Source organism: Candidatus Methanosphaera massiliense, from assembly GCF_028890305.1.
Classification (GTDB): Archaea; Methanobacteriota; Methanobacteria; order Methanobacteriales; family Methanobacteriaceae; genus Methanosphaera; species Methanosphaera massiliense.
Map to the genome: position 1 here is coordinate 1,318,529 of NZ_JARBXM010000001.1, position 57,671 is coordinate 1,376,199.

Consider the following 57,671-nt stretch of genomic DNA (forward strand, 5'->3'; position numbering starts at 1 on the left):
TGGTTCTAAGATGTATCGTGCATCACCTGGATAAACATTATTCATATACTTATTTTTTTCAAACATTTTATCTATCCATTTGTGTTGATCTTCTAATTGTTTTACTTCACCTATTATACGTACTGTTTTATTATCTTTTAATCCTACTAATGCAATGTGATTGTTTTCTTGTAATTGTTTATAGAATCTTTTTCCTCTTGCAGTTAGGAAGTATACTGTTTCTCCATCTTCTAACATTACATCTATTACCCTACTTTGCGGATTTCCATCCTTATCTACTGTAGCTATAGTTGTATCTATTAATTCTCTTAAAAATTTTAAGCAATCCTGTTTACTATCCATAAAATTTACTCCTTATTATTGATTACTACTATTTTCCCTAATTTTTTATTATTCTCTGTTACACTATGTGCTTTTCCAATTTCTTCTAATGAATATTTATCTGCAATGATTGGTCTTATATCATTCTTGTAAATATATCTAAATATTTCATTCATCTTTTCCTGTGTTGGGTAATTACTATAGAATGATGTAAGATATTTATCATTTGGTATATCAATAATAGGATCGAATTTTTCTATTGTTTCTTGTCCACCAAGTATACCTGTAATGCATAAAGTTCCATGTTTTTGCAGAGCTTTGAATGATTCCTTCATAGTTAAAGGACCAAGCAGTTCAAGTACCTTACTAACACCCTCAGGAGCTAATGATAATATATTAGTTATTAGATTATCATCATCTATGAGAGCATAGCTTGCTCCATACATACTAAGATATTTAAGCCTGTCACGGCTACGAGTAGTAGCTATTACTGTAGCACCACACCTGGAGGCTAATTGTATTGCAGCTATACCAACAGTACTACTTCCACCACGGATGAGTATAACATCCCTACTGTTTAATTCTAATGAATCAAATAAGGAACAATAGGCTGTGAAGAATGTTTCTGGAAGTGCACTGATTTCCTCTACACTATACTTCTCTGCCAGTTTTTCATCTATTTTAAAAACGTTAGATTCTGGTAGAAGGGCGTACTCTGCATAGCTTCCATCAAAGCTTCTGCCCATACCTCCCATTAATGCTACAACATGGTCTCCTATATCCAGACAACAATCTGATTTATCAACAACAACACCATAACATTCAATACCTGGTATAACGGGCAAGTTAATATAATCCTCATCTGCCTCATATTCCCTGAGTATTAACTCTGAACGATTAAGACCAAAACCTAATACTTCTACTAATACCCAGCCATTCTTTACTTCTGGCTTAGCTATCTCTGACACGTGTAATTGACTAGCTTCACATGTCTCGGTTAGTAATACTGCTTTCATGAAATCACCTATATTTTCTTCCAACACTGAGGGTCACTACTATACATAGAACCCGTATAACCATAGCTTACAGCAGGACAGCCCCTACAGAATCTTAGTAATTCACATTTACTGCATTTCTCGAAATTCTCGTATTGTCTGTATTCATCCATCTTTCTACTGGTAAATAGTGATACAATATTTTCCTCAAAGGCATTACCAATTAGACTGTTCATACGTCTACAAGCATATACATTACCATTTGGCAGTATTGTTACATGAGAATTACCACAGTTACATCCATCATAGATTACATCATCATCTAAATCACTAGGGATTTCAAATAATCCTTTTTCATACAGGAATAATGTCCATAGATGATCTTTTAAATCAAAATTAGTACTGGAATCCTTGTATTGTTCATATTTATCCCAGCATTTCTCTAAAAACTGATGATATTCCTCTGGCGTCATATGACTGTCCTCATCAAATCCTTCAGGACAATATCTTGCAAAACTATAAGTATCAACACCATGCTCTACCACTACATCAATTAATTCTGGTATTTCATCCATATTAACTTTAGAGACTGTTGTCATGATATTAACATTCATACCAGCATCTTTTAGTACTTTAATCTTATCTAGTGTTGTATCATATGAACCAGGCATTCTGAAGTAATCATGTGTTTTTCTTAAACCATCTAGTGATAATTGGTATGCAAGGCATCCTGCATCCTTTAATTTTTCACATACTTCACTTGTTAGATGGAAGGGATTGCCCATAATACCAAATTTAATGTTATTTTCCTTAAATAAATTTATTAACTTCCAGAAATCTGGATGAAGTAGTGGATCTCCACCTGTGACATAAAAGAATGGTTCTCTGTTTACTATGTTACACATGTTTATACAGTTATTGAATATATCCTCTAAATCATTAATACTTGTTGTTGTTAGATTTGTTGTATGTTCATTATTAAATATATAACAGTGTTTGCAGCGTTGGTCACATTCATCTGTTATATGCCATTGAAATGCGAAAAAATCTCTCATATATAATCTCTCTATGATAATAAAAAAATAGGTTAAAAAAAATGTAAAAAGGGAAAAAAGTTATTAAAAATTATTAATTTTACTATTTATAAGTTAATTTCACTACCACATGCAGTATTGATTTCGCTTCCACAAGCTGTGTTAACTTCACTACCGCATGCTGTACTTACTTTACTTCCACAAGCAGTATTGATTTCACTACCGCAAGCTGTGTTTAAGTAGTTTTTAGAGTTTTTTGATTGGTAATAATTAGCGTTTTTAGTCCAAGAGTTTAATTTGTACATTGTATTAATTCTCCTTTTGATTTAGTTTATTTTTTTTAATATGAGTCATATAATTCTAACTCTTATTTTATAATATTATTTTTCTCTTATTTAAAGAAAATGTAATCTTAATGTTACTTAGTTACTAAAAAGTTACCATAATATCTAATAGTAGTAATAATATAAAGTTTTATAGTATTTAAGGATTAGATTTTATGACAAATGATAAAGATGAGATTCCATGTCCTATGGAATTAGCAATTCAGTTAATTAATAAGAAGTGGGTTATTCAGATTATTAGGGACATGTTTTTTGGTAAGACTCATTTTAGTGAGTTTAAGGAGGATAAACCTGGCCTATCTAATAAGGTTTTATCTGGTTGTCTTAAGAATTTGGAAGAAAATGGTTTGATTGAGAAGAATATTTCTGATATTGATGGTGTTGTTGATATTTCTTATAATCTTACTGATCATGGTCGTGCTTTAAATAAGGTTATTTATGAGCTTGCCATGTATACTTTGAATGAGGATATTAATAATAAGATTTATGATGATGAACAGAAGAAAGAAATTGGTGAATATTTTAGGGATAAGTTAAATATTGATGATAATTAATATTTTTTTCATTGTTTTTTTTATGTAAAAGTTTAGTATTTAAAAGCAAGATTATTAGATATTATTACACATATTTTTAATAAAAAAATTACTAAAATACTAAAATGAGTATAGTTGATGTATATGTATTGGTTGATTTATAGTGTTTTTGAAGACTTTTTTACATGTATTTCTGTTGAATGAAAAATTGAAATTTACTTCGTTAAACCCAGCTATAACGAAGTAAAATAAAAAATAGATTAAAAATTGTGCTACAATTAATAAATGTGCTACAAATAAAAGGAGGTGATAAAGTGTTAGGAGAAATCCTAGAATAATTTCTAAATAATTATAATATTCTTAGTGTTCAGCCTGAGAATAAAAATAAAAATTATAATTAAGAAGGTTAAAAAATAACTTTCTTTTTAATTATATTTTTATGTAAGGACTTTTTCCAAACACAGATAATAGTTTATTTCATATAATATAATAACTTTAAAGGATATACATCAAATTTATTGTGCTACACATAATTATTGTGCTACAAAATTATTAATTGTTTAGCTTTATTTACTCAAACATAGATTGATAAAATAAATTATATGTTACAATTAAGTAACAGATAACTTTAAATTTATAAATAAGTTATCCGATTACATCTTCATTAATTTTAAAAGTTTGAATAAATATTTTTGCTTCATCTAAGCTTTGGAATGTACCACTGAAGTAATCATATTGTTCTTCAAATCCATCTGGTTTTACAATTGTCATATTATTTAAATCAATATAAACTTCATATTCTTCCATATTATCATATTTAAATATATGTGTTTCATATCCTTGGAAAGTTGGATTACTTTCAATTTCTTCTATATAAGCAGTATTTTGTTTACTTTCAACCCAATCACTACTACCTGAAGAAACTAATCCTCCAAGCATATTTACTAAACCATGTTCTTTACCCTCTTTAGCAGGATATTCGTAAGAAACTCCTTCACCAAATAAAATAGTTTCAACACCAGTTTTATCCGTTAATTCATCATTTAAATTAAAAACTGCTTTATTAGCATAATTAAATTCGTGTGTTTTTACATCACTACTTGAATCAATACCATCAAAAAGACCTGCTGAGACAACAGTAGATGAAAGTATAATTAAAAATAGTGTTAAAGTAATCGTTAATCTTTTATTCATAGTATCCCTAATTTATTTATATTTTAAATAACAAAATAAAAATTATGGATAATTTAAAATACACCCATAAAATAAAAAAAGACAATATTATTGGTAAATTAGAGATCTATAATGATTTTCTGAAAATTAACACATCTCAAACAAATAGAAAAATAGAATATAATTTTATCAAATCAGTTTTTTTAAGTGAAATAAATAAAAAAGATTTTGAAATAGAATTAAAAAACAATGAAATAATCCATTTAGTTATATTAGATTCTATAAATACATTTGATGAAACTTATGTATTTCTTAAAGAAAATATTGCTTATGATAAAAAAGAAAATTTTAAAACAATTGAACTTCCAGAGAATCCTCAAAATTCAGTTAATAATATAAATCCGAATATAGTTGAAAAAATTCCTGGTGATATTGAAACTCAAAATCAATCTAATGAAATAGATAATTTACCACTTATTATTAATGCAAGTTCAACAATTAATAAAAATTTACTATATACTTTGAGTAATGAAACTTTTATTAAACAAGAGTTAAATTCTGTTAATAATATTAATATTACTGCAGATGGTGAATTCGGTATTTATAAAGAATATATTAGCATAAATAATTTTTATTTTGAGTTAAATCTTCCGTATTCTATGTTAAAAAGTATTGATGTGAAAAATATAATGGGAAAACTAATAATAATCAATCTTAAAAATGGATCTCATTTTTTTATAAATCCAAAAAATATTGACAACAATCAATTAAACAAAATAGAATACATATTAAATCATTATATAACCCCAATGTATAATCAAGTACCAATGAACAAAAAGAGTGTATTAGTTGCAATAATCCTTCATCTTTTATTAGTAGGGTTAGGATATACTTATTTAAATAAATGGGGAAAATTCTTAATAGTTTTAATAGTCGAAATATTTTGTGCATTAACAAGTTGGTTAGTTATCCCTGCTATAATTGGACTAATATTATGGTTATATGCTTTAATTGATTGTATAACCATGGTGGGTAAATATAATAACGGAGAACAATACTAGGTGTGAATCATGTCAAAAAAAATGTCCTAAATGTTACACTTTAAATGATAACAATAATAGATTTTGTATTAAATGTGGAGAAGAATTGATTTATAATAATATTCAACAAAATCAAATAATCCTTATCAACAGAATTTAAATCAAATTCCCTATCAACAAAGACCACAAACAAACTCCACAGCTGGAACTATCACAATAGTAGTTGTAGTTATAATCATTACGATATTAATTATCAGTTCTTTATCTGCCTTTGTATTATACTTAGTATAATAAAAAAATAAAATAGAAGTAAATTTAATTATTTACTTTCAAACTCATATGTTTTGCATTATATAGGTATCCATTACTTTCTAATGCTTTTACTGTTACATCATAAGTTCCTTTTGTTTGTGTTACTGTGTATTCATAGTTGAATTTTCCATCTTTTAATGTAATGTTAGCGATTGTCACGCCACCTATTTTTATGTTTAGTTTAGTTCCTGCTAATAAGTTCCTGTTTTTGTCTGTTATATTACCATTTATACTAATCTTTGATCCTTTACTTGTGGTGATGGTGGTTTTTTCCAGGTTGATAAACTGGTAGTCCTTGCTGATTTTTAATGTGGTTGTTGCATTTCGCGGGTTGTATTTACTATTTTCATATATGTTTATGGTTATTCTACTGTTTGACTGTGTGCCTTGTGGTATGGTATAGTTATAGCTTAGTATTCCATTTGTGATGTCTATACCAGTTGCTACTGTTTTACCGTTTAATAGTATGTCTGCTTTAAGTGATTCTTTTACTATGTTACCAGTCGTGTTTGTTATATTGGCCTTGATGTTTATCAGGTTGCCTATTTTTGCAGTTATTGGAGTTGCTCTTATGCGTAGTGCGTTTTTATTGCTTGTAAAGTTAACACTCCTACTTGTAGTGTTGTATATATCATCTCCTTTATAGTTGTATGTGATGTTGTGCTGTCCTTTGGCGTAGTTGTTTTTTAGTGTGTATTTGAATGTTCCTTTTGTAGCATTTACTGTTGCTATTTTTTTGTTGTCTATTAGTATGTCAACTTGTGTATTTATATTTGCCTTGCTTCTTGTTATTGAATCCATGACTGTTCCATTAACTATTACGTTGGAGTCGATGTATGATTGGATGTTGGATGCTGTTATGTAGTTCGACGATTGTTTAGTGTCATGTTTCACTGTTTTATAACATCCTGCATAGTCATTGTTACTGCCTGCTGTAATATTTACAGTGTAAGTGTTATCTGTTAGTGTTGCTGGTATTTTATAGGTGTATTCTAGTTTACCTTTTATTATACTGCATTGAAGCATGTCTTTAGGTTGTATTTATTGTCTTTTAGTGTGTATATATCAATTTGCTGTTGTATTGGTTGTTACTTGTTTTCCGTCTGCATCTTGTAGTGTGCTGTTGAATGTTACGTTTGCATTTTTGTATCCCCATAGTGTTTTCTGGTATAATTTAGTATACTCACCTATATTAACCGTTGCAGATTGACTGGTTTCTTTGAAGTTTTTACTCTGCCTGGTATTGATTGTTAGTGTGTATCGTGTTATTTCTCGTCCTTCAAATGTGAAGAGTTCAAAGTCCTTTGGTATGGATAGCTTAGTGTTTAATACTCCATTGTGGAATGTTACATTCTGCGTGTATACTACTGTTCCCCAGGTAGCATTAAGGTTAATGGTTGCGTTGATGTCTTCGGTTATGTTGCGGCTATAACAGGTTAGTGTTGCATTTATATCAGTACTGCTTCCACGCTTTACAGATAATGACTTATTTAATATGTTCATGTATATGGTATGATAGTAGGGAGTCTTTGTCACTGAAGAGTAACCGGTGGAGTTGCAACGATAAACTACACCATACCAACAACATACACAGCCAAAACCTACAAACTAAGTGCAACCTACGAGGGAAACGAAGAATACTATGGAAACACAAGCAACACGCCACTGTTAAATCTTAAACAAAGACAAGCCAAACTAAGCATAAACACCGACACCACAGTAGAAGTAGACCAAAAACTAACAATAACTGTGACAATCAAGGACAAAAAAGATCCAAATAGAAAAGTAGAAGGATATGTAATCTTCAAGATAGATGGCCTAACACTAAAAGATGCAAACAACCAGACAATACAAGCAAAAATAACAGACAACAATGCAAACTACACATACACCATAGGACACCAATACTCAGCAAGAGAACATACAATAACAGCACTACTGGTAAACAATACATATGTAAGAAGTCAGGCAAACAATACATTCAACGTAACACCAACAAAGACACAAATACAGCTAAACACTCCACAAACAAATAGTAAAAACATTAAACTAACCGGTACACTACAAGACGCGGCAGGACATAGACTAACAGGTACCAACAAGGCAATTGTAAAAATCGACGGAATAACAATAAAAACCACAAGTGACACACCACAATACCACACCATCACTGATGGTCAAATAGACATAACACTAAACAAGACACTAAAATCTGGACTCCACAACATAACACTGGTAACAGGACAGAGAGGAGCATTCACAGGAGCAAGAAACAACACCACAATCAACATACAAGCAAACAATAAAAACCTGAAAAGTGCCAGCATAACAGACAAACAACTAGTAAACATCATACCACAAAAACAAATAGCAATTATAAATGAAACAAACACGATAAGCATCAAAATACAAGATGCCAACAACAAGGACATAAAAAAAGGACAAGTAACGTTCACTAGTAACGGCAAAACACTATCAGTCAGTAAAATCACAAACGGACAAGCAGTCCTAAACCACAAGTACAATAAAGCTGGAACATACAATATACAAGCAACATACCATGATCCAACAGGAAGCTACCAAGACACCACAAAACAATTCACAATAACAATCAAAGACCAGCCACAAACAACCATCAAAATAACAGCAAACAACACCACAGCCCGTGTAGGTGAAACCCTCACCTACACAACCCTCTTTAGCGACACCCACAACAACAAATACAAAAATAGAAAACAACTCACCACCTAAAAATTTTATTACAAACGAACTAATTTTAGACAAATGTTGTAAAACAAAAAAGTAATAAAAAATTCAATAAAAATAATAACTGATAGAAAATAGAAAAAATAATAGAATATAAACATGACAAAAAATATCATACTCCTAAAAAAATAAAAAGAAAAAGATTATCACAAAAAATCAACACTCAACTCTACAAAAAAAATAACAAAAATAATACAACACGTTACACAATAAACATGAAAATAGAAAAAATCAACTCAATACCAATTCCAATATAATCCCCAAAAATCCAAAATATTTATCCAAAAATTTAAACCTTACTAAAATAGTAAAAATATTATAGTACATGTACATGTAATATATTAAAAAACATATTCTAAGAAGATTATAATTGATGAAAAAAAATCAACTCCTAAAAATTTACAATTCTACATAAATTTTCATAAAAAAGATATTAAAATTATGATTTTTTATATATTTTAAATTATTAATTGATTAGATTATATTAAAAAATTACTTCAATTTAAAAAATACTATTAAACAGTGAAAAATGAGTTAATACATGTGCATGTAGCTATAAAAAATTGATTTTTATCATGGAAAAATATCATAAATAACTTACTTATCTATGTAAATTCAATTACCATTAATAACTCTTTCTAATACTTTTTTTTATAATTATACTATTTAGGTTAATTAAATTTTAATTGATTAAATATTATATTAGGGTGGTTATTTTTTTAAGTAAAATTAACTTTATCTTACAATTTAAAAAGTATTACCATAACCTTTTAATACAAGTAGCATATTTAATTAATAATATTAATCTATACATTTTAAAATTAATAATGAAGAATTGATATCAATGTTTAAAAACAATAATGAAAATCATGTAGTAAATGAACGAATTACATATGTAGACCAATTAAGAACACTAAGCATAATATGGCTAATACTAATAAATGTAGCATTCACATTCAGATTTCAAAACTCGGCGACATTAGAAGAATATGTATTATTCACATCATTTGCATTTGGAGTACCAGTATTTCTAATGCTTCTAGGATTACTAATGTTAGAAAGAGACTACACTGATATAAAAAACTTCCTAAAAACAGACTTCATACGCATACTAATACCATTCCTTATATGGAACACAGTAATGGCTATTATAGCAACAATAAACAATAACGGATTTATACTAACTACAGCTACATTATACCAGTTCTATCTAAATTTCATGAAACAACACTGGTATGCATGGATGTTACTAGGAATATATCTATCACTACCAATCCTAAGTGAATTTATCAGATCATGGAAACTAAAAGGAGCAGCATACTACCTAATACTAGGAGTAATAGCATCAATAATATATCAGGCACTAGCATACTACAACACACCCAGCTACTTCAACCTCACATTCTTCATAGGACCACTAATATACGTATTTGCAGGATACTATTTTGAAAACAAGGAAATAAAACTATCACACAACAAAATAGTAACAATAGGATTCATAATATTTCTATTAACATCAATTATAATTATATACAACGCTGTAGTAATCAACCACTACACATTCACTATACTACTACATCATTATAATTTCTTCACACACTCCTACCTAGACGTAAGTCTAATAGTAGTATTACAAGCCATAGGATTATTCCTTGTATTCAAATACATCAACATGAACGTAACAGGACTCTTAATACCAATAAAACACGTACTAGAAAACAGATGGATAATGAAATTCACAACATCAATAAGCAGGTCATGCTATGGAATATACCTTACACATCAATCACTTATAATAATACTAACAACACTAATCAGCCCCTATTCAATAAACGAGGCATACGGAACAATAATACTCACAATCATAATACTACTAACAAGCTGGTTTATAATACTATTACTAAAAAAAGTAGGAGTCCCAACAAAATATATAGGATACGATTAAAAAAAAAATATTTAAAATTATCTTCTCCCTCCTTTTTTTTATTATTAGACATTTCTTATAAAAATTTTATATAATCTATAAGATATTGTACATTTAAATCATAGTTTTATTTCAAAAATAAGTGGAACATGATCACTTTTCATATTTTCACAGCCCACAAATTCTTCATAAGATCCAATTGATAATGTTTTTACTAAATTAGGTGTTGAAAACACATAATCTATGTGGTAAGGTTTATCTTTATGAAAATATTGATAAAATGTAGGAACGGATTCTTTTCCTTCTTCCTCTTGAGATAATTCATGATATATACTTTTTAAATTCATTGAATTAAATAGTTTAACCATGTCCATATGACCCTTTCCATTATTCTTATCCCAAATTTTATTACTGTTAAAATCTCCACAGAATATAATTTTTCCTGATTTTTTTATTTTTTCTTCAAATATTCTAAGATAGGCTATCATTTCTTCAACGTAATATGAGTTTAACTTTGTATTATTTTGTGTCCATACACCCACTAAATCAAAATAATTATTAACATTAATTGATAAAAATAATTCATGTTTTGAATTCCAGAAGTTGTTTTTTAAGGCGATATCTTTTTTTGCAAAAATTAGTAATCCTTTAATCTTCATATAATTTTCCATCTCTATAAGAACCAATCCAGTAATGATTTGAAATAATGTCAAGATATTCTTTATACTTAGATTGATGAGCGTATTTCTCCGGTCTTTCAGCTTCAGAAATTATATAAATATCTGCATTATATTTTAAAACTTTTTTATATTTATTACGAAAGGCTCGGTTACAATTCCAACTAATAATTTTCATATAATTTCACTCTTATTTAAGTAAATATATAACTCATTTTTTATTTATTCTTTTTTAAATTCATGATTTTTAAATAATTATTTGTTACAATTTATTTACATAAGTATAATGTTTCTCTGCTTATTAATAGTAGAATAGTTATCTTTTAAAAAAATAATAGAGGCTAATATAATCCCTAAGATATCCCCTCTTGATTTATTATATAACAAAAAAATACTCGAAAAATATATACATTCATGATTAATAGTTTTTTAATATAAACTAAAAAAAGGTTTTAAATTATCAATTACTTATCTAATGAATTAAAATTGTTTAATTAAAAATAAAAAAAGTAAGGTTAAATGGAGAAATGAGTTATTTACGACTTTTGTAGTATTCACCTGACATATGATTATCTCCACCATAATAATCGTAATGTCCGGGTCCATAATAAGTGTATTCACCATCATCCTGTTGAACTGTCACTGGATGATCCACACTTGCATGTTGATGACTAGCATCACGTTTTGGGTCGTAATCAGGGTCTATATTATTATTGTTATCGTTTGTTTTCTTGTTTATTTCCTGATTATTAGATAAGTCATTAATACTTGTATCCTTCATCTGACTTGTCATGTTAGTTATTGAGGAATTTGAAGCAATCTGAGGTATTCCTGTTTTATTCATTGTTTTTACTGCATGTGTCACCTGATTTATGTCTGTTCCTGTTATTACTATCATATAGTTTTTCTGAATATCCTCTTCGTAGTATGTGTATGTTCCACTTTTGTTATATACTGATATATTATCATATGTGATGTTTGAACCTATATTGGAGCTTTGTTGTGTACCAATATCCCAACCTGCCTGTAATGATCCGTTAATATCGTTTGTATCTCTTACAGACCATGATTTTATGCTTAGATTATTTTTTGAGTCACTGTATGAATTATAGTTTGCACTATTATTTTGTACGGATGCATTACTACTTGGTACTTCTAATGTTATTCCACTCATTGATATTGTCTTATATTGTGGCTGAAGTGTGTAATATGCTCCTGCACTAATAGTACAGAGTAATATTACTAATATTAGTAATACCACTATGTTTTTTGTTCTCATTTTGGATTTCTCCTAATTTCTTTTGTTTTAATTCATGTTTAGAATTAAAAAGAATTCAACGAATCTATTAGTTCATATATTTCATTTATTCCTCCATTATATTTATAATCTTGCTCTATTTTTAATAAATAAATTTTTTTATTATGAAAACTACAAAATAATATATAAGAATATAATAAAAAAAACAGGAGGGTGGTAATTATAAGAAGAAACAATTTAATAATGATTTGTGTTACTGTTGTTATTTGTGTTGTTATAATAGCTGCGACTGTAACTTATATAATGATTAATGATAATTCTAATAATACTACAAATAACACAACAAATATAACTAATAGTAGTGTAAATAATACAACAAATCAGTCAAATACTACTCACACTAGTTCCAATAGCTCTAGTTCAAGTAGTTCACAAAGTAACGCGAGGTCAGGTTCAAGTTATTCTGATCAATATAAGTCCCCATATCTAGAAGATGAAGTAATTGATGGTTGGGATCCAAGTGAACATGAAGTCTCTAGAGAAAATATGGGAAACGGCTTACATAAAATTCATTATGATGATGGCTATTTCCGAATTGCTGATTCTAGTGGTCATATAGTAACATATGGATACTAGATAAAAAAAATATTTTCCTTTTCATTTATTTTTCATTTATGTATCCTGTTTCCTCGTCATAACTATCTTTTATATTATCATGTGATATGTATCCTATTCCTCTTTTTTCATCATATTCATTGTTTCCTAGTTTATCTTTGTAGATTTGTATGACGTAGTTATAGAATTCTGGTTTTATTTTCTTAAATTCCTCTCTATTATTTGTTTCTCTTATAATCCTGTATTTATTCCAGATCTCCTTTGCTTTTTCGTCTTTTTCTATGAATACGTCTACTAGTTTATCCGTGTCTTCGATTAATCTGAAGTCGTCTTGCAGATTTCTTAGTTCTAGCTTCTCTATTTTTTCCATTAATCTATATGATTCTTCCTGTGATATTGATTCTTTTACTTTCTCATGGTATAATTCGGGTATTTTCATGTTGAACTCTTTTTCTGAGATTATGTTAATATTTCTTGTTAGTTCCTCTGTTGCTTTAATTAGTGTTTGGCTGTATATTGTTGAGTATGTATTACCCTTATTATCGGTTAGTTTTACTAGGTGTACTTCACCTTTTTCGTGGTTGTTGTTTCTGTTACATCTTCCGGCTGTTTGTATTATACTATCTATTGGAGCCTGGTCACGGTAAATTATGTCAACGTCGATATCTACTCCTGCCTCGATTAGCTGTGTTGTTACTATTATCTTTTGCTTACTTGTTTTTGTATTAATCCTATTTATTCTATCTAACCTGTCTAGTGGTATTAGGTTTGTTGACAAGTATATTAATTGGAAACTATTATTAAGATTTTGTTTTAAGTAGTCATAAAGGTATTTTGAGGATTCTGTTGTGTTTAATACAAACATCACGTCTTTGTTTATATTGTTTTTTATTTTTGTAACCATATTATGGGCAAATGTGGTTAATGGTATTTTGTTATTGTGGAAGTAGTAGTTTACTCTGTCTAGTTGTTGGAAGTATTTGTCTTTATCTGTTATTATTTCACTGATTTCTTTAGGATTAAAAATTAGTGGTTGTGTTGCACTCATGAAGATTATCCATGTGTTATAATATCTAGCAAGGTCGATGAATATTGTTTTTAGTAGGTACCAGTATTTTGGTGGTATTGTTTGTACTTCATCTAGGATTATTATGGAATTTGTTATGTTATGAAATTTCCTTAGTGACTTGTTTTTATCACTTATCAGTGAATAAAATAATTGGATGAAAGTTGTAATAATAATCTCGGAGTACCATCCATCAATAAGAAGTTCTGGTGATTGTTCTTTTACAAAATCATTCTCGGAGGGAGTATAATTACTATCTGATAATGAGGTATGTTTCTGAAGATAATCAACTCCTCGTATATCTGAATTATATAGGATATCTTCTATTACAGATGCATTCTGATCAATTATACTAAGAAATGGTAATGTGTATATAATTCTGGGAGTAAATCATTTCTCTTTTTCTATTTTTTCACGTAATTTTAAAGAAAAGGATATTATATCAATTGTTTTTCCCATACCTGTTGGTAAAGTTAATGAATAGATTTTATTTTTTAAATCTAACTTACTAGTATAAGCGTTAATTTCATTATATGCATCATCCCTGATACTACTTATATTTGATGAATAATCATGATACGCTGATACATAACTACTCATAATCTCCGGTGAAACATGTTTTCTTAGATGCATACTAGTATTTGATGCATCAAACTTATCAGCATCAAGAAGAACAGAATATAAGAATATTAATTCTTCATAATTGATTAAATTCATATCACCACTAAGAAGCTTTAAATCACAGATAATATATTGCTTAACTAACTCATATTTGCCAATAAAATCATTAACACTAATATTATATGCCTTATAAAACTTTCTAAGATTCTGAAATCTATGAGTATACTTCTGATTTTTCAAGTTTTTAATCTGAAGAAGTGTGACATGCTCCTGATTTAGGATCTTAGTTTCACCAAGAATACCCTTTACATCAATCAAATCACCATGATGTCTGTTAATCACAATATAAGCTAATATAGGATAAAATTTAGTATCCTCTGATTTTCTAAAATAATTCTTTATAACATAATATCCAAAAATAGCAGATAAACGACCATGACCCTTACTATCATTATTATATACAGGGTCATCACTAAATAAGTAATCCTGAAAAAAAGTAGTACTCTTAGCAAAATCATGACATATACCAATAAGAAAACTAAGATCCATGAATAGCTCCTTATTTTCAACAGCTAATTCCTCAATAATACGTCTAGAATTAACAGCAACATTCAAAAGATGATCAACAAGCCTCTTATCAGTATGAGAATAATAATCATTAATACTATCTGGCAATATATTCACCATGAAATTTACTAATTATATACTATTATATCATATCTAATTAATATACTATGAAAAAAAGTCATCTAAAAAAATAATATATGACGTCAACTTGAATTTTAAGTCAACGTCAATATCCTTTCATTTATCAAAAATAAGTTCTATTATTTTATTGGAAAAAATGTAATCAAATTTCTATACTATTAAGTCTATTTTAAAGGGGGAGGTACACCACACACACCCTATCCTTTTTTTCAGTTTCTATACTATTAAGTCTATTTTAAAGGAGAATCAATATTTACTTTTAAAAACTGGTGATTCTGGTTTCTATACTATTAAGTCTATTTTAAAGAAATACAAGTATTACACGAAACAATACACTAATGAAATAGGTTTCTATACTATTAAGTCTATTTTAAAGTCAGTTCCAATTAGTCCATTTTTTTCTTATTCGCATATGTGTTTCTATACTATTAAGTCTATTTTAAAGTGGATTTGTAGGTATGGATGAATTATGTCGACTAGGTTTCTATACTATTAAGTCTATTTTAAAGTTTGTTGTTGCAACTGAATAAACTTTTATTCTATCTTGTTTCTATACTATTAAGTCTATTTTAAAGTGTTTCAAAAGAGGACTTCACAGCATTACAAGATAGAGGTTTCTATACTATTAAGTCTATTTTAAAGGGAATCTTTAAGATAAGCATTGTTTGGACAAAAATCAGTTTCTATACTATTAAGTCTATTTTAAAGGACCTGCATAATTATCCTTATCTTTATATGCATAGTCGTTTCTATACTATTAAGTCTATTTTAAAGTATCTATCACCATTCACTCACCCAACCTACCCACCATGTTTCTATACTATTAAGTCTATTTTAAAGAGAAAATATTAAGGAGAATACTTAAACAACCTTCCTCAATAATACCAGTGACGTTTTTAAAAACGTCACTCAAAAAAAAAATGTATGAAAAAAAAAGTGAAAAAGAATAGGGGGGGGGGGTTATATAATCTCTAAAAGTGTTATTAGGTCATTATTTGTATTATTTGCATAACAGGTGAGTTTTACTTTTGAATTAATACTATATGTATCATCAAGGAATTTAAAATATTTTTTTATTAATCTTAAACGGTATTCCTTGTAATTATTGTTTTTATTTTCTTTTATTGTTGTAGCTGTACTATTGATGGACTCCCTTGTGGATAATTTATACATTGTACTACTCAATTGTTCTACGTATAATTTTTTTGTATTATAATATTCTATGATAGCAGAAGGTAATTTAATATAATAACTATTATTAATGTAAAATTCATTTTTTTTATCTTTTTTTCTTTGTTTGTTTTTTATTTTTATTATTTTTGTTTCTATTTCAACAGTAAACCCATTTTCAGTTATTTTAAATGTATAATCCATTATAATGTCTCCTTTTATTCTTGACAATGTATGAAAAAAATGGAAGAAAATTTAAAAAAGATTTTGTATAATCTTTTTTAATTTAGTCCAATCCTCTTTAATTATTTGATGTGGCGGGGTTAATTTGATTTTAATGGTAATTGTCCCTTTTTTTAATGGAATTTTAATATTTTTAATCATTAATTTTCATCTCCTTTTTTTTTATGTGTAATTTTCATGTGGTTTTAGCATCTTTTTTTTTATTATGAGTATTTATAAATATGAATTAATGATATACATTATATTAGGATAAGTAAAGGGATGTCCCCCTTTACTTCTTTTTGCTCTTCTTATACTCATAAGTTATCGTTATTTTCACTGTTTTTGCAATAGTGAATGCTATGAGTATAAGAATTAACTCAATACTTATTTTCATGCTTTCTTTTTAGCTTTCTATATAATAATATGTTTTGATAGTATATAAATGTTTGGGTACTTAATTAAGTTCTATAACTCTATTTTTAAAAAAATAACAAATTTACTTTACTTTTTTACAATCCATTTTTTATTCATTCTTCCTTGTTTTCTCGTATGTATTGTATGTCGATTTCTTTTGAGAGGGGCGTGTTTTTTCTTCTTTGATTATTTTCTTTTTTTTATCTAGGGGTTAATTGAAAATAGATAAAAAAATAAATTAATTAAAATTATTATTTATACTTTAAGTGATTTTGGTCTAGTTATTCAAATAGGTGTTAAATGAGAAATGAATTTCTCTTAGAAAAAAATTATTCCCCCTCATAATTATATGTAACGTTTTTAAATTACCAAAAGAATTAAAAATTCTAAATATAATAACTAATAATTAATTATACTTTTTTAGGGGAAATACATTTTATGTCTGCACCACAAGAAATAATAGACTTAGTCAAAACATTTAAAAGAAATGAACATCTTTACAAAGATGCTACACAATATGATGAAGAAAATACTAAAATTGACTTTATTAACCCCTTCTTTGAAGCTTTGGGATGGGACGTACATAATAAACAAAAAAGGTCCCCCCTATATAAAGATGTAGAATTTGAAAATAGCATTAAAATTGGAAATAAAACAAAAGCACCAGACTATGCTTTCAGAATTGGTGGAACACCCAAATTTTTTGTAGAAGCAAAAAAACCAAGTGTAGAAATAGAAACAGATAAAAATCCAGCATTCCAAATAAGAAGATATGGATGGAGTGCAGGACTAGATTTATGTATTCTCACTGATTTTGAAACACTTGCAGTATATGAAACAACCACTAAACCTGATAAAAATCAAAGTGCAAGTATTGGTAGAATTAAATTTTATCATTATTCAGAATATATTGATAAATGGGATGAAATTTATAATCTATTTAGTAAAGATGCTGTACTACAAGGAAAATTTGATAATTATATATCTGGACATGAAGGTATTAAAAAGGGAACTACTAGGGTAGATGCGGAATTCCTTAAAGAGATAGAACAATGGAGAGAAATATTAGCTAAAAATATAGCACTTAGAAACAGTGAATTAACAGTTGAAGAACTAAACTATGCTGTGCAACTTATAATTGATCGTATAATATTTCTAAGAATAGCAGAAGATAGAGGAATAGAAAGATATGAAACGTTAAAAAAACTATTAGAAAAAGAGGATATTTATCATAATTTCTGTAAACTATGTAAAAAAGCAGATTCGGAGTATAATAGTGGACTTTTTCATTTTACAACAGAAAACGATAATGATTTTACAGTAGATACTTACACGCTTAGTTTAAATATTGATGATAAGATATTTAAAGAAATATTTTCTAATCTTTATTATCCTAATAGTCCCTATGAATTTAAAGTGTTACCTATTGAAATATTAGGACAAGTATATGAACAATTCTTAGGAAAAACAATTAGATTAACCCCTGGACATCATGCAAAAGTAGAAGAAAGACCTGAAATTAAGAAAGTTGGAGGTGTTTATTATACTCCACAAAAGGTAACTAAATATATAGTGGAAAATACTATAGGTTTATTGATTGATGATAAAACACCCGAGGAAATAAGTAAAATAAAAATATTGGATCCATCATGTGGGTCAGGTAGTTTCTTATTAAGAGCTTACACATATTTATTAGATTATCATTTAAATTATTATCTTAAACCAGAAGTTAAAACACCAAAAGAAGTAGTATATGAAAAAAATGGAAATTATTATTTAACTATACGAGAAAAGAAAAGAATTTTAAAAAACAATATTTATGGAGTAGATATAGATCCTCTTGCAATAGAAGTAACTAAACTAAGTTTATTACTTAAAGTACTGGAAGATCAGTTTAAAGATGAATTACAACAACAAAGAACATTATTCCATGAAAGAGCATTACCCAATTTAAATGATAATATTAAATGTGGTAACTCTCTTGTAAGCATGGATGTATATGATAAAGAATACAAAGATATAGATAAACCGAATATGGAACATCCTTTTAATTATGAATTTGAATTTAAAGAGGTATTTGACAAAGGAGGATTTGATATTATTATAGGCAATCCTCCATTCGTTCGACAAGAATCTATAAAAGATATGAAAGAATATCTAAAAGATCATTATGATATATACACTGGAGAATCAGATAAATATGTATACTTCTTTGAAAAATCACTTAAACTACTAAAACAAGGAGGGTATTTAGGATATATATGTTCAAATACTTATACAAGAACAAAATATGGAAAAGGATTACGAAATAAATTAACATCTGACACTACAATAATTAGATACAACGAATGTAAAAAAGTCTTTAAAGCAACAGTAGACACAAGTATTATTATTGTTCAAAATAAAAAACCAAAAGAAAATCATAAAATATCAATTAATAATAATAAATATTTTTTAAACCAAACCTTATTAACTGATAAAAGTTGGGCTATAAAACCTCCGGAAGTAATTAAGTTAAAGAATAAATTATTAGATATGAAAACTACAATTAAAACAATTAAACATATTAAGATTTATAGAGGATTAGTTACAGGTTGTAATGAAGCATTTTATGTTAATGAAACTACCAAAAAGGAATTAATTTCTAAAAATATTAAAAATAAGGAATTAATTAAACCAATAATAAAAGGAAAAAATTTATCAACATATAATTTAAAATTTGATAATTTGTATGTATTATGTACAGCTAATGGAATAAATATTAAAAAAGAATACCCTGATATTTTTGAATATTTAACTCAATTTGAAGATAAATTAAAAAAGAGATATGATAAAGGGGATAAATGGTTTAATTTAAGAAATTGTACTTATTATGATGTTTTTGAAATTCCTAAAATAATCTATAGTCGGATTGCACAAAAACCCCAATTTTATTACGATAAAAATAAATATTATGCGGATGCAACATCATTTATAATGCACTCTGAAACAATATCTATGCCATATTTAACTTCATTATTAAACTCAAATACTTTATATTGGTTAATTAGATTAATAGCGAATTCTTTATCTAAAAAAGGTTTTGAATATCGAAAAACATATGTTGAACAATTACCTATTCCTGTAGTTACTCCTGAAAAACAAGACGAAATCGGAAAATATACGTTAAACATACAATCATTATATGAAAAGTTAGACGTTGTTAAAACACCACTACAAAAAAAAGAGATACAGCAGAGAATAACACTACTAGAAAAAGAAGTTAATAATAAAATATATGAATTATATGAATTAACACCAGGAGAAATACAACTTATCGAAGATGAATTACAATAACATATACATCACATTCATCTTTTATAATTCCTTTGATTAATTACTCTATTATTTATTTATCTTTCCTATATTTTGTCTCATTTACTGCAAAATTTACCAATTATTCTCACAAATAAAGATTTTTTAAAATATAAAAAACATAGAGAAAAAAAGAATAAACTATAATAACTTTATATAATTAAAATATCAATAAAATACGTAAATCCCCATATTTCTTTTTATTATCCTCATCTTTTAAAGTATGAGTAACTTTTCGACCTTTTTGAGAAACCATCAAATTATCTGGACGTCTATAATATCCAATATATCCTTTACGAATTAAATTATTAATAGCTTTATCACATTTTTTATGAAGTTTATTAGGAACACGTTTCAAAATTGTTTGTCTTTGAACATTACAATTTTTTGAAATATTCAAACCACCCAAAATTATTAGAACTTTCTTTTCATATTCAGAAAATTCTTCTTCATTTGACATTTAATCCTCCTAATTTTTAGATGATTTTTTATATTTTTGAGCTTCAGAAATTAATAATTGACCAATTTGTTCAGCAGTTTCAGGTGTTAAAATAATATCCATTTCTGCTTTTCTTGATATACTTAATGGGTTTCCAGGGATAATACGATTAGATAATAAAATCAAGTGGATTTCATTTGGAGTAGATAACACGCCTCCACCATTTACGTATTTTTGTTCTAATTCATCGTCCACATCAGGAAATTGATTATAATTTATATCTTTAGTAACATTTTTACTCATTTTTTATCACACCAATAATACTATATACTCACTAATTCACATGATTTAATAGGTGATTCTTCTTTTAAATACGTGAACGTAGCTTTATTCCCTGAATTTTGTTCAATATAGTTTATATCCGAAGAAAAGGTTTTTACTTCATTAAAAATTCCCTTTTTATTCATTTCTTTAATTTTCCTAGAATATTCTTCATTATCAATTAAACTTAAATAAATAACACGCTTATCTTTTAGGTTTAATTCGTATTCTCCATTGCGTTCAGAGAGTACTCCTATTTTTACTAAAATAGTTAAATCAGGTAATGGATTAGAAACTTCACTAATCCGTCTAACATCATCCAAAGTTAAACTGTAACCTTCATTATCTAAAAAGGATTCTAAAATCTCAATTCTACTAGAATCCCCTAAAAAATCATTTAATATCATTATATTTTTCTCCTATAAGTAACATGTGGTAATAATTCTAATTTTTGTTATTATACCTTTTTTTTGGTTGGTTTTAGTTTAATAATGGTATATCCTTTTATAATTTTAGAGAGGTAATGTACTATTTTTTTCATAATTAAAAGAATAAATCCTCCTTCGAATCGATATGTTATACTTTATTTAATATGAATATGTATATGAACTAAGGAGTATTATTTAATTGTATACTTTGGATCTATTTTCAATGCGTCCAATATATATACAATTATTTAATACTTTAAAACATATTCTGTAATCTCCTTTTCTTGCTCTTTTATATTGTGGATATTTCTTTACTTTTTTATAACTGGAATCATTTGGATTTTCCATTATTTCTTCTAATTTTTTATAAATTATTTTATAAGCTTCTGGATTTTTCTTTTTATAATATTTTAATTGTTTTAAAGCAGAACGTTTAAATTCTAATTCCATTGTTAATCCTCTAAGTATTCTTCAAGTTCAGTTAATGAATTGAAATGTATTGTTTTTCCTTGTTCAAGTTCTTCGTCTGCTTCTATTAAATCTTTAATTTCATGATATTCATCGTAGTCTTCTAGTAAGCGTTGGATAATATCATTATATGTGTCATTTTTATTTCCTTTTAATCCTAGTTGGTAGTGTACACTATCACTTATTTTAATTGTTTTGGACATATTATATCAAACCTCTATTAATTATTATATTATAATTATTATAAGTATTATACTAATTATATTAGTTATAATTTAATTTGGGCTTTGTAGAAAACATATAATTTTATAATAAAAATCTTTATGAAAACATTATCAGATCTTTTAAAATTAAATTATAATAGAAAATAGATAATTAAATAAAAAAATTACACTTGAAATTAATCTAAATTATAAAATCAAAGAATAATAATAAGTTTAAAAGTAATACAATAAGAATAAGTATTTATTTAAAGAGTAGAATAGATATAAATATGCTAAACGAAAATATCTATTCTACAAATAAGTATTTGAATTCTAAACAACTTAAACTTTTCGATTTTGGAATTCAAAGACAAAATAATAATTATTTATCAGAAATATCCAAAAATGAAAAAATAAATTTAACACACAATATGATGTTAGATTTCGTATTAACAGCATATAATTATGCTAAATTAACTTTTAACAAATATTCATCACACTATTCAAAGAAAAAATACACACAACCACAATTATTTGCAATAATAGCTTATAAAATATACAATAAATACGATTACAGAACAACAATTGATAATCTAAACGTATCAACTAAATTACAGAAAGCTTTAAGACTAAAAACGATACCACATCACACAACAATTCAGAAATTCTTCAAAAGAATAGAAACAAAACAAATAAACAATATTAACAGACTATTATTACAATATTTCCCTGTGAAAGAGTGTTATTTCAGTTTAGATGGAACAGGATACACTAATTCCTATTCAGACATCTATTACAACAATAGAACAAATAAAACAAGACGACAATACATAAAAAACCATATCACAATCGATTCAAAATATATGTTAATAAGACATTACAATGCTTTAAAAGGACCAAAATTCGATACAGTATTTGCAATAAGTGCAATTAGAGCAATAAAGAAGTACAAACCACGGTATATATTAGCAGATAGAGCATATGACTCAGAAATAATTAAAAAAACAATAGTAGAAGAAACAACAGCATTACCACAAATACCTGTGAAAACTAGACAAAAATCAGGAAAATATAGGAGTAAATGTAGAACTATCTTCTTAAAACCAGTATATAACTTCAGAAATCAAGTAGAATGTGTGAATAGTATTCAAAAAAGAAGATTTAATGGAATAAACAATAGTAGATCTACGAAATTACAAATAAAAGAAACAAAATTAAAAAATGTGTTTTATAATATTTATAGATCTATTCAAATTTTGCAAAAATAGGATTTCTACAAAGCCTTAATTTGTTTAAAGGAAGGGGTATGTTTTTTTTGAATATTATTTTAGTTCATTTTATGTATTTTATAATTCACTTTATTAGTACAATAATTGTATATACTACAAAGAATTATAATACATAATTAATAATAACTAGGTGGAATTACATATACCAAAGAACAAACTAATTGAAATATTAACATTTCTCGAAACAATCACAACAGACAAAATTAATGTTTGTGGATAATATTATAAAACTAATACATATACTTATAATAAAACACCTACTTTCAACTAAAACATAACATTAACCTAATCTTTTGACAAATTTATTTCATGTTTAATCAGTATATTTTTAGGTAGTGTTTATTAAATCAGAATAATACTTATTTAAATGAATTCACTTAATCATAGGATAATTATGATATACTTGACGTAGTTCATTTAATTCTTTTTCATGTTTAATTATTAATTGTTGACAATCAATAGTAACCTTAAAATCATCTACTAATGGTATTATTACATCAAATATTTAATTTAAAGAAACCAACATAGTAAAATAATAGAAAAGATTATAACTCCTATAAGTATATACTATTATATAACCTATTCTAAAAAAATTATAGGAGTGAAATAATCAAATATGAGAACTAAAAACATGATAATAATAGTAGTAGCAGCAATAATTATATGTGCTATAGGAGTTGGAGCATACTACTTAACCCAATCAGAATATAAAACTATTTCCATGACTGGAATAACAATAGAAGTACCTAACAGTGATACAACAGTTAATAATAACAGTGCAAACTATAACACCTATGATGACCACGATAATAATCTATCAATAAAGACATGGGCATTACGAGACCTAGCTGATGCAAATGGAACAGCACAAGCAGTAATAGATATAGGATTACAATATGGAAGTAATCTAGCACAAAATGTTACCTATAATAATGTATCCGTGTCAAATAAGAGTGGTACTTATTCATATTATGAAACAGACGAACAAAATAAGTGTATAATACTAATTACTGGTACAAACATTGATGCTGTTACACATGCAGCTAAAAGTATTAATAAAACAGGTATAAATCCTGTGGGGGGAAATACTACTCTTGCAAATCTAACACTTAATAATACAACTAATACTACTACATTAAGTACAGCAACTCCAAGTAGTTCTAAATCACAATCAACAAGTAAAAGTAGAAGTAGTTCATCAAATAAACCAGATTATACTGATACAGACCAGTATAAGAAGGGATACATTGATGAGAATGGATATACTACGGGTAAAGGACAGTTTCAAGAAGCAGGACTTAGCCCACGAGAACAACAGAAACGATTACAGGAAATAGGAGATAGTTAAAAAAAATAATTGAGGAGAAATACCAATACAGTTACATGCATGGTGAGTACACTCAAATCATATAGTTTATTATTATATTATCACTTAGGGGTTACTGTAACTTATAGGGTCTTCCATGAATTTTATATAAACTTGCATCTGCTTCTGGGACATATGTAACTGTATACAATTTTTTTTTATTCTTCCTTTTTTTCTTTTTCTTCACATTTCAAGGTAACCCAGTCAGGTTCTCCTATAAATTCAAGTGAATCTAATACCATACTTGTAAGATAATATTTTTCAAACATTTCTTTTTCGTATTTGTATGGGTTTTGTATCATATAGTATAGGTCTTCTGATATTTTTGTTTGTGTTTTTAATACATTTTCTTGTATTTTATTTATTTTTTTCCTGTATTTCTTCATTACTTTCCTGTTGCATATATATCACCTTTAACTTATATTATGTATGTTTACATACTATAAAGTCTATTTTAAAGTCTAATAATGCTGCTAGGTCATCAAAGTTATAGAGGTTTACATACTATAAAGTCTATTTTAAAGATACTAGTCATTATGACAAGTATGGTCCAATTTACGGGGTTTACATACTATAAAGTCTATTTTAAAGTTCAAGTAGTTCATCGTATAATTCATCTAGATGATCTTTGTTTACATACTATAAAGTCTATTTTAAAGAAGGTGAGAAAACAACATATCATCGTGCTTATCTTAGTTTACATACTATAAAGTCTATTTTAAAGATAATTATTTTTCAGATAATTTTACAATTGATTCAAAGTTTACATACTATAAAGTCTATTTTAAAGGATAAAACAGCTTGTATGAGTATTACTCATTTTAGTGAGTTTACATACTATAAAGTCTATTTTAAAGAAAATCGTTATTATATTGAAGGAGTTACTGTTACTTAGTTTACATACTATAAAGTCTATTTTAAAGTGATGAAATAGAAGTAGACCTTACACTTGTACCTGAGTTTACATACTATAAAGTCTATTTTAAAGATGCTAATGGATCACATACACTTATTATAAATTATAGGTTTACATACTATAAAGTCTATTTTAAAGTACAAAAATTAGTGGAATATGTCTTGATTATATACGTAGTTTACATACTATAAAGTCTATTTTAAAGCATGTTATTTTTAGTAATGCATTTATTACTGATAAAGTTTACATACTATAAAGTCTATTTTAAAGTTTGGTCTCGTAACTTGTTGAACTGGTCAGTAATATGTTTACATACTATAAAGTCTATTTTAAAGCTTTGATTCTTGTGGTTATTAGTGAGTTATTGGTGAGGTTTACATACTATAAAGTCTATTTTAAAGCAAGAAAAGGAAGGGATGATGTAATCAAAATGTATGACGTTTACATACTATAAAGTCTATTTTAAAGATGGTACATGGGTTGACGGAGCATCTGCATTATCCAGGTTTACATACTATAAAGTCTATTTTAAAGCATATTAGATAATATTTTTGCTTGTCCCATAGATAAGTTTACATACTATAAAGTCTATTTTAAAGCCGTCCCAAATACACGGCAATAGCTGTGAATGATTGGTTTACATACTATAAAGTCTATTTTAAAGGATACAAACACTCAAATTAATGAAGCATTACTGTGGGTTTACATACTATAAAGTCTATTTTAAAGTCAAGTTTGTAAACAGTTCGAAGAAATAAGTACCTAGGTTTACATACTATAAAGTCTATTTTAAAGGTGGAAATTATTGTTAGTGGTATTATTGGTGCTTATACGTTTACATACTATAAAGTCTATTTTAAAGAAGCTGAAGGAGGATGTTTTCCACACGTTTGTATTGAGTTTACATACTATAAAGTCTATTTTAAAGGGTATTAGCGTAATCTGGGCAGCTGGACATAATAGCGAGTTTACATACTATAAAGTCTATTTTAAAGGATATGTTTTTAATACTGCTTGTTGACGATAATATAAGTTTACATACTATAAAGTCTATTTTAAAGTGATAAGTTGATTGCTAAAAAGGTGCAGTATAGTAAGGGTTTACATACTATAAAGTCTATTTTAAAGGAGAATTCCTTACTTATGGATTGTCGGTTAGTGGGGTTTACATACTATAAAGTCTATTTTAAAGGGTAATTATACATGTACAGTAACACTCACAATACCAAGGTTTACATACTATAAAGTCTATTTTAAAGAAAAGCATCCCCTCTAAATAAGCTAAAAATCATCAGGTTTACATACTATAAAGTCTATTTTAAAGTTGTTATGTTTATATTATAATTATGTGTATACTCGGGTTTACATACTATAAAGTCTATTTTAAAGCCTCTATTATAGACAAATCAAATTAGCTGCTGAAGGGTTTACATACTATAAAGTCTATTTTAAAGAACTTATATTATTTTCAAAGGTAATCTTTTTTTCAGTGTTTACATACTATAAAGTCTATTTTAAAGGCCAGCTAATATGATGTATTATTACTATAAGAAAGTCTAAGTTGTCTTATATTATTATTTTATTTTGTCTACATATAATAATGTTGTTTTTATTGATACGTGGACAAGATTTTTATATAATTATTTATATAATAAAATCAATATTATTTTTTTCGATTCCAATAATGGACTTTTTAACATATTTTTTAGGTATTTCATAAATTATTATGGAATCTTTTTCATAATCTACTAATTCATTGAGTTTTTCTTTAATTGTATTGTATTGTGCTTTTGTTACTTCTCCTTCAAATACTGAATTTTGTATCCATGTTAAATGTGTTCTTAAAAAGTTATGTATTATGCTTACATTTTTAGTATTAATGTCATATACAATGAGTATATACATTGTTACCACCACATTTTAAAGCTTTCATATTTTTTATCATTTAATAAATGTTTTATTAGTTTATATCCTTCTAAACGAATTAAATACTCATATGATACTTTTTTGTTTAGTCTTGGATGTTTAACTGTTGTTTTTAATTTTTTCTGGTATTCTTTAATAAATATTTTTCTTCCATTTTCAGTTAGATATAATCCTATGTCTTCTTTGAAATGTTTTTGTTTAATCATATTATTATTAACTAGTTTGAAGATTGTTCTGCTAACTATGATTGGTTTAAATATATCTGCTAAATCACAAGCTAATGAATATCTTCTTTCTCTAGGTTCATGCAAGAAACTTATTGAAGGATGAAGATATGTATGATATATCTGAGATAATGTTGTGGTATATAATAATGCATTTCCGAAAGAGATAAGTGTATTAATCTCATCGGTTGGAGGTCTATATTGTCTTTTTTCTATTTTATAATTTTTTGTAATTTGGTTAAATGATGGATAATATTCTTCCCATATTCTTCCTTCACAACTAAGTATTTGATTAATGGTATTACCTTTAACTGCTATATTATTTATTTTATTGATATTTTGACCAAGATTTTTACCTTTTTTCTGATAATATTTTAAAGTTGTAAGCATATTATGTTTCATACCTTTAACCATTTCTAATGCAATCTCATTTCTTTTAATATTATCATTATAAAATAAAGCTTGTTGAACTACTATTTTACCTGAATTTAATTTTAGCCTAGGATATAATGACCCTTGGTAATAACCATATTTGTTAAATATATTCACAATCTTTTTCTCTTTGAGTAGCAATGCTATAGCACCTGATTTTAGTGATACTTTTCCTAAACAATTTATTTGTTCAATAGCATTAATAGGTATTTTTCTCTTATTTTCCTTATTAATAAATAATGGCTTTGTAGAAATCCTATTTTTGCAAAATTTGAATAGATCTATAAATATTATAAAACACATTTTTTAATTTTGTTTCTTTTATTTGTAATTTCGTAGATCTACTATTGTTTATTCCATTAAATCTTCTTTTTTGAATACTATTCACACATTCTACTTGATTTCTGAAGTTATATACTGGTTTTAAGAAGATAGTTCTACATTTACTCCTATATTTTCCTGATTTTTGTCTAGTTTTCACAGGTATTTGTGGTAATGCTGTTGTTTCTTCTACTATTGTTTTTTTAATTATTTCTGAGTCATATGCTCTATCTGCTAATATATACCGTGGTTTGTACTTCTTTATTGCTCTAATTGCACTTATTGCAAATACTGTATCGAATTTTGGTCCTTTTAAAGCATTGTAATGTCTTATTAACATATATTTTGAATCGATTGTGATATGGTTTTTTATGTATTGTCGTCTTGTTTTATTTGTTCTATTGTTGTAATAGATGTCTGAATAGGAATTAGTGTATCCTGTTCCATCTAAACTGAAATAACACTCTTTCACAGGGAAATATTGTAATAATAGTCTGTTAATATTGTTTATTTGTTTTGTTTCTATTCTTTTGAAGAATTTCTGAATTGTTGTGTGATGTGGTATCGTTTTTAGTCTTAAAGCTTTCTGTAATTTAGTTGATACGTTTAGATTATCAATTGTTGTTCTGTAATCGTATTTATTGTATATTTTATAAGCTATTATTGCAAATAATTGTGGTTGTGTGTATTTTTTCTTTGAATAGTGTGATGAATATTTGTTAAAAGTTAATTTAGCATAATTATATGCTGTTAATACGAAATCTAACATCATATTGTGTGTTAAATTTATTTTTTCATTTTTGGATATTTCTGATAAATAATTATTATTTTGTCTTTGAATTCCAAAATCGAAAAGTTTAAGTTGTTTAGAATTCAAATACTTATTTGTAGAATAGATATTTTCGTTTAGCATATTTATATCTATTCTACTCTTTAAATAAATACTTATTCTTATTGTATTACTTTTAAACTTATTATTATTCTTTGATTTTATAATTTAGATTAATTTCAAGTGTAATTTTTTTATTTAATTGTCTATTTTTTATTATAATTTAATTTTAAAAGATCTGGTAATGTTTTCATAAAGATTTTTATTATAAAATTATAGGTTTTCTACAAAGCCTAAATAATAATGTATTATCTTTTCTTGATAAAATACCATTTGAATTAATATATAATGGTTCTTTAATAAAAATCACCTTCTGTATATGATTAGATTTTACATAATTCAAAAAAAGAACATTTTCTACAATAAGAAGTATTAATTTCTTTTGGCGGTTTTTCTTGTTCTGCTATTTTACTAATATTACTAATTATTTCATTAAGTTCTTCTTCAATATCACTTGATAAGTATATAGATTCTCTCTTTTTTTCTTTAGGAAAAACTAAAACTCCCTTAGAATCTAATCCTACTTTTTTCAATGAATATAAATAATAATATAATTGATACTTGGAACTTTTAAGTAGTTTACTTGATTTTTTAACTTCAAAAATAGTTAATTTATTTTTATCTTCAATAAAATCAAAAACCATATTATCTATTTGAATTTCTTTATTTTTTCTTTTAAAACTATTTTTATGAATATCTTTTCCAATAGTAATATCATCATTATCATATGCCATATTAATATTATGAATATAAAACCATAATTTTCTCTTACATAAAATATAATAATGAACCATAACCCCAGAAACTTTAAAATTATCAACCATTAAATCACCATATGTTAGGATCTTGTTCTTTTTTAGGAATAAAACCAGTTTCTTCATCATATTTACGTGTTAATTCATCTCTAGGAATATTTACAATTGTTTTTTCATTATCATGAAAATCAGCCCCTGTTTTATATTTTGGAATATGTATAATGTAACTATAGAAATCTGACCTTATTTCCCTGAATTTCTGTCGAGATTCCATTTTATTAGAATTTTCACAAATTGAAATATAATCCGCCCATAGTCTTTCTGCAGATTTATCTTTTTCAATGAATACATTCACGGGATTATCTAAGTTTTCAATTAATTTAAAATCATTGGGAATAGTTTCTAATTCAAGATTACTGATTTTTTCATTTAATTTATCTGATTGTTCCTGTGAAATTCTATCTTTGAGTATTTTATAGTATTCATTTGGAATTTTAAGATTAAATTCATTCTCTGAAGCTGTTATAATATCGTTATTAGTTGAATCTAAATTATTTATTAATTCATCAGTAGCACTAATTAAAACACTATCATATATCATGTTATAAAAATATCTATTTTGGTCATCTTTCAGCTTTATTATATGAACTTCTCCCTTTCCATTATTATTGTTCCTATTACATCTACCTGCGGTTTGAATAATACTATCTATAGGTGCAAAATCACGATATATAATATCAACATCTATATCCACACCAGCCTCAATTAATTGAGTTGTTACAATAATCTTTTGTTTATTACTCTTTTTTTCAATTTTATCAATCCTATCTCGTCTATCTTTTGGAACAATATTAGTTGATAAATAAATTAATTCTTTATCACTGACATTAATATTATTAGATATATGATTATATAATATCCTGGAACAATGAATTGTATTAACCACAAACATTATATCTTTATTTTTATTATTCTCTATAATATTACTAGCTTGTTGACAAAATTCTTTTAAATCTACTGGTTCTTTATGAAAATAATACTCAATTCTATTAAATTTTTGGAAGTAAAATTGCTTATTTTCAATTATTTCATATATATGCTCTGGATTAAAAATAAGTGGTTGTGTAGCTGTCATAAGAATAATCCATACATGATAATTATACGCAATATCTTTAAGGATTGTTGCTATTATATTCCAGTATTTAATAGGAATAGATTGAACTTCATCTAAAATAACTATTGAATCAATTAAATTATGAAATTTACGTAGAGATTTATTTTTATTAGAAATGATTGAATAAAAAAACTGTATAGAAGTAGTTATTACAATTTCTGAATACCATCCATCTATTAATAATTCTGATGAATAACCAGTAATAGATTCATCTTCTGATGTATTATAAGTTGTGTCTGATAAAGAAGTCTGTACTAAAAGATAATCATTACCTTTTATATTAGACTTTTCTAGAATATTATTTAGTACTGTTTCAGTTTGATCAATAATACTTAAAAATGGTAAAACATAAAGAATACGAGGTGTTATATTTTTTTCTTTTTGTATTCTTTCTCGTAGTCTTAATGCAAAAGCAAATATATCCAAAGTTTTACCAATACCTGTAGGCAATGTCAATGAATAAAGTTTATTATTTAAGTCCAACTTATCTACATAACACATTACTTCCTTATAAGCCTCTTCTCTAATTTTATTAATACCTTTAATTTCTCCAAATTTAGATTTTTTATAATTTGAAATAATCTGAGAAGGTAATTTATCTTTCCGAGGTAGATTCTGAGTTTCCGAAGCATCAAACTTATCTGAATCTAATAATACTGAATAGAGCATTATTATCTCTTCATAATTCATCATGCTTTCTTCCATAGAAAGTGTAAACAAATCGTCATTAATATTCTCTTTGATTAAGAAGTAGCTTTCTATAAAATCATTAATATCAATATTACATTCATCTTTATAAAATTTTCTTATTTCTAGATATTCATTAGTATTCTTATGTTTTTCTAAATCCTCAATTTGTTTTTCAGTATTAATATCCTTATCTAAAGCTGTGATTTCACTAGGAGCTTCAATCAGATTTTTAAGGTTTCCATGATGATGATTAATCACTAAATAAGACATAATCGGGTAATTTTCACAATTATAAGAAGTATTATCTAAAAGATTTTTAATAACATAATAACAAAAGAATGCGGATAAAAGACTATGATTTGCATAAGTAGATTTATAAGTTTCATCCTGCAAATGTTTTTGAAAGTAACTAGTTGCTTTACCAAAATCATGACAAATTCCAATTAAAAAAGAGAGTTGAGTATAGAATTCTTTATTATCTATATCCGTTTGTTGAAATATTTCTTTAGATATTTCTCCAACTTTTTTTAAATGAGTTATTAGTTTTTTATCTTTATGAGAATAAAATGAATTTTTATCAGTATAACATGACATTATCTTCACCTATCCTATAATATTCACATTCTTTAAGTTTTATCGAATTAGCTAATTCTTCATAATAATATTCAATAAATTCAGTCACTTCTCTATTATTATTAAAAAATCCGGGAGATTTTATAATTCCATATTTCTTATTTTTTTCAATGATTAATTGAGATTTATTTTTTAATACAACAGAATCAATATTTATATTTTTACCCTTCATTTTTTTTAAATCATGTAGACCATTACCAACAATGGAATAATTAGCTAAGCATTCCGTAACTCCCATATATACAGAATATTTTGTTTTATGATTTTTAATTAAATAAAACAACTCATTCATCTGGTTTGTATTATCAAGATGAACATAAATTCTATATTTTGCATTTTTAATATATTCTATCGGTATTTGTGTTCTTGAACTACGTGGATCATTTCGTGTTTCAATATAATTTAAATTTAATCTTGTTCTTTTTATAGGGTTTAATATCTTTAATCCAATTTTACTATTGTTTTTTTGAAATAGTTTCTGATAACTATTACGTTCGAGACCAAGAATTCCTGCTATAATACCCGAAATAGTTGTACGACTTGGAAAAGGATATGAAAGAATAGAAGTTGTAGTATACCCTCTTCTAAAACAAGCTAAATCAGACCATATATCAAAAACTATTACTTTTTCATTATCCATTTTCTTCCTCTAAACTTTAATTTCTTCAATTTTTATACCTAATTCTTTAAGTTTAGGTAATAAATCGTCCTCAAATTTAAGATAATTATCAATTTTATAGTTTATTTGTTTTATTTTATTTTTATTTTTTTCAAGTACTTCTATTAATTCATGACAATCTAATTTTAATTGTTCTATCTTTCGTAATTCTTTATCTTCTTTAACTAGGTCATATTCATCATTTTCTTCAGTTTCATAATTTAATTTAACTCTATTGTCTAATTCACCTATAAAAAAGTAATCTTCTTTATATTCTATTTGTAGTAACATTCTTGGAACTTGACCGAACTTTGATCGTGTTATTAAATTTTTTGTTCCATTCCACATTGCTTCTAATAATATTTTTATATCTTCTTCTGTCAACTTGGATTCCTTTGCAGCAAGTTCATTAATAATTCCATAAAACCCTATTAATGAATAAGGTAATATATATTCTTCACGGAATGTTTTTTGACTTTCTTCACCAGTTGAAGCAAAACCACCTGTTCCTTTAATATGTTTAACTTCAACTTTATGTAATGATTTACCCATTTTAAACTGAACAGGACCCGTTAAAGTCATTTTTTTAGGTATTAATGCTCCAAATAATCTTAAATCAATACAGTCCTCTAATATTTGTTTTTCATCTTTAAAATCTTTAGCACGTTCTTCTGCTTTTTTTAACTTACCATTTTTTTTAAGACTATCACGTACAAATATTTCTTTTCCTTTATAATTATAGATATAGTCTCTGATAGTTCTTTTAAGTCTTACATCTGTAACTAAATTAATTCCAGTTTCATCGTCAATTCTTGGTTTGTTTTCATAGGCATCCCCATTAGGGTTACCATTACTTATATCATAATAAAATAATAATTCACTTCTATTCATCTTTCTCATCTTCTTCTTTTTTTTCATATTTATACATTGTAAATCCTAAAGTAAAATAATAACTAGTTTCATCACGAGTTAAATTCCAATTAGAATCTGTTTTTATCAATAATTCAGCAATACAACGTTCGATATCCTGTGTATACCAAATATTATAATCTTTAAGTTTACTAATTAGTGTAGGATATAAATTCTGTAATTGTTTATGGTTTAATGAAAATCCTCTTAATTTATTTAAGAAAGAACTTGATTTATGGTCTTTATATTGTCTATTTATTACTATTCTAGATAATTCTCCCATTAAGAAAGCAACTTTTTGATCCTCGTTTTTTAACATTTCTAATATATTATCATAATTATTATTCATGACTCTTCCACCTTTGAATAAATCTAAGTTATCTAATAATATTATTAGTATTAGAGATTTAAATGTAGTGTATTTTAAGTTAAGCAATTGATTATATTGATTAGTATTAGTATTATTATTCTTTGTAGATTTCTTATACATTTGAGTTGTTATTTTTTTCATAAAAACAGATAATAGGAAATTGTAATCAATTTTTCTTCCGTTTAATATAGATGTAATTATCTCTATAAATTCTTTATTTTCTGTTTTCTTATTTAACTTAGGCATATATTCACGAAGAAAACCAATATACCAATTGGAGCTAGTGTAATATTCATTATGATTAATCAAATATTCAATAAGATTTCCTTTAAAAGAATCTCCAAATGTCTTTTTCATATTATCTTCAGAAAATATTGTATATTTTCCTATATTTAGTTGTTCTTGGTATATTTTATTAAGCCATGAAGGTAATAAACTATCTACAAAACCAATAATTTTTAATGAATCTTGATTTCTAAAAAAATATACAAATTCAAATTCTAAGTAATCATTTAAACTGATAGCTTTTTTCATCAAATATTTTTCTAATGTTAATACTAATAATCCATAACTGTTTTTGTCATTTTTCTTAAAATATTTGTATACTTTTTTAAAACTTTCAATTGGATTTATTAGAAACTTAGGTATAACATAATAATTTAAACCAAACTCTCTAAATTCCAGGTATTCATTAATAAAGTTATTACCAATAGTTATATAAGAGGCACAATCTTCACAAATAGGAATTTGTTTCCAATTTTCTTTAAGTGAAAAATTAGGCATATTACCTATTTTATCTACTGCACCATATTTTAAATTAAGAGCAGGTAGAACATTCCCATAAATTTTTTTTTCTTCATTACATAATAGACAAGTTCCATGAGGAGATAAAATTTCCTTACCATGTGTTTTATAATAACTGTTTTTTATTTTCTCAAAGAATATATTTACAAAACATTCATAATCTATTAAATAGTTATCAGTAGAATTCTCTTCAATAATCATTGATACTAAAACTTGGAATGGTCTATTAGTTTTTTCGTTTTTATTAATTTTTCCTTTCTCATTAAATATACCTGATTCAATAAGTTTTGATTCTAAATCACTTTCAATTAAATGTTTATTTTTTTCTATTTCATCATGTAATAATGAGATTTTTGAATGCTTCTTATAATCTTGAAAAAACTTAATAAATTTACTTGAAAAGTTATTATTTAACTTATTCTTATCATTTTCAGAGGTTATTCGAAATGTTGGAGAACCATTTAATGAATTTTTATACTCTTTATATAATAATTTATTAATATTTTTCAAAATAAACTCTGTAAGACGAACTTCTTTATATTTAAGTTTATTATTCGATTCCTTTTTAAAAATAATATAAATTACATGAGTATTATCTCTATTATTTTTATTAAATGATTGTATATTTACTTTATCTTCAAGATTTAACTTATCATAACTATTTTTACCATAATCTTCTACTGTAGCTTTACCAATATTATATAATGCATCTATCAAAAAATCACCTTTGATTGTTTATAAAGCCCATTCCTAATGAATTTTTCTCTCCATATCCACAATCGAATAAGAAGTTATAGAATTTTTTATTTGATTTAAGAATATCTTTTTTAAATTCCCATAAACTCCCAATTACAATAAATGATTTATAATTTATTTTCATTCGTATTGAAACTTCTTTCTTAAATTTAAAAGTGTCAACAATATTTTCATCTAGTTGAATATCTTCATGATAATATGAGTTATATTTTTTAATGGCATTATCTTTTAATCTTTTGAAAAAGAAATCAAGATCATTATTTTTAAATGAGAAATACTTATTAGATTGATTATTTTCAAATAATACTATTGGTGTACCTGTGATTATATTAGATTTAACGTTCATATTAATTGATTTTACTTGAATTAGTTTTAGGGTGTAATTATTTAATCGGATAGTATTCTGATTTTTAAGTTGGTTAGCTAATGTTTTTATTAATACTTTACTAGGTGAAGATATGATTAGCATTTTAGTTTCATTAGATTTAAAATCTGTTATTGGAAATATATTTGAATAATTAAAGAACTTGAATCCATGATTTTGGTGCCAATAATCTAGTGAAGTATCTTTTAATAAAGAGTAAATAAATCCTTGTATATCATATTTACTAATAGCATAATAATCAAATTCCATTAATGGTTTGAATTTTAATATTAATCTCATATATTATTATATACCTCCAATTTTTTAAACAAAAATCTATACTAATACAAATTTTATTAATATTTTATCAATTATATTATATATATTTATTTAATCAGTTAAATTATAATAAAATACTCAAATTATTCTATATATATTATTAAATGACTCTTATGAGATTTATTTTTTTAAATATAATTATACTTATTTTTATTTAAAATTTAGCAATAATATGAGTTTTATTTAATAAATAAAAATTATTTTAATATTTTAATATATTACTTATTTCTTTTAAAAATAAATAAGGATAATGATTTTATTAATAATTTATGTTCAAAAATATATAAAATAAAAAAATTATTATACAATATCTTTTTATTTAGAATCATCTAATTTTTTATCATAGTTTAACCATATAAAAATATTTATGTCTCAATAATTTTAAAGAAAAGATTTATAAAAAAAAGTTATTTAGAATAGGAAGTTCTTTTATGCGTATTTTGTTTGACTTCCTTTGTATTTTCCTAGGGAAAATGTTTTGGATTCAGTGTTTCCATTGTATGTAATATCAATTTCTGCCATGTCAGGGTACTTTGGCATTGCAGTGTAATCAGTATAGCTTACAGAACCATCTTGTCCTACGGTAACTGCCTGTGTTGAAGGAGTATTCATAGTGTTTCCATCTCTATAGTAATACACAGCTATGTTAATTGTTTTTCCAGCGTTTTCGCTTCCCACATTTATTGTTGCTGATTCTCCAGTGTTTGGATTACCATCAGAGTAAAATGTCGCTGATTTTACTGAGGGGAAATTATTGCTTGTTGTTGCTTGAGTTGCTTGTGAACTGCTAGAAGCACTGTTACTTCCACTGGAAGCTTGATTACTGCCTGTGTTATTGTTTGTCTGTTGTACTGTGGTAGTGTTTTGTAATTGGTTTGCGGAGTCTTTTTGGTTGTCTGTGATAATTATTGCAGATGCTGCTATGACTACTACACATATTATGATACAGATACATATTATTAGTATTCTATCCTCTCTCATTATTTTTCATCCTTTTTTTTCATTAATATATCAGATTAATGAATAATTATCATATTTATATATTTTAATAATCCTAATTAAATTTATCTCATATGAAGGTATAAATTCTATTAAAAAGTTCTTATAAATAATATATTAGAATAATAAGTAGAAATATTTAATTAAAATGATTATACTTTCATGTAAAGAGTTGTATCTTGATGTATTAGAAATATTAGATAATTCACAAAAGAAGATATGAATAAAATAATTTAATCCAAGTGCATTAAAATATTATAATAGGATTGGTTGGACTTGTACTCATCTAATAAAAGCATCAATTATAGGAAGTAAAAAAGAGGATATTTACAATAATTAGTACCGGAAAACTAATGTCCACTTAGTACTAGTTGATGGAGACATTCTAACTAACTTAATGATAAAATATATAAGGAGTAAATATTATACTGAAATTTGAGATAAAACAATTAGATTCTGACTACTTTGATGAATGAATATATAAGAAGGGATTTTTATTGAAGAAGGTTAATGTTGTGGCTGCTATTATTTTTAAGGATGAACGTATTTTTGCTACCCAGAGAGGTTATGGTGAGTTTAAGGATTTGTGGGAGTTTCCTGGTGGTAAGATTGAGTCTGGTGAGTCTCTGAGAAGGCTCTTGTGCGTGAAATTAGGGAGAAGCTTGACGCTGATATTGAGATGTTGGATTTTGCTCTTGAGTTGGAGTGGCAATATCCTAATTTCTATCTAGTTAGTGTTGCTTTTATTACTATGAGTGGCCTCACTCCCCTCTTACAGGATCTACTTGAACTTGAACATAGAGGTGTTAAGGGTAAGATTTTAACTACTGATTATCTTAACTTCATTGAACCTGAGGCATTAGAGAAGTTATTAGAGTTTAGTAATATTGAGGTCAAGTTTTTTTACCAGGAAGAGGGCTTTCATACAAAAGGCTACTTCTTTAAATCAGGTGATGTTTATACTGGTATTATTGGTAGTTCTAATTTAACATTAAAGGCTTTGACTGTGAATAAGGAGTGGAATCTTGGCTTTTCATCATTGTATGATTGTGAACTTTTACAGGATATTCTAGGGCAATTCAAAGAAATTTGGGGTAAATCTAGTAATGTATCAGATATATTAGATGAATACAAGTCTACATATAATAGTAAGGATAGACCTCTTCAAGGTTCTATTGAAAATCGTGCTGTGACTAGTTTTAAACCTAATAGTATGCAGAGAGAATTCATATCAATTTTAATGAATTATTAGATAAGGGAGAAAAAAGAGCATTATTAGTATCTGCTACTGGTACTGGTAAGACTTATGCATCAGCATTTGCTGTTAAGGCTGCCCATCCTAGGAAGTTTCTCTTCGTTGTCTACCGTGAACAAAAAGCAAAACAGGCAATTGAATCATATAAGCATGTATTTAAGGGTGAAGATGATAAGTTTGGATTATTAACTGGTAACAGTCATGATTATGATAAGGAGTACCTCTTTATTACTGTACAGACTATGAATAAGGACCATATTTATACTCGTTATTCTGGGGACGAGTTTGATTATATTGATATTGATGAGGTGCATAAGGCTGGAGCAGATAGTTATCAGAAACTATTTGAATACTTCACACCTAAGTTCTATCTGGGAATGTCTGCTTCTCCTGACCGTACTGATGATTTTAATATTTATGAATTATTTGATTATAATGTACCACTTGACATCAGATTAGAGGATACGTTAAAAGAGGACCTACTATGTCCATTCCAATACTTTGGAATAAGTGACCTGGAAATAAATGGTAAAGTACTAACTGATGAATCAGAGTTTAGATACTTAACATCAGATGCTCGTGTGGATTATATTCTTGAAAAATCAGACTTCTATGGATATAGTGGTAGTAGATGAAAGGCACTGGTATTTTGCAGTACCAAGAAAGAAGCACGTGAACTAGCAAAGAAATTCAACAAAAAAAGACATCCAACAATAGCACTTACAGGTGAAGACAAACAAGAAGTAAGAGAGGATGCAATTGACAGACTAACAAATGATGAACGTGAAGACAGACTTGAATACATTATAACTGTTGACAATGAAGGAGTAAATATACCGGAAGTAAACCAGGTACTACTAGTAAGGCCAACGCAATCATCAATTATATTCATACAACAACTAGGTAGAGGATTACGTAAAACAAAGATAAAGAATACGTAGTAGTAATCGACTTCATAGGAAACTATAAAAACAACTTCCTAATACCACTAGCATTATCTGGTGACACATCATATGACAAAGACTCAACAAGAAGATATCTCATGGAGGCAAACAAGCAGATAATTGGATCATCAACCATTAACTTTGATGAAATATCCAGAAAAAGGATATATGAATCAATTAACAATGCAAGCTTCTCCAATATCAAATTATTCAAGGAAAAATACCAGAACCTAAAATACAAGCTTAACAGAATACCATACCTAGTAGACTTCTATAAAAACAAGGAACTAGACCCAATAATAATACTAAACCATGCCAAGTTTGACTGCTACCATGACTTCCTAATAGCCTACGACAATGAATACAAAGAAGTCATGATAAGAGATGAAACCAAATCACTGAAATTCATCACAGATAACTTTGCGGATGGAAAAAGACCGCATGAGCTAATAATACTACAACTACTAAGAGATAATGAGTATTTTACAGTAAGACAAGTAGAAGAAAAATTACAGGAATATGGTATTACAGATGACTTTGAATCAATAAAACACTGCTTTAAAATGTTTAATCAATCATTTCTAAAAAAGAATGACCAGAAAAAGTATGAAGGAGTAACATACTTTAACTGTACAGATAATATAGAGGACATACACGAACATGATTCAACACACTACAGCATCACAGATGAATTCAAAAGTTACCTTCAATCAAATACATACAAGAAGCACTTTGAAGACTTAATAGACTATGCACTATAAGATATACTGACAAATACTGTCCTCAAACCGAGAATGTCAACCTGAAACTCTACGAGAAATATTCAAGAAAAGATGTATGTCGGCTACTAAACTGGCCTGGAAATGATAGTGCCACAATCTATGGCTATAGAATAAAATATAATACCCTACCAATGTTTGTAATATACAAAAAATAAGACAACATATCAGACAGTACAAAATACCAGGATGAATTTATATCACGGGAAATATTCAGCTGGATGACAAGAAACAATGTGAAACTAGATAGTAAAGAACCACAGGAAATCATTCACAACAAACAACTACAAAAAGGTCTATTTATAAAGAAAAGTGATGATGAATGAAGTGAATTCTATTACATGGGACAAGTGGATGTTATAGACTATAAAGAAACAAAAATAAAAAATGATGAAGAAAAGGAACTTCCTGTTGTAAACTTTAAATATAAATTACACTATCCAGTAAAAGAAGAATTATATAATTACCTAGTTAATGATATAGATTGATTTGCATCTATTTTCATTAACCTTTTTTTATTTATATAGTAGTAATATTTTTTAAGGAGTTTGTATTAAAATATTATCATTGAAATATAAGTTATAATTGGATGTATAATATTATGAGTGAAAATAATGAAGAAGAATATAGTGATGAATTCATATTAAACTGTAGAAAGCCTGTAGGTGAGCTTGGAGCACAGGTCGTGCATAACATGAATAAATCCCACGAAAAAATAGCATTATGGGGATTAGACCACCTTAACGTTGGCGAAAATGATGTTATACTAGATGTTGGCTGTGGTGGTGGAGTTAATATTGAACGTTTCACTAATAAGACTAATGGAAAAGTATATGGAGTAGATTACTCAGATGTTAACGTAGCTGAATCAACAAAACATAATAAAAAAAAGTAGATGAAGGCCAAGTAGAAATAGTATCAGGCTCAGTGTCAGACCTACCCTTCAAGGACAACACTTTTAATATTGTAAGTGGCTTTGAAACAACATACTTCTGGCCAGACCTAGTAAATGACTTCCGTGAAATCCACAGAGTACTAAAAAAGGATGGAGTAATCTTCATATGTAATGGTGATAAGAAAGATGAAAACCTGATGGATAGACTGGGTGATGTAGTAAATCTAGGACATGACAGTATTATCAGAAAAAGAATTACATGACCTACTAGAATAAGCAGGATTTACTGATATAGAAGTATACACTAGTAATGATACAAACTACATCTGTGCTATTGGACAAAAGAGTAATTAGTCCAATATTACTATTTTTATATTCTAGTACTTAATCTATTAAAAAAGAAGTAGGTGGAGATTATTTCTATTTTTTTATTATTTTTATTCTAAAAATTCATATTCATATTCTACTGCTTTAATTTCATTATTATAAACAAAGTTTTTTCTTATAATTATGTTTTTACATTCCCTTTTACCAATTATATAATCTGCTTTATTATTAATGAAATTATTATTGGTTATTCTAGTGTTTTTTGAACCATCAAATATTAATGACCCGGATACTAATTTGTTATTTGTAAAATTATTTTTTGATATTATTGTATTATTATTATATAAAGATTCTATTACTCCAAATTCATGATTTTTAAATACGTTTTCTATTATTTTTACATTATTTGATGAAGATATATCCATTGCTCCAGCATCTTCCGTATTATTGACAAAAATATTACCATTAATCAGGATATCATTTGAATTATCAATAGATATTGCTCCACCACCTGGTGCAGTATTATTTATAAATGTGTTACCGGTTATATTAGCATTTTCTACTTTGTAATTATATATTGATCCTCCACCAAATGCACCATTATACATGAAGTAATTATCGGTTATATTAGTATTTATTCCAGTATTATATATTGCTCCTCCAGGTCTCATATCCTGAGCTCCATTATCGATAAAGTTATTTTTTTGTAAAAGTGTATTCATTGATTTTTCTATATTTACTGCTCCACCTTGCTTTGTTGCACTATTTGTTGTTATATTATTAGATAATAAGTTATTATTAATTCCTTTAATTGATATTGCCCCTCCAGTAGTAGCATTATTCTCTGATATATTATTAGAGTTAATTATATTATTATCACCTACAATATTTATTGCTCCACCTCTACTTGCATTATTATTGTTAATTTGGTTATCTTTAATTAGGGTATTTGCTCCATTCCAGTTGTTAATTGCTCCACCATAATTGGATGCTATGTTATTTTGGAGGGTGTTATTTGTTATTTGTGTGTATGTTCCTATGTTATAGATTGCTCCTCCACTGGTATCTGCTGTATTGTAGTTAATGTTATTGTTTGATAGTGTAATGTTTTTTCCTTTGATATATACTGCTCCGTAATTTGCCTTATTACTTGTTATGTTATTATCTATGATTGTTGTATCTATTGCATTCCAGTTATTGATTGCTCCACCGATACTATCTGCTATATTGTATGTGAATTCATTATGTATTATGTTAGTATTGATTCCTAGGTTATTGATTCCTGCTCCATTATTTGCATAGTTATTTGTGAAGTCGTTTTCTTGTATACTGTTATCAGGTCCTATGATGAATACTGATCCTCCACTATAATTTGCATTATTATTTTCAAAGGAATTACCGTATATGTTTGTACTGTTTCCTCTATAGTATATTGATCCACCATAATTAGCATTATTATAGGTCATTATGTTATATTCTATTAAGGCATCAGGTGTATTCCAGTTACTTATTGCTCCACCTAATGTATTAGCTTTGTTATTATTGAATCTGTTCTCAATTATCTCTGTTAGTATTCCTTGGTTGTTTACTGCTCCTCCACTGTATTTTACAGAGTTATCTGATAGTGTGTTGTTATATATATAATTATAGTTTCCCTTGACATATACTGCTCCACCATAATTAGCTTGATTAGTATAAAATGAATTAGATATTAAGCTGATACTATTTCCATTTATATATACTGCTCCTCCAAGGTTAGCATTGTTATCTGAAAAGGTATTACATGATATTACAGTATTATTTGCCGTGTTATGTATTGCTCCACCAGTATTACCTTTAAAGTTTCTGAATTCAATGTTAGAGATAGAAATTTCACCATTTACAATATTAAAACATGTAGTCCTATTAGTTCCATTTAGAATAACTTTATCTACTCCTTCAATTTTTAGAGTTGTTTTCTTATTAAATGTCACAGTACTATTTATTTTATAGGTTCCTGGCTGAATATACACTATTGAATTATTGTATTTAGGATTTTTTAGTGTATTTAAACCATAACCGTATGACCATGCATCATAGCTACTTCTACCACTATTACTGCTAGAACCATCAGTAGATATATAATACGTGTTACCAGACTGCTTTAAATTCTTATTTGAAGTCATTTTTGTTTTGTTTACAGTATTAATCTTTTCAGTTTTAACATGAGAATCAGTTGTTACGTGACTAGTACTAGTATGGTTTACGTTATTACCTGTATCATTAGTACTTGTAGCGTTTGTTGCTGTTATCCCCATGATTAGTATGAAAATCATTAATACTGTGAATGTTATCAGTTTTTTATGATCTTTCATAATATTATCTTCCTAATAAAAAAAAATAGTTTCATAAGATTTTTATTAATTTTTAAATTCATAAATATAATGTTTCTTATATTATATTCATAAAATATATTTTTTAAAAAAAATAAACTAGTTAATAGTCTTTATAATTAATATTATTGATTTAATTTTATAAATAATTGATTAAAATTAATTTTTTATAATTGAAAAAAAGTTGAAGAAGGAGAAAGTAGTTATGCTGTGTAATTCCCTGCTACTACTAATTTATTATTTTTTATTGTGTTACCTCTTGTTTTGAAGTCCTCTACTTTGCTTTTATTTATTACATCTGGATAATCTTTAGAGAGTATGTTATTTGTTATTATATTATTAATAATTCTTGTATGTACTGTGGCATAGCTATTTATTATTCCACAGTATGTTGCTTCATTGTATTTAATTGTATTCTTATTTATCATTACTTTTTCACTGTACATATCGAGAATAGCTGTAGCTACATCTCCATAGTTTGAAAGAATCCTATTACTGGTTATATTAATATTTTCTGATGCTCTAAGGAATATAGCTACTCCTCTTTCTCCATAATTATATTCTAAAAGATTGTTCATTATTAAACAATTTGTATTAGAGCATAAAACTGTTCCACCATCAGCAGCTCTATTATTAAATATATCATTCTTTAGTATGCGTGTAGTATATCCATAATCTGATATTGCTCCACCTTCATAATCTGCATAATTATCGTAGATATCATTATTATTTATTGTTAGTTTTTGTGAATTATCATCATTATATATTGCTCCGCCTTCATTTGCACTATTATCTGAGATGTTATTGTATTTTATTGTAGTTTGATATCCATAATTTCTTATTCCACCACCAACATTATATAAAGATTCATTATCATCATCTAAATCATCCACAGCTTCATTATAAGATATATTATTATAAGCTATTTTTGTGTACCTTGAGTTGTTGAGATTTATACCAGCACCAGCACTTGCTTTATTGAATTCTATGCTATTAGCATTAATCATGTTGTTGTAACCTGTAATATACATGGCTCCTCCTTCTTTTTTTGCAACATTATCTGTTATTTTATTATTTGTAATATTTGAAAGTGAGCTTTTCAGGTATATTGCTCCTCCATATTCTGCTTTGTTGTAGTTAATATTGTTATTCTTTATTAGAATGTTTGATGTTTTCCAGTTGTTAATTGCTCCACCATAATTGGATGCTATGTTATTTTGGAGGGTGTTATTTGTTATTTGTGTGTATGTTCCTATGTTATAGATTGCTCCTCCACTGGTATCTGCTGTATTGTAGTTAATGTTATTGTTTGATAGTGTAATGTTTTTTCCTTTGATATATACTGCTCCGTAATTTGCCTTATTACTTGTTATGTTATTATCTATGATTGTTGTATCTATTGCATTCCAGTTACTGATTGCTCCACCGATACTATCTGCTATATTGTATGTGAATTCATTATGTATTATGTTTGTATTGGTTCCCAAGTTATCGATTCCTGCTCCATTATTTGCATAGTTATTTGTAAAGTTGTTTTCTTGTATATAGTTATCATGTCCTATGACGAATACTGATCCACCACTATATCGGGCATTGTTACTATTAAAACCATTATCATATATGTTTACAGAGTTTCCTCGATAGTATATTGCTCCACCGTAGTTTGCTTCATTAGATTCTATATTGTTATAATTTATTGTTACATCATCAGTATTCCAGTTGCTTATTGCTCCTCCAAGTGTATTAGCATTGTTATAATAGAATGTATTGTCAGTTATTTGTGTTTGTGTTCCCTGATTATTTATTGCTCCTCCACTATATTTAGCAGAGTTATATGTTAATGTATTACTGGTTAATCTGTTGTTGTCTCCTTTAATGTAGACTGCACCAGCATATCTGGCATTATTATTCTCAAACCTGTTAGAAGTTATCTTATTATTATCTCCATTTATATATACTGCTCCACCAAGATAGCCAGTGTTATCTTTAAATGTATTATAATAAAGCACTGTATTATCAGCAGTATTATGTATAGCTCCTCCAGTATTTCCTTTAAAGTCTCTGAATTCAATATTATATATAGAAATTTTACCATTTATGATATTAAAACAAGTGGTTTTATCATTTCCATCTAGAATAACATTGCTATTACCTCTAATAGTCAGCGTTACATCTTCGTCAAAGGTTACAGAACTGTTTACATCATAAGTACCTGATTCTATGTATACTACTGAGTTGTTATATTCCGGGTATTTTAGGGTATTTAATCCATAGCCGTATGACCATGCATCGTAACTACTTCTGCCACTATTATAACTAGAGCCATCAGGGGATATGTAGTATGTCCTACTTGATTGCTTTATATTCTTATTTGAAGTTGTTTTTGTTTTATTTACAGTATTATTCTTTTCAATTTTAACATGAGAATCAGTTATTACGTGACTAGTACTAGTATGGTTTACGTTAGTACCTGTATCATTAGTACTTGTAGCACTTGTTGCTGTTATTCCCATTATTAGTATGAAAATCATTAATACAGTGAATGTTATCAGTTTTTTATGATCTTTCATATTTATCTCCTACTAAAAAAAGAGTTTTTGAATAATTTTTTTTAGAATTTAATTTTATTAATCTCTATTTAATTAATTATTCTATGATTAATACAATTCATTCTAAATATCTTAATAGTATATAACTAATTATTTAGATTTATCGGATATTTCCTGAATTAATCATTTTAAATTAATTTTTTTAGTTAATAATTATTATTTTTTTAATTTTATAAATAGTTGAGTAGGATTATCTGAACTGGTTTTTATATAAAAAAAGTAGAAATGAGGAGGTTATATTTTTTTATTCATAGTTATTGTTTTTCATTGTGTTTCCTGTTATGGTTGTGTAGTGTGTTCCGTCTTTTATTATTACTTCCTGGTTGTTTCCCAGTAGTTTATTATCGATTATCATGTTATTGGTGATTTGGGTGTTGTTTGTTTCTTTATTGTATATGGTTCCCTTTGTGAAGGCATTATTATAGGTTATGTTGTTGTCTGTTATCTGAATGTTTTCTGCTGTTTTACTGTATATTGCACTTCCTAGTCTTGCATCGTTTTCTGTTATGGTGTTGTTTTTGATGATTGCATTATCCGTGTTTTCCGTGTATATTGCTCCGCCGTATTCTGCCAGGTTGTTTTCTATAGTGTTTTGTGTTATGTTCAGGTTTTGGGAGCCTTTATTATATATTGCTCCTCCTAGTTCTGTATTATAACTGTTTTTTTCATTGTATTTTGCCGTGTTGTATGTTATGTTGTTTTCTGTTATGGTTATTTTGTTTGCTGTTTGTTCTACTGCTACAGCTCCTCCATGTGTTGCATTGTTTTCTGTTATAATGTTTTGTCTTATGATTATGTTTTTTCCGGTAATGTATATTGCTCCGCCCTTATTATATGCTGTATTATATGAGATATTGTTGTATGTTATAGTGGATTGTGAGCCTTTCAGATGTATTGATCCGCCATAAGCTGCCTTATTATAGCTTAAGGTATTATTGTTTATCAGTGTATTTGCATCATTCCAGTTATTTATTGCTCCTCCATAGTTAGATGCTGTATTATAGATGATAATATTATCTGTTATTATTGTACCTGATGCTATGTTAAATATTGCTCCTCCACTGGCAAATGCCGTGTTATTGTTTATCGTGTTGGATTCTATCCTAGTATTTCTTCCTCTAAGATATATTGCCCCGTAACCTGCATTGTTATTGTTTATATTATTGTCTGTTATGGTAGTGTTTATTGCATTCCAGTTACTTACAGCTCCTCCTATGCTGCTGGCAGTGTTACCTGTGAAGTTATTATCTGTTATTGTAGTGTTTGTTCCTAGATTGTTTACTCCTGCACCGTTTTTTGCACTGTTACTTGTGAAATTGTTTTCCTGTACACTGTTATCCTGTCCTATGATAAATAAGGATCCGCCACTGCGATTGGCATTGTTATCTCTGAAATTGTTATCTGTGGTTTTTAAGTTGTCTCCACGGTAGTAGATTGCTCCGCCATAGTTTGCATTATTATCCTCTAACTGGTTATCCTCTATTATGGTATTGTTAGTGTTCCAGTTACTTATAGCTCCTCCCAGTGTACGGGCATTATTGCTGATGAATGTATTGTCAGTTATCAGTGTCATTGCTGCCTGATTATTCACTGCTCCGCCGCTATATGTTGCATTATTCTCCCTGAATATGTTATCTGTCAATTGATTGTCACTACCTCTAAAATATACTGCACCAGCATAGTCTGCATAATTACCATTGAAACTGTTAAAAGTTACATTGTTGCCAGTTCCATTAATGTAAACTGCTCCTCCAATCTTAGCATGGTTAGAAGAGAACGTGTTATTAGATATTATAGTATTGTTAGCACGGCTACATATAACTCCGCCGGTACCGCCATTAAAGTTCTGGAATTTAATATTATGGATGGATATAGTACCATTTAGTATGTTGAAGCATTGTGTCTGGTTACCTCCATCTAACACAACATTATCTGCTCCCTCAATTCTGAGAGTCATATCCTCATCAAATGTTACAGAACTATTAACGTTATATGTTCCAGGCTGTATGTATACTACTGAATTATTATATCTGCTATCTTTTAATGTGTTTAATCCATAATCATAGGACCATGCACTGTCAATACTACCGCCAGTGTTATTACTGGAGCCGTCCGTGGATATGTAGTATGATTTTTCTGCCTGTTTTTTAGTATTCTTTTCTTCCTGTGTTACTTTTACCTTATCTGCAGTACTTACTGTATCATTATTAACATTGGAGTTTTCAATTAAACTACTATAATCCGGACTGATACCGGTATCATTAGTGTCTGTAGCACTAATCGCTGACACTCCTGCTATTAATATGAAAAGCAGAGTAACTGCATAAATTAATAGTTTATTCATATTATAATTCCTATAAAGAAAGAAGAGATTTAGATTATGAAAATTATAAGATTCTAAAAATATTTCTTTCTCTATTTATTTTATTTAATACTCTAAAATTAAATGAAAATATAAAATAGATTTCATCACATGTGTATATATAAATAAGAGACTATACACACAATAATATTAAAATCCATTTTATTAAAGTAAACATTTATTCTATGTTAAATAATATTATCAATTTAATTTTATAAATAGTTAATAGATATGCCATCTAATCATGAAAAGAATAGTAAAATAATATATGACATATACATCACTTATAAGAAAATAAGGGAGGTTAAAAGGGGAGAAGAATATATTTATATTTTATTGATAAAATTCCTGATTGATATTATTTTTTATCGTGTTACCTGATATTTTTGTATTACTTGTACCGACTTTTATTATCACGTTAGAATTTCCACCAGATAATGAATTTCCAGTTATTTTATTGTTTATAATTTTAGTATTAGTTGTATCTTTATTGTATATAATACCGCTACTATATACTTGATTATTCTGTATCCTATTATTTGATATTTTCACATTATTTCCTGCATCATTATATATTGCTACTCCATCATATCCACTGTTATCAGTGAAGTTGTTATATGCAATGTTAACATTAGGCGTGACCATTGTACAGATTCCTGCACCTCTACCAGCATAATTGCCTGTGAATTTATTATATGTTACTGTTAATCTGTTTGATTCACAGTTATAGATAGCTCCTCCCTTAGCCTCTAAAGTTAGATAATCATAAATACTAAAGCCATCATCTTCATAATCTTTGTATTCATTATAGTCAATATCATTTTCATCAAGATATCCTTCATTAGCTGTATTATCATTAAATTCATTATGTGTGATTGTTGTATTAGCTGCTATCATTTCAAGTGCTATTGCTCCGCCTTGTCCAGCACCATTTTCATATAATTTATTTCCTTTAATTATGTTATTTTCACCACCAATGTATATAGCACCTCCAGTACGAGCTTCATTTGATGATAATTTATTATTAGTTATGTTCGTATAATCTCCTAAATTATCTATTGCTCCACCAGAATAATTGGCATAATTGTTATTAATCGTATTATTGTCTATTCTAGCAAATTTAGAGAAGAATACTTCTATTGCTCCTCCTGATTGGCTTGCTTGGTTATAATTAATTTTATTTTCTGTTATTGTGGTTTTTGTAGAGTAATCTACGATTGCTCCTCCACATCCTTTATATGAGTATTGACCGTCATCATTTGGATATGTTTCTCTTGTTCTGTTTACAAAGTTGTTAGTCATGTTGTTTTTTGATATTAATGTGTTTTTTGAATTGTAGTTTATTATTGCTCCTCCACTGCTTGCATTGTTGTATGATAAATCATTTAATGTGATTTTATTATAGTTACCTATATTATACAATGCTCCTCCGTCAATATCACCATAATTGTATCTTATAGTGTTATGTGTTATATTGGAGTTTGAACTTTTAAGATATACTGCACCACCATAAGTAGCGTTGTTATAGTTTAGTTTATTATCCTTGATTAACACGTTTGAGGCTTGCCAGTTGTTGATTGCTCCACCATGATTAGATGCATTGTTATGATTTATTGTATTGTTTATAATCTGTGTATCTATTCCTATGTTAAATATTGCTCCGCCACTAATATCTGCTGTATTATAGTTTATAATGTTTTTAGTTAATTTTATATTTCTTCCCTTAACGTATACTGCTCCAAAGTTAGCATTGCTGCCTGTTATATTATTAGATGTGATAGTTGTATCCTCTGCATTCCAGTTATTTATAGCTGCTCCAACACTGTTCACTGTATTTTTTGTGAATTTATTATCATTTATTTCAGTATTTGTTCCCAGATTATTTACTCCTGCACCATTATTTGCAGTGTTCTGTGTGAATTCATTCTTTAGTATTTGATTGTCTTGACCTATTACAAATATTGATCCTCCACTGTATCTTGCATTATTTTCTCTGAATTTATTATCTGTTATATTCACACTGTTTCCACGATAGTATATTGCTCCACCATAGTTTGCTTCATTATTTTTAATCGTGTTGTTCCTAATTATTATATCATCTGTGTTCCAGTTGCTTATAGCTCCTCCTAGTGTATATGCATTGTTATTCTGGATGTTATTATTTATTACCTGTGTATTTGTTCCCTGATTATTAATTGCTCCTCCACTGTACTTTGCTACATTATATGATAGGGTATTGTTTTTTAATTGATTATCAATTCCTTTAACATACACTGCACCAGCATAGGATGCCTGATTTTCTTTGAAGACATTACCTGTTAACTTATTATTATCACCATTAACATAGATTGCTCCACCAAGCTTAGCAGTATTATATGAAAAAGTATTATTATAAACTACTGTATTATTAGCAGTGTTATGTATTACTCCACCAGTATTACCATTGAAATTTACGAATTTAATACCACGGATAGTTATTTTACCATTCACAATATTATAACAGGAAGTCTTATTTCTTCCATCCAATATAACATTACCATTACCTATAATACTGAGAGTTGTTTTCTTATTGAAGGTTACAGTACTATTAACATGATATGTTCCCGGCTGAAGATATACCTCTGAATTATTATAATAACTATTCTTAAGCGTGTTTAATCCATAACTATATGACCATGCATCATAACTACTTCTACCACTATTATAACTAGAGCCATCAGTAGATATGTAATACGTGTTACCATATTGTTTTAAATTCTTATTAGAAGTTGTTGATTTAGTTTTATTTACAGTATTTAGTTTTTCAACATTAACATGAGTATCGGTTGCCACACTACTACTAGTATGATTTACATTACTTGTTGTATCATTAGTACTTGTAGCACTAGCAGCTGATACTCCTATTATTAGTATGAAAATCATTAAAACTGTAAATGTCACCAGTTTTTTATATGTTTTCATTTCTAATCTTCCTACTAAAAAAATTGTTAAAAATTTTTTAGATTTGATTTATTAAATTCTCGTTTAATCATGTTTAATATAATAAAAATCATTTTAATAGTATATTATGATAGTATTATACTGTATAATATCATATATTAATTAATATAGAAATTTATTTTATTAAATTAAACTTTTAATGAGATAATTATTAATATCCTCTTTATTCTATAAATAGTTGATTAGAAAATTTTCATTAAAATTAGCTTGTTTTAGATAAAAGTGGAGGTTAAGTTGGAAAAGATTTAATATTCTTTTCACTTTCTTTTAATAGTCACTATAATAATAATTATTTTTTATAGTGTTGCCTGAAGTAGTTGTACGAGTAGAACCTGATTCTATTACTATAGCTCCAGAGTTACCACTTCCAATACCATTATTTGTGATTTTATTATTGGTAATTCTTGTTTTATATGAACGATAGTTGTATATTAGTCCGTTACCTTCCATTTCATTATTTTTAATTGTATTATATGATATACGGGCATTTGTTGTGTATCTTACTGTTATCATTCCATAATTAGCTATATAATTATCTGTGAATGTATTGCTTGTTATATTTGTATTTTCTCCAGAACAGAATACTATACTGTTAAAGTCACCTTCACCAGTATTATCATATAAGTAGTTACCCTTAAAGTTATTCTGTGATATTACTGTTTTAGTACTTGCAGCATAATTTGCTATTATAATTCCATTGTTTACTTCATTGTAGTTAATATTGTTTCCTATGATTTTTGCCTGATATTCATTAACTATTATAGTTCCTTCATCGGCAATGTTATTGTTTATAGTGTTATTTTTTACGAGTAGATTTTTTGAAGGCCATTCATTATACAATACGCTGCCTGAATTGTATGCTTCATTGTATTGTAGGTTGTTTAAATTGATTATATTATTGTTTCCTATGTTATACACTGCTCCTCCGGAATTCTCTGCATAATTATCGAAGATTGTATTATGTGTTATATTGGAATTTGAACTTTTGAGATATATTGCTCCGCCGGTAGTTGCATTATTGTACATGATTATATTATCTTTAACCAGAACATATGCTGCATTCCAGTTATTTATTGCTCCACCATAACTTGATGCTGTATTATAGCTTATTGTATTGTTAATTATCTGTGTTTTTGTTCCAATGTTAAAAATTGCTCCACCACTACTTGTAGCAGTATTACCGTCTATATTATTCTGTGTTAGTTTAATGTTTTTTCCTTTAACATATACAGCTCCATAACTTGCACTGTTATTTGTTATAGTATTACTTGTTATTGTTGCATCAACAGCATTCCAGTTACTGATTGCTCCGCCCACACTACTTGCAGTGTTAGATGTGAATTTATTTCCAGATATTACTGTGTTTGTACCAAGATTATTTATTCCAGCACCATTATTAGCATTATTATTGCTGAATTGATTTTCCTTTAACTGATTATTTTGTCCTATGACAAATACTGATCCGCCGCTATGCTGAGCTTCATTACTACTGAAATCATTATCATATATGTTTACATATTTACCTCTATAGTAAACTGCTCCACCATAGTTTGCCTGATTATAGCTTATAGTATTATATTTTATTGACACACCATTAGTATTCCAGTTACTTACTGCTCCTCCAAGAGTTCCAGCATTATTATTATAGAATCCATTACTAATTATTCGTGTATATATTCCGAGATTATTTATTGCACCACCACTATAATCTGCATTGTTCTCTGACATGTTATTATATCTAACATTGTTAGACTGACCTTTAACATAAACAGCACCACCATAACTAGCACGGTTATACTCAAATGTGTTCTCTATAAGCTCATTATTATTACCGTTTATATAAACAGCACCACCAATATTAGCATAATTATTAGTGAATTTATTATATCGTAGTATAGTGTTATTTGCCGTGTTATGTATAGCACCACCATTAGTACCATAGAAGTTTACAAAATTAATGTTATAAATAGATACATTACCATTTACAATATTAAAACAACTATTACCCTCATTACCATATAATGTAACATAACCATCACCCCTAATTGTAAGGGTCACTTTCTTATTGAATGTTACAGTACTATTAACATAGTAAGTACCAGACTGGATATATACCACTGAATTATTATATCTGCTATTTTTAAGTGTGTTTAATCCATAGCCATATGACCAGGCATCATAACTGCTTCTACCACTATTATAACTGGAACCATCCGTAGATATATAATACGTGTTACCATATTGTTTTAAATTCTTATTAGAAGTTGTTGAACTTGATTTATTTACAGTACCTAGTTTATTATTATTCTGAGAACTAACAGCTATATTATCAGTGTTACTAGACTGAACTATATTATTATCAGCACTAGTTGCTGCATCATTAACACAATAAGATGCACTACTATCAGTATAAGTAGCTACACGACCATTATCATGACTACCAATATCTGTAACGTTAGCAGCACTAATAGCTGATATTCCCATTATTATAATGAAAACCATTGATACTATAAATAATAACATTTTAGAATGATTATTCATAGTCTTATCCTACTAAGAAGAAAATTCTTCCTAGATTTTATTTTATTAAATTCTCGATAATCCAATGAAAATAATTAATTAATAAATTATTAGAATTTCCACTAATAATATTAAATATATTAACTAGTTATCTGATAATTCTAAAAATTATTTCATTAAATTAAGTTTTACTGAGATAATTAATATTATCAAACTGATTCTATAAATAGTTGATTAAAATTCAATCCCTTTAAATTCTATGAAAATTAAAGAAAATAAATTATAAAAGAAATAAGAGCATTAACTGTGTTATTTAATATAATAAAACTATTTATCATAAAAATAGAGATATAGATTTAGAAAAATTATATGGATAAATGTCAAATTAAAAGAAGATAATAGAGAATAGTTATTGTTTATAGTACTAACCATTTTGTTATTATTTTTCCTTGATCTTTTGTTGTTTTATCTATCGCCACTAGTTTTACTGTGACTTGCTGTGGTTCCATTGACGGTTCATAGTTTAATACTATTTCTTTATTTATGTCTGTCATTGTTGCTGTGATTATGATGTCGCCTTTTTCTAATTTATTGTTTATGTAGTACTGTTTTTCTTGTTCCATGCCATCAGCTACTTGGGTGTAGCCTGTTATTGTGTATTCATCTTTTTGTTTGAAGAGTACTTCGTTTTCTATGATTTTTGCTGTTATTTCTTCTTGTATATCTGCATCATTTATTGTGTATTCCTGATTTGGTTGTTTATCATATTGTATTTCCAGGTATTGCGGTTTATCCAGTAATTCTTCTATTTCTATTATTTCATTATTTAATAGGTATATGCTTCCTGGTTTTGGATGTGTTCTGTTCTGATATTTTATGGTTTTATTGTGAGCTTTGTGTTTTATTATTTGTCCTTCATTGTTTGTTTCTAGAAATTGATACATTATCAGGTTCTTGTATTTGTATTCTATTACTTGTCTGTATCCTTGTATGTCTTTGTAGTTTTTTGTCTCGTTTATGGTGTTACAGAACATTGACTTTTCATCTCCATTAGATGGTTGTTATAGTACTAGCCATTTGTTTATTATGTTTCTTTTTTTCTCATCTTCGTCTGGCTTGTCTATGGCTACTAGTTTTACTTTTACTGTTTGTGAATTCAGGGATGGTTCATAGTTTAGCACTACTTCTTCATCAGCGTTATTTGATGTTGATGTGATTATGACATCCCCTTTTTCCAGTTTTTCTGTTGTATAATATTGTTCTTGTTTTTCTAGTCCGTCATCTACTTGGTAGTATCCTTCTATGCAGTATTCATCGTATTCTTTGAATTCTACTTCATTGTCTGTTATTATGGATGTTACTGTAACTTCTTCTCCATTTACTATTCCTGTTATCTGATATTCCTTGTTTAATTCTCTGTCATATATTATGTCATTTTCCTCAGCTACTTCTAGTACATCCAGTATTACTTCACATCCTTCATCTCTGCAGATGTTACATCCTTCTGGTTTGTAGTAGTCATCATACATTGATGCATCCTGAAGGTCTCCTAATCCATCACCATATAAATCCACATATAGATTTGACCCGTTTAATGAATATTTTATTGATTGCTTATAACATTCAACATCTTTTGCTCCTAGTACATCCCGTAATCGTTTACATTTCATGGGCTTCTTCACTCCTTTTTGTTGTTTTTAGTTATTACTATTATATGTGTTTAGTATTTTATATTCATATCTCAACATCTGTATATGCCTTTGTATTCTTGTTACACTTTTTCCTAATTTAATCGTTTATATTTTTATTTTATCCATTATATATTGATAAATTAACTATAAATACTAGTATTAAATATAGTTTTAATAAATTAATTTAAATAGGTGTTATACATGTATGAAAATAATATATGCTTATTAACCGATAGTTATAAGATAACTCACCATTATTTCTATCCAAAGAATACTGAACGTGTTTACTCCTACATGGAAAGTAGGACAGGTTCTGAGTTTAATAAAACAATATTTTATGGATTACAATACATATTAAAGAAATACATGGAAGGCTGTGTTGTAACTAGAGAAAAAGTATTAGAGGCAGAGAAAGTTATCAACAAGCATATTGGTTCAGGTATATTTAATACTGATGGTTGGCTTTATATTGTTGATGAATTAGGTGGTAAACTACCAGTTGAAATCAAGGCAGTAGCTGAGGGTACACCGGTAGATGTTGGTAATGTATTAATGACTGTGGAAAATACTGACAAAAAATGTTACTGGCTTACTAATTACCTTGAATCATTATTATTACAGGTATGGTATCCATCTACTGTTGCAACATTATCTGCTGAGGTTAAAAAGGTCTGTAACTTCTATCTTGATGTAA

At 27.2% G+C, this 57,671-nt stretch carries 52 protein-coding genes, 1 pseudogene and 2 CRISPR repeat arrays (2 of these 55 running past the window's edge); of the genes and pseudogenes, 17 read left to right on the top strand and 36 right to left on the bottom strand.

The window, feature by feature from the left end:
• From OTK55_RS06400 to OTK55_RS06415, 4 genes are all read right to left on the bottom strand, one after another.
• Positions 1 to 342 carry the 5' portion of a pyridoxamine 5'-phosphate oxidase family protein gene (locus tag OTK55_RS06400; protein ID WP_274871309.1) on the bottom strand. It extends 273 nt beyond the left edge of the window, so 342 of the gene's 615 nt are visible here — the first part of the coding sequence; its start codon is at positions 340 to 342; the stop codon falls past the left edge of the window.
• A 5-nt stretch (positions 343 to 347) separates the two neighbouring features.
• Complete coding sequence (locus OTK55_RS06405) at positions 348 to 1,337, bottom strand: zinc-binding dehydrogenase (protein ID WP_274871310.1); 990 nt, start codon at positions 1,335 to 1,337, stop codon at positions 348 to 350.
• Between the two features lie 8 nt (positions 1,338 to 1,345).
• Positions 1,346 to 2,371 (bottom strand): radical SAM/SPASM domain protein, ACGX system, encoded by a 1,026-nt coding sequence (gene acgM / locus OTK55_RS06410; protein WP_274871311.1) that lies wholly within the window; start codon positions 2,369 to 2,371, stop codon positions 1,346 to 1,348.
• Positions 2,372 to 2,457: 86 nt separating this feature from the next.
• Positions 2,458 to 2,655 (bottom strand): hypothetical protein, encoded by a 198-nt coding sequence (locus OTK55_RS06415; RefSeq protein ID WP_274871312.1) that lies wholly within the window; start codon positions 2,653 to 2,655, stop codon positions 2,458 to 2,460.
• A gap of 194 nt (positions 2,656 to 2,849) precedes the next feature.
• Here OTK55_RS06415 and OTK55_RS06420 point away from each other — a divergent pair, with 194 nt between their 5' ends.
• A complete protein-coding gene (locus tag OTK55_RS06420) occupies positions 2,850 to 3,248 on the top strand; it encodes a winged helix-turn-helix transcriptional regulator (protein WP_274871313.1) in 399 nt (132 codons plus the stop codon).
• 624 nt (positions 3,249 to 3,872) lie between these two features.
• Here OTK55_RS06420 and OTK55_RS06425 read toward each other — a convergent pair.
• Positions 3,873 to 4,421 carry a hypothetical protein gene (locus OTK55_RS06425; RefSeq protein WP_274871314.1) on the bottom strand — a complete coding sequence of 183 codons (549 nt, stop codon included), beginning with the start codon at positions 4,419 to 4,421 and terminating at the stop codon, positions 3,873 to 3,875.
• Between the two features lie 44 nt (positions 4,422 to 4,465).
• Between OTK55_RS06425 and OTK55_RS06430 the strand changes: the two genes are divergently transcribed.
• Both OTK55_RS06430 and OTK55_RS08620 read left to right on the top strand, forming a co-directional pair.
• Positions 4,466 to 5,461, top strand: a complete 996-nt coding sequence (locus OTK55_RS06430; protein WP_274871315.1) for a hypothetical protein — start codon at positions 4,466 to 4,468, stop codon at positions 5,459 to 5,461.
• Positions 5,442 to 5,600 carry a zinc-ribbon domain-containing protein gene (locus OTK55_RS08620; protein WP_407652438.1) on the top strand — a complete coding sequence of 53 codons (159 nt, stop codon included), beginning with the start codon at positions 5,442 to 5,444 and terminating at the stop codon, positions 5,598 to 5,600. Before OTK55_RS06430 ends, OTK55_RS08620 begins: the two co-directional genes overlap by 20 nt.
• A gap of 155 nt (positions 5,601 to 5,755) precedes the next feature.
• Here the strand turns inward: OTK55_RS08620 and OTK55_RS06435 are convergent, their stop codons facing one another.
• Together OTK55_RS06435 and OTK55_RS06440 are read right to left on the bottom strand one after the other, a co-directional pair.
• Positions 5,756 to 6,778 carry a hypothetical protein gene (locus OTK55_RS06435; RefSeq protein WP_274871316.1) on the bottom strand — a complete coding sequence of 341 codons (1,023 nt, stop codon included), beginning with the start codon at positions 6,776 to 6,778 and terminating at the stop codon, positions 5,756 to 5,758.
• A gap of 39 nt (positions 6,779 to 6,817) precedes the next feature.
• Positions 6,818 to 7,288 (bottom strand): hypothetical protein, encoded by a 471-nt coding sequence (locus OTK55_RS06440; protein WP_274871317.1) that lies wholly within the window; start codon positions 7,286 to 7,288, stop codon positions 6,818 to 6,820.
• 213 nt (positions 7,289 to 7,501) lie between these two features.
• On the opposite strand from OTK55_RS06440, the gene OTK55_RS06445 reads away from it, so the two are divergent.
• Complete coding sequence (locus OTK55_RS06445; RefSeq protein ID WP_274871318.1) at positions 7,502 to 8,503, top strand: Ig-like domain repeat protein; 1,002 nt, start codon at positions 7,502 to 7,504, stop codon at positions 8,501 to 8,503.
• Positions 8,504 to 9,362: 859 nt separating this feature from the next.
• The gene (locus tag OTK55_RS06450) at positions 9,363 to 10,463 is read left to right on the top strand and encodes an acyltransferase (RefSeq protein ID WP_274871319.1); all 1,101 of its coding nucleotides are present in this window, start codon (positions 9,363 to 9,365) and stop codon (positions 10,461 to 10,463) included.
• A 98-nt stretch (positions 10,464 to 10,561) separates the two neighbouring features.
• On the opposite strand, the gene OTK55_RS06455 is transcribed toward OTK55_RS06450, so the two are convergent.
• The 3 genes from OTK55_RS06455 to OTK55_RS06465 form a co-directional block, all read right to left on the bottom strand.
• Positions 10,562 to 11,101, bottom strand: a complete 540-nt coding sequence (locus tag OTK55_RS06455; protein WP_274871320.1) for an exonuclease/endonuclease/phosphatase family protein — start codon at positions 11,099 to 11,101, stop codon at positions 10,562 to 10,564.
• Positions 11,091 to 11,297 (bottom strand): hypothetical protein, encoded by a 207-nt coding sequence (locus tag OTK55_RS06460; RefSeq protein ID WP_274871321.1) that lies wholly within the window; start codon positions 11,295 to 11,297, stop codon positions 11,091 to 11,093. The genes OTK55_RS06455 and OTK55_RS06460 overlap by 11 nt, the downstream gene beginning before the upstream one ends.
• Positions 11,298 to 11,651: 354 nt before the next feature.
• The gene (locus tag OTK55_RS06465) at positions 11,652 to 12,398 is read right to left on the bottom strand and encodes a hypothetical protein (protein ID WP_274871322.1); all 747 of its coding nucleotides are present in this window, start codon (positions 12,396 to 12,398) and stop codon (positions 11,652 to 11,654) included.
• Positions 12,399 to 12,590: 192 nt separating this feature from the next.
• On the opposite strand from OTK55_RS06465, the gene OTK55_RS06470 reads away from it, so the two are divergent.
• Positions 12,591 to 13,013, top strand: coding sequence for a hypothetical protein (locus tag OTK55_RS06470; protein ID WP_274871323.1), 423 nt, complete (start codon positions 12,591 to 12,593; stop codon positions 13,011 to 13,013).
• Between the two features lie 25 nt (positions 13,014 to 13,038).
• On the opposite strand, the gene cas3 (OTK55_RS06475) is transcribed toward OTK55_RS06470, so the two are convergent.
• The 3 genes from cas3 (OTK55_RS06475) to OTK55_RS06485 all read right to left on the bottom strand — a co-directional run bounded on the left by cas3 (OTK55_RS06475) (position 13,039) and on the right by OTK55_RS06485 (position 16,761).
• Positions 13,039 to 14,436 (bottom strand): CRISPR-associated helicase Cas3', encoded by a 1,398-nt coding sequence (cas3, locus tag OTK55_RS06475; RefSeq protein WP_326520471.1) that lies wholly within the window; start codon positions 14,434 to 14,436, stop codon positions 13,039 to 13,041.
• Positions 14,437 to 14,448: 12 nt separating this feature from the next.
• Positions 14,449 to 15,354 (bottom strand): CRISPR-associated endonuclease Cas3'', encoded by a 906-nt coding sequence (locus tag OTK55_RS06480; RefSeq protein ID WP_274871324.1) that lies wholly within the window; start codon positions 15,352 to 15,354, stop codon positions 14,449 to 14,451.
• Positions 15,355 to 15,533: 179 nt separating this feature from the next.
• Positions 15,534 to 16,227: direct repeats of the CRISPR family, unit length 29 nt; unit sequence GTTTCTATACTATTAAGTCTATTTTAAAG.
• Between the two features lie 120 nt (positions 16,228 to 16,347).
• A complete protein-coding gene (locus OTK55_RS06485; protein WP_274871326.1) occupies positions 16,348 to 16,761 on the bottom strand; it encodes a hypothetical protein in 414 nt (137 codons plus the stop codon).
• An 873-nt stretch (positions 16,762 to 17,634) separates the two neighbouring features.
• Between OTK55_RS06485 and OTK55_RS06490 the strand changes: the two genes are divergently transcribed.
• Positions 17,635 to 20,532, top strand: coding sequence for an Eco57I restriction-modification methylase domain-containing protein (locus OTK55_RS06490; protein ID WP_274871327.1), 2,898 nt, complete (start codon positions 17,635 to 17,637; stop codon positions 20,530 to 20,532).
• A 178-nt stretch (positions 20,533 to 20,710) separates the two neighbouring features.
• On the opposite strand, the gene OTK55_RS06495 is transcribed toward OTK55_RS06490, so the two are convergent.
• The 5 genes from OTK55_RS06495 to OTK55_RS06515 all read right to left on the bottom strand — a co-directional run bounded on the left by OTK55_RS06495 (position 20,711) and on the right by OTK55_RS06515 (position 22,409).
• Positions 20,711 to 21,010 (bottom strand): hypothetical protein, encoded by a 300-nt coding sequence (locus OTK55_RS06495; protein WP_274871328.1) that lies wholly within the window; start codon positions 21,008 to 21,010, stop codon positions 20,711 to 20,713.
• A gap of 9 nt (positions 21,011 to 21,019) precedes the next feature.
• The gene (locus OTK55_RS06500; protein ID WP_274871329.1) at positions 21,020 to 21,292 is read right to left on the bottom strand and encodes a hypothetical protein; all 273 of its coding nucleotides are present in this window, start codon (positions 21,290 to 21,292) and stop codon (positions 21,020 to 21,022) included.
• A gap of 20 nt (positions 21,293 to 21,312) precedes the next feature.
• Positions 21,313 to 21,717 carry a hypothetical protein gene (locus OTK55_RS06505; RefSeq protein ID WP_274871331.1) on the bottom strand — a complete coding sequence of 135 codons (405 nt, stop codon included), beginning with the start codon at positions 21,715 to 21,717 and terminating at the stop codon, positions 21,313 to 21,315.
• Positions 21,718 to 21,933: 216 nt separating this feature from the next.
• The gene (locus OTK55_RS06510; RefSeq protein ID WP_274871332.1) at positions 21,934 to 22,188 is read right to left on the bottom strand and encodes a type II toxin-antitoxin system RelE family toxin; all 255 of its coding nucleotides are present in this window, start codon (positions 22,186 to 22,188) and stop codon (positions 21,934 to 21,936) included.
• 2 nt (positions 22,189 to 22,190) lie between these two features.
• The gene (locus OTK55_RS06515; protein ID WP_274871333.1) at positions 22,191 to 22,409 is read right to left on the bottom strand and encodes a hypothetical protein; all 219 of its coding nucleotides are present in this window, start codon (positions 22,407 to 22,409) and stop codon (positions 22,191 to 22,193) included.
• A gap of 290 nt (positions 22,410 to 22,699) precedes the next feature.
• Between OTK55_RS06515 and OTK55_RS06520 the strand changes: the two genes are divergently transcribed.
• Positions 22,700 to 23,677 carry a transposase gene (locus OTK55_RS06520; protein WP_274870513.1) on the top strand — a complete coding sequence of 326 codons (978 nt, stop codon included), beginning with the start codon at positions 22,700 to 22,702 and terminating at the stop codon, positions 23,675 to 23,677.
• A gap of 637 nt (positions 23,678 to 24,314) precedes the next feature.
• The gene (locus OTK55_RS06525) at positions 24,315 to 25,046 is read left to right on the top strand and encodes a hypothetical protein (RefSeq protein WP_274871335.1); all 732 of its coding nucleotides are present in this window, start codon (positions 24,315 to 24,317) and stop codon (positions 25,044 to 25,046) included.
• Positions 25,047 to 25,222: 176 nt separating this feature from the next.
• Here OTK55_RS06525 and OTK55_RS06530 read toward each other — a convergent pair whose 3' ends face one another.
• The 11 genes from OTK55_RS06530 to OTK55_RS06580 form a co-directional block, all read right to left on the bottom strand.
• Positions 25,223 to 25,450: a hypothetical protein gene (locus OTK55_RS06530; RefSeq protein ID WP_274871336.1), complete on the bottom strand. Its 228-nt coding sequence runs from the start codon at positions 25,448 to 25,450 to the stop codon at positions 25,223 to 25,225.
• Between the two features lie 45 nt (positions 25,451 to 25,495).
• Positions 25,496 to 27,500: direct repeats of the CRISPR family, unit length 29 nt; unit sequence GTTTACATACTATAAAGTCTATTTTAAAG.
• A 124-nt stretch (positions 27,501 to 27,624) separates the two neighbouring features.
• Positions 27,625 to 27,885: a CRISPR-associated endonuclease Cas2 gene (gene cas2 / locus OTK55_RS06535; protein WP_274871337.1), complete on the bottom strand. Its 261-nt coding sequence runs from the start codon at positions 27,883 to 27,885 to the stop codon at positions 27,625 to 27,627.
• Positions 27,886 to 27,887: 2 nt separating this feature from the next.
• Positions 27,888 to 28,865, bottom strand: coding sequence for a type I-B CRISPR-associated endonuclease Cas1b (gene cas1b, locus OTK55_RS06540; protein ID WP_274871338.1), 978 nt, complete (start codon positions 28,863 to 28,865; stop codon positions 27,888 to 27,890).
• The gene (locus OTK55_RS06545; protein ID WP_274870513.1) at positions 28,819 to 29,796 is read right to left on the bottom strand and encodes a transposase; all 978 of its coding nucleotides are present in this window, start codon (positions 29,794 to 29,796) and stop codon (positions 28,819 to 28,821) included. Before OTK55_RS06545 ends, cas1b begins: the two co-directional genes overlap by 47 nt.
• A gap of 299 nt (positions 29,797 to 30,095) precedes the next feature.
• Positions 30,096 to 30,596, bottom strand: coding sequence for a CRISPR-associated protein Cas4 (gene cas4 / locus OTK55_RS06550; RefSeq protein ID WP_274871340.1), 501 nt, complete (start codon positions 30,594 to 30,596; stop codon positions 30,096 to 30,098).
• Between the two features lie 4 nt (positions 30,597 to 30,600).
• A complete protein-coding gene (gene cas3, locus OTK55_RS06555; RefSeq protein WP_274871341.1) occupies positions 30,601 to 32,985 on the bottom strand; it encodes a CRISPR-associated helicase Cas3' in 2,385 nt (794 codons plus the stop codon).
• Complete coding sequence (gene cas5b, locus OTK55_RS06560; RefSeq protein WP_274871342.1) at positions 32,969 to 33,664, bottom strand: type I-B CRISPR-associated protein Cas5b; 696 nt, start codon at positions 33,662 to 33,664, stop codon at positions 32,969 to 32,971. The genes cas3 (OTK55_RS06555) and cas5b overlap by 17 nt, the downstream gene beginning before the upstream one ends.
• Before the next feature lie 9 nt (positions 33,665 to 33,673).
• Entirely contained in the window at positions 33,674 to 34,573 is a 900-nt protein-coding gene (cas7b, locus tag OTK55_RS06565) for a type I-B CRISPR-associated protein Cas7/Csh2 (RefSeq protein WP_274871344.1), read from the bottom strand.
• Positions 34,566 to 36,482, bottom strand: coding sequence for a type I-B CRISPR-associated protein Cas8b/Csh1 (cas8b, locus tag OTK55_RS06570; RefSeq protein ID WP_274871346.1), 1,917 nt, complete (start codon positions 36,480 to 36,482; stop codon positions 34,566 to 34,568). Before cas8b ends, cas7b begins: the two co-directional genes overlap by 8 nt.
• Positions 36,483 to 36,486: 4 nt before the next feature.
• A complete protein-coding gene (gene cas6, locus OTK55_RS06575; protein WP_274871348.1) occupies positions 36,487 to 37,185 on the bottom strand; it encodes a CRISPR-associated endoribonuclease Cas6 in 699 nt (232 codons plus the stop codon).
• A gap of 468 nt (positions 37,186 to 37,653) precedes the next feature.
• Positions 37,654 to 38,205, bottom strand: coding sequence for a hypothetical protein (locus OTK55_RS06580; protein WP_274871349.1), 552 nt, complete (start codon positions 38,203 to 38,205; stop codon positions 37,654 to 37,656).
• 533 nt (positions 38,206 to 38,738) lie between these two features.
• Here OTK55_RS06580 and OTK55_RS06585 point away from each other — a divergent pair.
• The 7 genes and pseudogenes from OTK55_RS06585 (at position 38,739) to OTK55_RS06615 (ending at position 42,359) form a co-directional block, all read left to right on the top strand.
• Positions 38,739 to 38,954 (top strand): NUDIX domain-containing protein, encoded by a 216-nt coding sequence (locus tag OTK55_RS06585; protein WP_274871781.1) that lies wholly within the window; start codon positions 38,739 to 38,741, stop codon positions 38,952 to 38,954.
• A gap of 20 nt (positions 38,955 to 38,974) precedes the next feature.
• Positions 38,975 to 39,475, top strand: coding sequence for a phospholipase D-like domain-containing protein (locus OTK55_RS06590; RefSeq protein ID WP_274871350.1), 501 nt, complete (start codon positions 38,975 to 38,977; stop codon positions 39,473 to 39,475).
• Positions 39,454 to 40,113 carry a DEAD/DEAH box helicase family protein gene (locus OTK55_RS06595; RefSeq protein ID WP_274871782.1) on the top strand — a complete coding sequence of 220 codons (660 nt, stop codon included), beginning with the start codon at positions 39,454 to 39,456 and terminating at the stop codon, positions 40,111 to 40,113. The genes OTK55_RS06590 and OTK55_RS06595 overlap by 22 nt, the downstream gene beginning before the upstream one ends.
• Positions 40,114 to 40,119: 6 nt before the next feature.
• Entirely contained in the window at positions 40,120 to 40,419 is a 300-nt protein-coding gene (locus OTK55_RS06600) for a helicase-related protein (RefSeq protein ID WP_274871783.1), read from the top strand.
• A gap of 377 nt (positions 40,420 to 40,796) precedes the next feature.
• Positions 40,797 to 41,689 (top strand): annotated as a pseudogene (locus OTK55_RS06605) (DUF3427 domain-containing protein).
• Between the two features lie 113 nt (positions 41,690 to 41,802).
• The gene (locus OTK55_RS06610) at positions 41,803 to 42,096 is read left to right on the top strand and encodes a class I SAM-dependent methyltransferase (protein ID WP_274871352.1); all 294 of its coding nucleotides are present in this window, start codon (positions 41,803 to 41,805) and stop codon (positions 42,094 to 42,096) included.
• Positions 42,097 to 42,128: 32 nt separating this feature from the next.
• A complete protein-coding gene (locus OTK55_RS06615) occupies positions 42,129 to 42,359 on the top strand; it encodes a methyltransferase domain-containing protein (RefSeq protein WP_274871353.1) in 231 nt (76 codons plus the stop codon).
• Between the two features lie 174 nt (positions 42,360 to 42,533).
• On the opposite strand, the gene OTK55_RS06620 is transcribed toward OTK55_RS06615, so the two are convergent.
• From OTK55_RS06620 to OTK55_RS06650, 7 genes are all read right to left on the bottom strand, one after another.
• A complete protein-coding gene (locus tag OTK55_RS06620; RefSeq protein WP_274871354.1) occupies positions 42,534 to 44,777 on the bottom strand; it encodes a beta strand repeat-containing protein in 2,244 nt (747 codons plus the stop codon).
• A gap of 221 nt (positions 44,778 to 44,998) precedes the next feature.
• Complete coding sequence (locus OTK55_RS06625) at positions 44,999 to 47,365, bottom strand: right-handed parallel beta-helix repeat-containing protein (RefSeq protein ID WP_274871355.1); 2,367 nt, start codon at positions 47,363 to 47,365, stop codon at positions 44,999 to 45,001.
• A 283-nt stretch (positions 47,366 to 47,648) separates the two neighbouring features.
• Positions 47,649 to 49,748, bottom strand: a complete 2,100-nt coding sequence (locus tag OTK55_RS06630) for a beta strand repeat-containing protein (RefSeq protein ID WP_274871357.1) — start codon at positions 49,746 to 49,748, stop codon at positions 47,649 to 47,651.
• A 351-nt stretch (positions 49,749 to 50,099) separates the two neighbouring features.
• The gene (locus tag OTK55_RS06635; RefSeq protein WP_274871360.1) at positions 50,100 to 52,727 is read right to left on the bottom strand and encodes a right-handed parallel beta-helix repeat-containing protein; all 2,628 of its coding nucleotides are present in this window, start codon (positions 52,725 to 52,727) and stop codon (positions 50,100 to 50,102) included.
• Between the two features lie 306 nt (positions 52,728 to 53,033).
• Positions 53,034 to 55,307 (bottom strand): right-handed parallel beta-helix repeat-containing protein, encoded by a 2,274-nt coding sequence (locus tag OTK55_RS06640; protein ID WP_274871362.1) that lies wholly within the window; start codon positions 55,305 to 55,307, stop codon positions 53,034 to 53,036.
• Positions 55,308 to 55,702: 395 nt separating this feature from the next.
• Positions 55,703 to 56,320, bottom strand: coding sequence for a hypothetical protein (locus OTK55_RS06645; protein WP_274871364.1), 618 nt, complete (start codon positions 56,318 to 56,320; stop codon positions 55,703 to 55,705).
• Positions 56,321 to 56,347: 27 nt separating this feature from the next.
• Complete coding sequence (locus OTK55_RS06650) at positions 56,348 to 56,956, bottom strand: hypothetical protein (protein ID WP_274871366.1); 609 nt, start codon at positions 56,954 to 56,956, stop codon at positions 56,348 to 56,350.
• A gap of 222 nt (positions 56,957 to 57,178) precedes the next feature.
• Between OTK55_RS06650 and OTK55_RS06655 the strand changes: the two genes are divergently transcribed.
• Positions 57,179 to 57,671 carry the 5' end (the start) of a nicotinate phosphoribosyltransferase gene (locus OTK55_RS06655; RefSeq protein ID WP_274871367.1) on the top strand. It continues 926 nt past the right edge of the window, so the window shows 493 of its 1,419 coding nt (coding positions 1–493); its start codon is at positions 57,179 to 57,181; the stop codon falls past the right edge of the window.

Bases quoted from the DNA above. Each gene is read 5' to 3' on its own strand.
- OTK55_RS06405 (WP_274871310.1), bottom strand. From the start codon at position 1,337: ATGAAAGCAGTATTACTAACCGAGACATGTGAAGCTAGTCAATTACAC.
- acgM (WP_274871311.1), bottom strand. From the start codon at position 2,371: ATGAGAGATTTTTTCGCATTTCAATGGCATATAACAGATGAATGTGAC.
- OTK55_RS06415 (WP_274871312.1), bottom strand. From the start codon at position 2,655: ATGTACAAATTAAACTCTTGGACTAAAAACGCTAATTATTACCAATCA.
- OTK55_RS06420 (WP_274871313.1), top strand. From the start codon at position 2,850: ATGACAAATGATAAAGATGAGATTCCATGTCCTATGGAATTAGCAATT.
- OTK55_RS06425 (WP_274871314.1), bottom strand. From the start codon at position 4,421: ATGAATAAAAGATTAACGATTACTTTAACACTATTTTTAATTATACTT.
- OTK55_RS06430 (WP_274871315.1), top strand. From the start codon at position 4,466: ATGGATAATTTAAAATACACCCATAAAATAAAAAAAGACAATATTATT.
- OTK55_RS06435 (WP_274871316.1), bottom strand. From the start codon at position 6,778: ATGCTTCAATGCAGTATAATAAAAGGTAAACTAGAATACACCTATAAA.
- OTK55_RS06450 (WP_274871319.1), top strand. From the start codon at position 9,363: ATGTTTAAAAACAATAATGAAAATCATGTAGTAAATGAACGAATTACA.
- OTK55_RS06455 (WP_274871320.1), bottom strand. From the start codon at position 11,101: ATGAAGATTAAAGGATTACTAATTTTTGCAAAAAAAGATATCGCCTTA.
- OTK55_RS06460 (WP_274871321.1), bottom strand. From the start codon at position 11,297: ATGAAAATTATTAGTTGGAATTGTAACCGAGCCTTTCGTAATAAATAT.
- OTK55_RS06465 (WP_274871322.1), bottom strand. From the start codon at position 12,398: ATGAGAACAAAAAACATAGTGGTATTACTAATATTAGTAATATTACTC.
- OTK55_RS06485 (WP_274871326.1), bottom strand. From the start codon at position 16,761: ATGGATTATACATTTAAAATAACTGAAAATGGGTTTACTGTTGAAATA.
- OTK55_RS06490 (WP_274871327.1), top strand. From the start codon at position 17,635: ATGTCTGCACCACAAGAAATAATAGACTTAGTCAAAACATTTAAAAGA.
- OTK55_RS06495 (WP_274871328.1), bottom strand. From the start codon at position 21,010: ATGTCAAATGAAGAAGAATTTTCTGAATATGAAAAGAAAGTTCTAATA.
- OTK55_RS06500 (WP_274871329.1), bottom strand. From the start codon at position 21,292: ATGAGTAAAAATGTTACTAAAGATATAAATTATAATCAATTTCCTGAT.
- OTK55_RS06505 (WP_274871331.1), bottom strand. From the start codon at position 21,717: ATGATATTAAATGATTTTTTAGGGGATTCTAGTAGAATTGAGATTTTA.
- OTK55_RS06510 (WP_274871332.1), bottom strand. From the start codon at position 22,188: ATGGAATTAGAATTTAAACGTTCTGCTTTAAAACAATTAAAATATTAT.
- OTK55_RS06515 (WP_274871333.1), bottom strand. From the start codon at position 22,409: ATGTCCAAAACAATTAAAATAAGTGATAGTGTACACTACCAACTAGGA.
- OTK55_RS06520 (WP_274870513.1), top strand. From the start codon at position 22,700: ATGCTAAACGAAAATATCTATTCTACAAATAAGTATTTGAATTCTAAA.
- OTK55_RS06525 (WP_274871335.1), top strand. From the start codon at position 24,315: ATGAGAACTAAAAACATGATAATAATAGTAGTAGCAGCAATAATTATA.
- OTK55_RS06530 (WP_274871336.1), bottom strand. From the start codon at position 25,450: ATGAAGAAATACAGGAAAAAAATAAATAAAATACAAGAAAATGTATTA.
- cas2 (WP_274871337.1), bottom strand. From the start codon at position 27,885: ATGTATATACTCATTGTATATGACATTAATACTAAAAATGTAAGCATA.
- cas1b (WP_274871338.1), bottom strand. From the start codon at position 28,865: ATGTGTTTTATAATATTTATAGATCTATTCAAATTTTGCAAAAATAGG.
- OTK55_RS06545 (WP_274870513.1), bottom strand. From the start codon at position 29,796: ATGCTAAACGAAAATATCTATTCTACAAATAAGTATTTGAATTCTAAA.
- cas4 (WP_274871340.1), bottom strand. From the start codon at position 30,596: ATGGTTGATAATTTTAAAGTTTCTGGGGTTATGGTTCATTATTATATT.
- cas3 (WP_274871341.1), bottom strand. From the start codon at position 32,985: ATGTCATGTTATACTGATAAAAATTCATTTTATTCTCATAAAGATAAA.
- cas5b (WP_274871342.1), bottom strand. From the start codon at position 33,664: ATGGATAATGAAAAAGTAATAGTTTTTGATATATGGTCTGATTTAGCT.
- cas7b (WP_274871344.1), bottom strand. From the start codon at position 34,573: ATGAATAGAAGTGAATTATTATTTTATTATGATATAAGTAATGGTAAC.
- cas6 (WP_274871348.1), bottom strand. From the start codon at position 37,185: ATGAGATTAATATTAAAATTCAAACCATTAATGGAATTTGATTATTAT.
- OTK55_RS06580 (WP_274871349.1), bottom strand. From the start codon at position 38,205: ATGAGAGAGGATAGAATACTAATAATATGTATCTGTATCATAATATGT.
- OTK55_RS06590 (WP_274871350.1), top strand. From the start codon at position 38,975: ATGAGTGGCCTCACTCCCCTCTTACAGGATCTACTTGAACTTGAACAT.
- OTK55_RS06610 (WP_274871352.1), top strand. From the start codon at position 41,803: ATGAGTGAAAATAATGAAGAAGAATATAGTGATGAATTCATATTAAAC.
- OTK55_RS06620 (WP_274871354.1), bottom strand. From the start codon at position 44,777: ATGAAAGATCATAAAAAACTGATAACATTCACAGTATTAATGATTTTC.
- OTK55_RS06625 (WP_274871355.1), bottom strand. From the start codon at position 47,365: ATGAAAGATCATAAAAAACTGATAACATTCACTGTATTAATGATTTTC.
- OTK55_RS06630 (WP_274871357.1), bottom strand. From the start codon at position 49,748: ATGAATAAACTATTAATTTATGCAGTTACTCTGCTTTTCATATTAATA.
- OTK55_RS06635 (WP_274871360.1), bottom strand. From the start codon at position 52,727: ATGAAAACATATAAAAAACTGGTGACATTTACAGTTTTAATGATTTTC.
- OTK55_RS06640 (WP_274871362.1), bottom strand. From the start codon at position 55,307: ATGAATAATCATTCTAAAATGTTATTATTTATAGTATCAATGGTTTTC.
- OTK55_RS06645 (WP_274871364.1), bottom strand. From the start codon at position 56,320: ATGTTCTGTAACACCATAAACGAGACAAAAAACTACAAAGACATACAA.
- OTK55_RS06650 (WP_274871366.1), bottom strand. From the start codon at position 56,956: ATGAAATGTAAACGATTACGGGATGTACTAGGAGCAAAAGATGTTGAA.